We start from the raw sequence: 57,090 nt of genomic DNA on the forward strand, positions 1-57,090 counted from the left end.
CCAGGGAGCCTATGATTGCGCCCTCCCAAGGACTGCCATGACTTCACCCTCCACGCAAGCCGGGCCTGATTCCGGCCTGACCAACACAGACTATCTCAAGCAGGTTCTCACAGCACGCGTCTACGACGTGGCCATCGAGTCCAACCTCGACCCGGCGCGGGCGCTCAGCCGTCGCTTGGGCAACCAGGTGTTTTTGAAGCGAGAAGACCAGCAACCGGTTTTTTCCTTCAAGCTGCGAGGCGCCTACAACAAGATGGCGCACCTCACACCCGAACAGCTTCGCAACGGCGTGATCTGCGCGTCTGCCGGCAACCATGCCCAGGGCGTTTCTCTGTCGGCCCAAAAGTTGGGGACACGGGCAGTCATCGTCATGCCGGTGACCACGCCGCAACTCAAGGTTGACGCGGTCAAGGCGCTAGGCGGCGAAGTGGTACTGGAAGGCGAAAGCTACTCCGACGCCTACGACCATTCAGTCAAGCTTCAGCGCGAGCAGGGCCTGACCTTCATTCACCCTTTCGATGATCCCCTTGTGATCGCCGGACAAGGCACCATTGCGATGGAAATCCTGCGCCAGCACCAAGGCGCGCTCAACGCAATCTTTGTCGCTATTGGCGGTGGCGGCCTCATCAGCGGCGTAGCGAGCTACATCAAGGCAGTCCGGCCGGACATCAAGGTGATCGGCGTGCAAATGATCGACTCCGATGCCATGGCGCAATCGGTGACGGCAGGCAAACGGGTGACCCTGACCGACGTGGGCCTGTTCGCGGACGGCACCGCAGTCAAGCTGGCTGGCGAGGAAACCTTCCGCGTGACGCGGGCCCTGGTAGATGAGTTCATCCGCGTCGACACCGACGCCGTGTGTGCAGCCATCAAAGACGTATTCATAGACACCCGAAGCATTGTGGAGCCTTCCGGTGCCATGGCCGTGGCGGCCATCAAGCAGTATGTTTCCACGCACGGGACACAGGGGGAAACCTACGCGGCCATCCTCTCCGGCGCGAATATGAACTTCGATCGCCTGCGCTTCGTCGCTGAACGCGCTGAAGTCGGTGAAGAGCGCGAGGCATTGTTTGCAGTCACAGTCCCGGAAGAGAGAGGCAGCTTCAGGCGCTTTTGCGAATACATAGACAAACTGCCGGGTGGGCCACGCAACGTGACCGAATTCAACTACCGAATCAGTGAAGCCGCCGCCGCAGGACGCGCCCACGTGTTCGTAGGCCTGACCACCCACAGCAGGGGCGAGTCGCCGCAGATTGCCAGTGCGCTGGAGCAGCAGGGCTTTCCCACACTAGACCTTACCCAGGATGAGCTGGCCAAGGAACACGTGCGCTACATGATTGGCGGGCACTCGCCTTTGGCACACAACGAACGCCTCTTGCGTTTCGTGTTTCCTGAACGGCCAGGCGCGCTGATGAAGTTCCTGAGCCTGATGCGCCCCAACTGGAATATCTCGCTTTTCCACTACAGAAACCAAGGCGCCGACTATGGCCACATTCTGGTCGGAATGCAGGTGCCTGAAACAGACGATCAGGCGTTCAGGCTGTTCCTGGATGAGTTGGGCTACCCGTGGGTAGAAGAGACGAACAACCCGGTCTACAAGCTGTTCCTGAAGTAACGGGGAGGAGGTTCGACCCTGGTCGAGCCTTCAGCCAGCCGCAGCTGGGGCTGCAGGCCTCGCAGGCAACGGGAGAGAGGGAAGCGAAGGCAACACTCCCGGCAGCGATCCGGACGCAGCTCCCGCGGGTGCCGCACCTGCAGGAGCGGAACGATCCGAGAGAGCAGGCATTTGCAGGCTTGCCTCTCGTTCGCCACTTGAAAGCACCGCCGCACGAGGGGATACAGACTTGAGCGTCCAGCCGCTTTCCACCTCTGCACCCACGACAAATGGTTTGGCCGGTTTACCACTCACTGCAATCAATGCGGCCCCCCTGCCATTGTGGGTAACCACGCCACGCAAAGCCAGGCGGCTGACCACCTCGGGTGCTGCGGCCGAAGCCGCCCCTGCCGGTGCGGTGGCACCCAGCGCCCGCGCCACGACCTGTGAGTCCACGGAAATGGCCTGCGCTGAGGCCGCAGAGGGCGGAACAGCCTTATTCTGGGCGCCAGCGGCGTACATTCCCCAATAGAGCGCGGTGCCCGCAGCCACCGCCCAAACGGCGAATGTGACTACGCCCACCATCAGGCGGGGGGAAGCCATCCTGGATTTCATGGTTTTCCAGAAACAAAAGCTGTCATCATCTCGCGATTATCATTGATGCGACTTGAGTTTTCGGAACGTTTTATGACAACCCCCCGTCTATCCCGCTGGCGCCGCGCTGCCGGCTTTACCCTGATTGAGCTGATGGTCGTGCTGGTCATCATCGGCGTGCTGGCTGCATTGATCGTGCCAAACGTGCTGGACCGCACGGATGACGCTCGCGCGACCGCTGCGCGCACCGACGTTCACAACATCATGCAAGCGCTCAAACTCTACAAGTTGGATAACCAACGCTTCCCAACGGGCGAACAAGGCCTGCAAGCGCTGGTCGCCCGCCCTGCCTCGCCGCCGGCGCCGGGAAACTGGAGGCCTTACCTCGAAAAGCTCCCCAATGATCCGTGGGGACGCCCCTACCAGTACCTCAATCCCGGCGTCAAAGGCGAAGTCGATGTCATGAGTTTTGGCGCCGACGGCCAAAGCGGCGGAGAAGGCAAGAACGCGGACATTGGCAGTTGGCAGTGACGTCCAAGGCCTGAATAACGTGTACTTGCCCCAGGATGTCGGTGCTGTGCGCCATGGCAAGCGGTAGCCGCACCTCATGCGGTCGTCAGGCTCTGCGCGGCTTCACGCTTATTGAGCTCATGGTCGTGGTGGCAGTGATTGCCATTGGCACTGCCGTGGCCAGCCTGGCCTTGCGCGACAGCACAGCGGACGCGCTCGCGCGCGATGGAGAGCGGCTGGCTGCTCTGCTGGAGTCCGCGCGTGCGCGATCGCGGGCCGCAGGTGTTCAGGTCCTCTGGAAACCGACCGCAGAGGGTTTTGTATTTGAAGGGCAACCACCCGGGACAGACCCCTTGCCCACCCGATGGCTGGACAGCCAGACCCGCACGATGGGCAACGCACCTCTGATTCTCGGACCAGACCCGCTGATTGGGCCCCAGTCCGTGCAGATTCATCGCGAGGGCACACCTCAGCCGGTGGTGAGCATTTCCACGGACGGGCTTCGCCCATTCAGGGCAGCCAGCTTATCGCCATGAAGATCTCATCGCGCGGTTTTACTCTGGTTGAAGTGTTGGTGGCGCTGGCGATCACCGCCATAGCGCTGGTAGCAGGTTTGAAGGCGACCGCCGCACTCACCAGCAATGCGGAACGACAGGGCCACGCCTTGCTGGCTCAGATATGCGCTGAAAACCAGCTGACCGGACTTCGTCTTGCACGCCAGTTGCCTGGTGTGGGCGACAGTACGATCGATTGCGTTCAGGCCAACTTGGGGTTGCAGGTCACACTCAGCGTACGTCCCACACCCAACCCCAACTTCCGCCGCGTGGACGCGGCCGTGAGCGAGGCCGGTGTACAAGTGCTGCGCGTTTCCACCATCATCGGACGCAATTGATGGCGAACGCGACGATGGACGCACGCTCCGCACGAAGAATGCGCGGCTTCACACTCATAGAGGTCCTGGTGGCACTGTCCATCATGGCTTTGATGGCCCTGCTCACCTGGCAAGGCATAGACGGCATGACGCGTGCGCAGGAGGCCACGCGCCGCTACACCGACGACGTGCTCGCACTCCAGGCGGGCCTCGGCCAATGGCGAGCAGATCTGGATGCCATGATGGTCTGGCCAGCTCCAGAGCCCACGCCCCCAGGATCCATCGTCAATCGCAGCATCTCCTGGAATGGAAGTACGCTGCGCATCACTCGCTTGGCCGCGGGCGATACAGGCGGGGGGCTTCGTGTCGTGGCATGGACGCGCCGTGCGGGCAGCGGCCAATGGTTGCGCTGGCAGTCTCCGCCGCTGCAAACGATACAGACCTGGCAAGCCGCCTGGGAGGGCGCAGCCCGTTGGGGAGAAACCGCGTCCTTGCAGGGATCTGCGTCAGGAGGCGCCGCGGAGACCGTCATCGCCGGCGCGCTCGACTGGCAATTGCACTACTTTCGGAACAATGCCTGGACCAATCCGCTTTCCAGCGCCTCCGAAGGCACTCAAACCGAAACTGCCGCGCCCGATGGCATACGCCTGATGATCACGCTGTCGCCTGGCCAGGCCCTGGCGGGACCCCTGGTCGTGGACTGGGTCAGGCCCACGTTCGGAGGTGAATCATGAAGCGTTCGCGCGGAGCCGCCCTGCTGGCGGCCATGATCACCGTTGCGCTGGTGGCCACCTTGGCAGCAGGAGCCATGTGGCGCCAATGGCGTGGGGTCGAAGTCGAAGCCTCCGAGAGGGCCCGCGTGCAGTCCAGCTGGATTCTCAATGGCGCATTGGATTGGGGTCGCCTGGTTCTCATGGGCGATGCGCGCAATTCGACCATAGACCATCTAGGTGAACCCTGGGCGGTGCCTCTGGAAGAAGCTCGCCTGTCCACCTTTTTGGCAGGCGGCGAAGCGAGCACAGAAACAGAGCGCGAGGCCTTCCTTTCAGGGCACATCGTCGACCTTCAATCGCGGCTGAACGTCATGAATCTCGTGCTGACGAGCGAAACGAGTGACGGCAAGCAGGCGATCGACCGCTTTCGGCGGCTGTTCGAGCTGCTGAATCTGCCTTACGATGAGCTGGAGTCACTGCAGCGCAATCTGCTGAGCGCACGCGCCGCCATGCGCGAGTCCCAAGTTCAAACCGATACCGATGCACCTCTGATGCCGATTCGTTTCGAGCAACTGACCTGGCTGGGTTTGACCCCGGCAACGCTCAAAGCGCTAAGTCCCTACGCCACATTGTTGCCACTGATCGACAACGCTCCCACAACCGTCAACCTCAACACCGCCAGCGCCCAGGTCATCTACGCCGCCGTGCCCGGGCTGGATCTGGCCGGTGCGGAAAGGCTTGTCAGCGCCAGGACCAGCGCCTACTTCCGCAGCGCGTCCAGTGCCTTGCAAACCGTTCAGCAAAGCGGTGCAGAACCGCTCCCCACCAACTGGACTGGTGTGACGACCAGCTTTTTCGAAGTGCGAGGCCGGCTGCGGCTGGACGACATCGCCCTGGAAGAAACTTCGCTTGTAAGGCGCATCTACACCCCAAGCAGGAAGGTGGCGCTGACTTTGTGGCGTCAGCGAACCGCACTCAATATGGCAACGCCCATGGCCGGGCCGTGACAAAAGGCCGGGTTTAGCCCGTCTCTCAGGCGTACTTCATTCAGCCCCTGCCCTCAGAACACGCTTCTGGGCCTGCGTTTTTTTTATCTCAAATGGAACGCCAGGCGCCCTCCTTCACACTAAGCCCATAGAATTACCCGCGCTCATGAGCCTGCTTCTCATTTCACTGCCCGCCGGCCCGCCTGGCAACTATGACTTCGCCACTTCGCGCGACGGCCAAGGCCTGCACGCGCATGGAAGCGCCTTACCTGGCCTGCTGCCTCCTGCGGGCCGAGGCGTCGAGGTCGTGGCCATGGTGCCCCCGGCCTTGCTTTCATGGCACAAAGTCCAGTTGCCCAAGGGTATAGGCCCAGGGTCCCCGCGCTTGCGAGCCACTTTGGCCGGCCTGCTTGAAGAACACTTGCTCGATGACGCGGACCAATTGCACTTCGCGCTGGAGCCGGGCGCGGGTAGCGCAGGCTCTGTCTGGGTTGCAGTGTGCAATCGCCCATGGCTCAGCGCGCACATGCACGCGTTGGATGCCGCCGGCCGTACAGTCAACCGCATCGTCCCAGAATTGAGCCCGCGCACGGGCCCGTTGCGCCTCATTGTCGCGGGCGTGCCTGAGAGGGCCCAACTGCTGATCAGCGGCGATGCAGTACCCGGCGGGGTGCAAGCTTTGCCTCTGGGGCCGGGATCGCTGTCCTTGCTACCCCAGCCGACTGATGATGCGTCGCAGGAGGCCGAACTGCTCACTGAGCCCGCCGTCGCAGCTTTGGCAGAGCAGACCCTGGGTCGGCAGCTCACCATCCAGCAAGCACCGGAGCGCATGCTGGAGGCTACGCGCTCTTCCTGGGACCTTGCTCAGTTTGATTTCTCGCAAGGAGGCCGCGCCCGTGCGGCCAAACGCGCAGGCGCCGTGTGGCGTGACCTTATGTACGCGCCGGCGTGGCGCCCGGCACGCTGGGGCGTGGCCTTATTGTTGCTAGCGCAAATCGTGGGCCTCAACTGGCTGGCTTGGCAAACGCGTGCAGACCTGGCAGCGCGGCGCTCTCAAATAGAAGCCGCTCTCACGCAAACTTTCCCTCAGGTCAAGGTCGTGGTCGATGCGCCTGTTCAGATGGCGCGCGAAGTCGCTGCGTTGCGGCAGGCCTCGGGTGCATTTTCGGCAAGTGATCTTGAACCAGCCTTGAGCGCCTTCGCTCTAGTGGCACCCGCGGGCTCTGCTCCGTCCGCCATCGAATTTTCTGCGGGAGAACTGCGCGCACGCGGTGTGCAGATGGCGGCCAGCGCGCTCTCCGAGGCCAATCAGAGACTGCGACCTCTAGGCTATCAAATGCAAACAGAAGCCAACGCCGTGGTGCTGAAACCTGAGGGCGCACCATGAAAAGCTCCGCGAACGCCTCTTCTGCCCCTTCTTCGGGCAGCCGCATGACTGCCGCTTGGGCAGCGCTGGATGCCCGCGAACGCCGCCTGGTTGGCGGGGCTGTGGTGGTTGTGGTGGTGGCACTTCTTTGGTGGCTGGCATTGGCTCCCGCATTGAGCACCTTGCGTGCAGCTGGCCCTCAGCGGCAGGCGCTTGAAATGCAGGCACAGCAGATGCAACGCCTGCAGGCGGAAGCCGAAACACTCAAGGCGATGCCCAAACTGGGCCAAAGCGATGCCTTGCGAGCGCTTGAAACCGCGGTCCGGCAACGTCTGGGCAATGGCGGGCAGCTCAACGTTGTCGGAGACCGCGCCAACATCACGCTGAAAGATGTTTCTGCCGCCGCACTGGCCGAATACCTCGCCGATGCCCGCGCCAACGCACGCGCAGCGCCGGTTGAAGCACGCCTGTCACGCGTGCCTGGCGCCGCACCGGGCACGCCCGCACGCTGGAACGGCACACTGTCCCTGAGCCTTCCTCAACCATGAAAGCAACACCTTTCAAGGCCATGAACCGCACCGCTCCTGGCATCAAGCAGGAGCGGGCGCCCTGGAAATGGGCGCTGGCCGGGGCGCTGGTTGCGCTGGTGGTGGTTTTGCTTCTGGCGGCGCCCGCACGCTGGCTGGCTTCAGCGGTCGCACGGGGCTCGGGTGGCATCGTGCAATTATTGGATTCACAAGGCAGCGTGTGGTCGGGCTCGGCCCGGCTGGTGTTGACAGGAGGCGCTGGCAGCCTGGGAAGCACGGCGCTGCCGGGCAGAGTCCACTGGAAACTGAGACCAGCCGGGCTTGGGGTGCGTGCGCACCTCACGGCCGAATGCTGCATTCCGGGCGCACCGCTTGAGCTGCACATGACCCCGCGATGGAATGGCGCCCGCCTGAACGTGGCCAACGGGCAGTCCGCCTGGCCTGCTGCGGTGCTGACGGGTCTGGGAACGCCATGGAACACCATTCAACCTCAAGGGCAACTGTCACTGTCCACGCGTGAGCTTTCAGTAGAATGGCTGGATGGCCGAATGGTCATGGGAGGCAGCGCGGAATTCACTGCCCGCCATATGTCTTCGCGCTTATCCACTCTGCAACCTCTGGGCTCCTATCGCATGACGCTCACTGGCGGGGACTCCCCTTCGCTTGATCTTTCCACGCTCGAAGGCTCCCTCCGCTTGGCGGGCAAGGGCCAGTGGGTCGGTTCACGCCTGCGTTTTTCCGGTGAGGCCAGCGCAGCCCCGGGCATGGAGGCCCAGCTGGCCAATCTGCTCAACATCATCGGCCGCCGCCAAGGTGAGCGTGCCATCATTTCGCTCGGCTAAGCCAAGACTACGACCGCATGAGATCTTTATCTTCCAGGATGTGTCAGCCTGCAACGTCCGGCCATCTCGCCCTGCAAATTCAGGCCAGGAGTCGCGTTGCCATGGCGGTCCTCGCCCTCTGCGCAAGCGCCCTGATTCCCAGCTTTGCTTTCGCGCAGGAAGGCACCAGAGCCGCACGCGCGGGTGAGGTCACGCTGGATTTTGCAGGCGCAGAGATTGATGCTGTGGCGCGCACCATGGCTACCATCAGTGGGCGCAACGTGGTGGTAGACCCGCGCGTCAAGGGCACGATGACGTTGACGTCCACCGCACCGGTGAATGCGGCGCAAGCGCTTCGCCTGTTTCAAACCCAGTTGAGAACGCAAGGGTTCGCGCTGGTGGAGAGCAATGGCATCTACCTGGTGATTCCCGAATCTGAGGCCAAGCTGCAAGGCGGTAGCGTCTCGGCAGGCGACCGGCCTGCGGGCGGCGGGCAGATTCAAACGCAGATATTCCGACTGACGCATGAGAACGCCAACAACCTGGTGCCGGTCCTGCGCCCTCTCATCAGCCCCAACAACACGATCAACGTCAACGCTGGCACCAATTCGTTGATCATCACCGACTACGGTGACAACCTGCAGCGTCTGGCGCGCATCATTTCCAGCCTGGACGTGGCGCAGGCCACGGGCGTCGAAATTGTGCGCCTGAAGAACGCCCTGGCATCCGATCTGGCGCCCCTTGTTTCCAAACTGCTGGAAACGGGCGGCAGCACCGGCGGCGCGGCGGTCCCCCCTGCGACTGCGGGCCTTCCAGGGCAGGCCGCTCCAGCCAACAGTGCAGCGGCTTCCGCTGAAGGCGGTTACCGCACCACGCTGATTCCTGAGCCCCGCAGCAATGCCGTGATCATCCGCGCCGGAAATGCAGCCCGACTGGCACAGGCCAAAGCGCTCATCGAGCAGCTGGATCAACCTGCCGCTTCCCGCACGGACGGTTCTGCCGGCAACATTCACGTGGTGTATCTGAAGAACAGCGACGCCACCAAACTCGCGGTTACGCTGCGTGCCGCATTGGCAGCTCTGCCCGGCCAGTCCAATACACCGGGCAGCAATTCAAGCGGTGGCGGTGCCCCATCTGGTGGCTTGAGCAATATCTCCCAGGCACAGGCGATCAACACCAATCACAACAATTCTTCGTCCAGCGGCGGCATGAGCGGCATGAACAGCGGCCCGAGCATCAACGCCGCCGGCAACAATCAGCCGTCTACTGGCGGGCAGATTCAGGCCGATCCATCCACCAACTCCCTGATCATCAGCGCTCCGGAGCCGGTCTACCGCGAACTACGGGCTGTCATTGACAAGCTGGATCAACGACGGGCACAGGTTTTCGTGGAAAGCCTGATTGCCGAGGTGCGAGCCGACAAGGCGGCCGAGCTCGGTGTGCAATGGCAAGCCTTGCTTGGTGGTGCAGGTATCGTAGGTACCAATTTCTCCACTGCCAGCGCTGGCGGTGGGGCAGCCGCGACCAATATTGTCGACCTGGGCGTGGCAGCACTCGCCTATAGAAATAGAACACCAGGCTCAACAGCCACTCCTCCGACGGTCCGTCCAGGCAAAGGGTTCAATCTGTTGGCCGGCTCCAGTAACCTGGCCGTGCTGGCCAACTTCCTCCAATCCACAGGCACTGGCAACGTTTTATCGACGCCCACACTGCTGACGCTGGACAACGAAGAAGCCAAGATCATCGTCGGTCAGAACGTTCCATTTGTCACCGGCAGCTTCACCAATACGGGTAGCGCCAGCAGCAACACATCGGTCAACCCGTTTCAGACCTACGAACGCAAAGACGTGGGTCTGACCCTGCGCGTGCGCCCCCAGATCAGTGAAGACGGCACCATCAAGATGGTGATCTATCAGGAAGTATCTGATGTAGTGGCGGGCACCGGCGGCAGTGCCAATGGACCGACCACCAACAAGCGCGCCATTGAATCCAGCGTGCTGGTCAACGATGGCTCCGTAGTCGTGCTGGGTGGCCTGCTGGAAGACAAGTTCGCCCGCAACGAAGACAAGGTGCCCGTACTGGGCGATATACCTCTGGTGGGCAACCTCTTCAAGTCACAAAGCCGCTATGCCGTGAAAACCAACCTGATGGTTTTCCTTCGCCCCGTGATCGTACGGGACGCCGCCGCGACCGAGAGCTACTCGCTCGACCGCTACGACTACATGCGACGCGCGCAGCAGGGCAACCAGCCTCCAGCCAGCGTGGTGGAGCACGCCAACCAGGCCCCCGTGATGCCCTTTGTCATCCCTGACAACCCTGAAGCCTGGAGGCGCCCTGCCCCACCGCCCCCGTTGATCGAGGGACCCGCCAGCGGAGAGAACCACTATTTGAGCCGCCCATCCGCTCCTGTGAATAACTTTCCGGCCAGCGGCGAGGGTCACTATTTAGGTGGCGCGAGCGAGCGCCCCTTCAACTAATCAAAAGGCTCAAGGCGCATGCGCTACCTGCTGCCCTATGCTTTTGCCCGTTCGGCCAGCTTGCTGCTGGAAGACGACGGACAAAGCCTTACCTTGTGGCACAACGGCCGTCCCGACCCTGCCGCGCTGAGTGAAGTCATGCGCCGTTTCGGCACGGCCGAGGTGCCACTGGCACTTCAAGCGTCCGATCCGCAGACCTTTGCGCAGCGCATCAGCACCGCTTATTCCGATAACGAGTCAAGCGCGGCGGCCGTGGTGAGTGAAGTCGAGTCTGATGCAGACCTCTCACGCATCATGCAGGAGTTGCCGGCAGTGGAAGATCTGCTGGAGTCTGCAGACGATGCGCCCATCATCCGCATGCTCAATGCGTTGCTGACGCAAGCCGCGCGTGATGGCGCCAGCGACATCCATATCGAGGCTTACGAGCGCCATAGTGCCGTACGTTTTCGGGTAGACGGTGCCTTGCGTGAGGTGGTCCGGCCCAACCGCGCACTGCATGCGGCGCTCATCTCCCGGCTGAAGATCATGGCGGATCTGGACATTGCTGAAAAGCGGCTGCCTCAGGATGGGCGAATCAGCCTGCGGCTGGGCACCCGCGCCATCGACGTGCGCGTGTCCACCATCCCCAACGCCCATGGTGAGCGGGCGGTTTTGCGTTTGCTGGACAAATCGGAGAGCAAACTCAGCCTGGAAGCCGTCGGCATGCTGGGCGATGTGCTGCATAAGTTCGAACGCCTGATTGCGCAGCCGCACGGCATCATTTTGGTCACAGGCCCCACGGGTAGCGGCAAAACGACGACCTTGTACGCATCGCTCGCGCGTCTGGACGCCACGCGCAACAACATCATGACGGTGGAAGACCCCATCGAATACGATCTTCCAGGGGTCGGTCAGACGCAGGTCAACTCCAAGATTGAGCTCAACTTTTCCCGCGCCTTGAGAGCCATTCTGCGCCAGGACCCGGACATCGTCATGATTGGCGAGATTCGGGACATTGAAACTGCGCAAATCGCGATTCAGGCCTCGCTGACTGGCCACCTCGTCCTGGCCACGCTGCACACCAACGATGCGGCCAGTGCCGTCACGCGCCTGACCGATATGGGAGTTGAGCCTTTCCTGCTCAGTTCCTCATTGCTCGGCGTTCTGGCGCAACGGCTGGTGCGAAAGTATTGCATCACATGCCACGGGGCAGGTTGCGATGCATGCGGACAAACTGGCTACGCAGGCCGCACCGGCGTATTCGAGTTGCTGGTGGTTGAAGACCAGATTCGCGCCCAGATCCATAACCGCGCAGCCGAGTCAGAGATCCGCGCTACCGCGCTGTCGCACGGTATGCAGCTGATGCGTGATGACGGCGACCGCCTGGTTTCACGAGGCATCACGAGCCAGGAAGAAGTGATGCGGGTAACGCGCGATTAAGGCGCATTCATACGCCCGGTCCGACCTCAAGCATCGCAAGCGAGTGCGCTCGCCAGAGTGTGAAATCTCCCGCCGTGATGCGAGGATAAAGAGCAAAGACATACTCAATCGGGCACGCCGTTGCGAGGCATTGGCCTACAAATGAGCGCCGCCAAGCGGCGGAGAATGCAGTGATTCTCTTGAGAGCCGCGCAGGCCTTGCTCATGCAACACGAAGACATCATCCAGGGGTTGATGCAGCCAGTGGCTCAAATCTCCCCCAAGTATTTCTACGACCAGTTGGGCTCAAAACTATTCGAGGCCATTACCAATCAGCCAGAGTACTATCCCACGCGGACAGAACGCATTCTGCTGGAGCAGCGTGCTGAGGACATCAAGCGAGCCATAGGCACCACACATACGGTGATCGAGCCGGGCGCAGGCAATGGCGAGAAAGCTCAGATCCTTTGCGACATATTGAAGCCCCAATGTTTTGTGGGTGTAGATATTTCAGCGGAAATCCTTCAAGAAGGCGTGGCGCGGCTGCGGCACGCGGATCCGAATCTGGATGCGCGTGCAGTCATTGCAGACCTCACCAGCCGGGTGCAGCTGCCTGACGAGATTCCAAGAGAGCGCAGGCTGGTGTTCTACCCAGGCTCATCCATCGGCAACTTTGACCCCCCGCAGGCTCTGGAGTGGCTGCGTCAAGCACGCGCCTGGATTGACAGTAGCGGGGGCCTGCTGATCGGAATTGACCTACCCAAGGAAGTGGATGTGCTGGAAGCTGCCTACGATGATGCAGACGGCATCACGGCAAGATTCAACCGAAATATCCTCTCGCACGTCAACCGCCTGATTGGCAGTGATTTCGATCCTTCCGAATGGTCTCACCAAGCCTTCTTCAACCCCGTCGCGTCACGCATAGAAATGCATTTGCAGGCAGACACATCGCAAAGCGTTCATTGGGCAGGCGGCGGGCGCGATTTTGTATGCGGTGAACGCATTCATACTGAGAACAGCTATAAATATCCCCTGCAGGTATTTGCCGGCATGCTGCGTCAAGCCGGATTTGCGCGAGTGCAATCGTGGACTGATGAGCGGGGCTGGTATGCGCTGCTGTACGCACAGCCATGAACGACCTCTCACGCCTGCCCAACAGCGACTTGCTCGAACAATTCAATGCCGTGCGCGCTCACACCCGTGCGTTGGTAGCACCGCTCTCCGCTGAGGACTGCGCAGCGCAGTCCATGCCGGACGCCAGTCCCGCCAAGTGGCATCTGGGCCACACGACCTGGTTTTTCGAGACCTTCGTTCTCGCAGCGCATGAGCCGGGCTTTGCTCCCTTTCGGCCAGAGTTTCGCGTGCTGTTCAACTCCTACTACCACGCAATAGGTGAAAGGCATCCGCGTCCTCAGCGCGGCCTACTGACCCGCCCCTCACTGGAAGAGGTCATGCAATACCGTGCCGATGTCGACCACCGCATGCAGGCCCTGATGGCGCACGCGGATGAAGCAACACCCTGGATGCCACTGGTGACCCTTGGTCTGCAGCATGAGCAGCAGCATCAGGAATTGCTGCTCACCGACATCAAGCACCTGCTTTCCTGCAATCCCATGTGGCCAGCCTATACGGATCAAGTTACCCCTGCCCAAGCCGCCACGGCACCAGTGCCAGCGTGGCAGGCTTTCAAGGGCGGGCTGATTGAGATAGGCCATCAAGGCACAGGTTTCGCATTTGACAATGAAAGCCCTTGCCACAAGGTCTATCTGGCGCCTTTTGAGCTCTCGTCCCGGCTGGTCAGCAATGCGGAATACGCCAGGTTCATCGAAGAGGGAGGCTACGAAGATTCTTCGCTCTGGCTTGCGGAAGGATGGGATTGGCGAGCGAGCCAGGATTTGAGCCACCCCATCTATTGGCAGCCTCGTCCTGACGGTGGCTGGGATGAGTTCACCCTGAGTGGTCGGCAAGCACTTGATTTGGCTAAACCTGCCCTTCACCTGTCCTATTACGAGTCTGACGCCTATGCCAGGTGGGCTGGCGCGAGGCTTCCCACCGAAGCGGAATGGGAGCACGCGATGTCCTCAGGTGTTCCCTCCACGAAATGGGAGTCTGACCAGTGGATTGGACATGCTTGGCAATGGACACAATCGTCCTACGCACCCTACCCGGGCTTTCGCATCGCCGAGGGCGCAGTGGGTGAGTACAACGGAAAATTCATGGTCAACCAATACGTGCTTCGTGGAAGTTCCGTCGCCACGCCAGCCGGACATGCGCGCCTTTCCTATCGAAATTTTTTCCCCGCGACCGCTCGGTGGCAGTTCAGCGGCATTCGCTTAGCACGACATACCTGAGCGGCCGCTAAACCTACCGCGTACTGCAGTCGTCAAGCCCCTGGTCTGCCGCGCAAGGTTAAGGATCCCAATCCAGCCAGCGCGAGCGCCATCGCGAAGAGCCCCCAGAGGCCATTCGATGGAACAGGTGCTGGCGTACGCGCCATGAATTCATTGCGCTGTGGGTTGCCCACGCAGGCAAACGTCGTATTGTCGATGGCCCAATTGATGTATTGAATGCCATCAGACACAGAGTTGCCTCGTCCCAGAGGATTACCTGGATGGGTCGGGCCGGTCGAATTTCCCCACCAGTTGCATGGCAGATCCAGAACGATGGCGGGCGCCAGATCCGGGTTCTCTGCGCCTGTGAGGTTGCTGTAGAACTGGTTGCCGCTTCCGCTCACCAGAACCGGGAGGGCACCAGGTGATGTCACCGTGCGAATGCCCTGCCGGGTCGCATTGAAGATGCGATTACCACCATTCAAATTGACCGTGGTTGCGGTGCTCGAACCTGCTGCAAACAAGCCTACTTCCGCGCCCGACAGCGTATTGCCCATCATATTCAGCGCCACGCCACCGGCCGTGACATTCACATAGGTCGCATCACTGAACCCGTTGCCCGTGACCGTATATGCCTGGGCGCTGCTACCGACCGCATATAGATTTCCATCGGCATGGCTGACACGATTGTTGATGACTTCCGTGCCAGCGCCGGCGCTCGAAAGCAGTACGCCAATCGACCACGAGCCATCCAGCCCACAGTTAGGGTTGGAGGTACTGCACTGCAGATTGGAGATGGTGTTGTCTTCCACCAGCGCCACCGCACCGCCGCTGATCTGGATGCCGTTCTGAGCAATGGTAGGCGGCGGCATGGTTCCGGTGATGGTGTTCCCGCGCAGCGTCACGTGGGAGCCGGCATTGGACACCGTCACCCCGTTCTTCTGAAACCCATCGATCACGGAATCAAGCACTTGACCAAGACCTACCTGCCCCGTGCCCGGTGCTCCAAAACGTACGCCACCTCCATTTTGGCTGTTTGCAAACGGCTCATCGCGAATGGCGGTGATGTGGGTATGGTCGAGCGTGAACCTTGCATTGCCACCCACGAAGACACCATACCCGATAGAACCCGAGGAGCCAGGCCCGGGGCCGCGCACTTGAAGATCGCTCATGCTGGCGTCAGTAGAAGCCCCCGTCACGAACACAATCGCAGTCAATTGGCCGCCGCTGCCAGGCGAAATGGCGGGATTGGTCGCCAGGACCGCCGGCGCGCGGATGATGGTGCTGGCGCTACCTGCTCCCAGCACGGTCACGCTTTTATTGATGGTCAGTTGCTCGACATAAGTCCCCGCGGCGACCTGCAAGGTGTCGCCACTGGCGGCTGCTTGAGAGAGCGCATAAGCAATGCTCTGGCAGGGTAGAGCCTGACAATTGCCGGTATCCGTCCCCCCAGGCTGCACCTGCAGGGTAGCTGCCTGGACGGCGCTGAACATCAATACTCCGAAACAAACGCCGCAAGTCATGACGGCTCCACCAACTACGCGCTTGAAGAATCCATCATTCATATACTTTTTTTACATTTTGTTTACGATCCGGAGGATTTTGCCGCCGTGAGGCTTTAAAAGCAATTGAGAGAACTATTGGGGTTTGCGCGGTCCGAGACAAGCACGTCGATGAAGGCTTCGCTCTATGGACGGAGGCGTCCTGAAGACTCTCATGGAGCCGCAGGAACAACAAGGTCGTGTCATGGCCACATGGCAGCAAGCCATGTGCACTTCCACTTGCGGGGAGTGATGTTTTTCAGGCGGACGAAGAACTCATCCTCACATGCGTGCTTATCTGCTGGAGCGTTGCCGCAGCAGTCATCTATATGTCGAGTCGCTGACCAGGAGAGCCGCTAGGAAGCGCTCACTTGAGCATGGCACCGCAAAGCGCTGCCTCTATGAAGGACTCCCGTCTAGCGCACTTGCCCGGACGGCTTGCTCTTCAGTCACCTTGCCGGAAAAGCGCTTGGTCATGGCTTCGTCAAGGTAGAGGTAACCAGGCTCGAACGCCCCTGCCGCTGCCAGACCATTCCAATTCAGAATTTCCACTTGTTGATTGCGGACGGTACACAGACCGGCCTCACGCAGTGCCCGTAGCACTCTATTGACATGGACGCTGGTCATTCCGCATATCTCGCCCAGATCGAACTGGGTCAGCGGCAACGGAAACTGCTTGCCATCTGACAATCCGACGGCGGCCAAACGGGCAGAGGTCTCACAGAAGAAATGCGCCATTCGAGCCATGGCCTTCAGGCGACCAAGCCGGTAAACCCACTTGCGATGCATGGCGGCATCCAGCAGGGTCAGGAACCACAGCTTTCTCGCCAGTTCGGGTTGGTCGCGCTGAATATCGAAAAGTACAGAGTGCGGAACGATGGCCAGCCGCACCGTCGTCAACGTGGCGACGTCATGGTCGAGCGTCTTCAGCGGGTAGGCGTGAAGATCCACAAAGTCACCTGCCACCTGAAGCGCAACCATCTGCCGGCAACCGTCAAAATCGTCTACATGACGGCTCATCATGCCTTCGAGCAGCAACGCGCTGAAGTTGACGGTTTCCCCTTGATCGATGAACGTTTCCCGCGGGCCCAATGTGACCACTGACTGGAACGAATTCTCCAAAGTCTCCCGCTCGGCGTCATTCAATGTAATGCGCCGAGATTGCAAAACACGCTGAACACGCACGCAGACCTCTCTTGCTGATGGCAGAGGATTATGAGGCTTAGTGGCCTAAAAAAGGGGCGTGTATCTCCTGCGCCGCAGCACTAACAAAAGTTAGTGCGTATCGGATGAAGAGCAGTTACAACCCCACTGTGTTCAATTACAGGCGGTTGCTTCGGCCGCGTCCAGCGAACATTTTCCTACGAAAGCACTAATGGCATCAAAAATGCGCGATCCCGCAGCGTCGAAAGAGCTGCTTCTCCAGATGACGGAAGTGGGAATGGGGGTGATGGCCATTTACTCGGAGGCCATTGCCTGCACAGACCGGCCAAGCCGAAAGGCAAGATGGCAGGCATGCTTGAGCCAGGCGAAAAGGCACCAGGAGATACTCAGTGACCTCTGCCAGGCTGCGGGCATCGATCCAAACGAAGGCTCGGCCGGCCGCACGATAGCCAGGCACTTGAACGAAAGCCTGCTTACCAGCATGAAAATGGCCATCGCCATCGGAGACACGCAGACAGTAGGTAAAGTGACTTGTGAATGTGTGCTGCTGGCGGAGACCAGGCGCCAACAGACCTGGGCCTTACTCGGGCAAGCCAGCTGCATGGCTCCGGGCCCACTTGAAGAGGCCATGAATTCGCGCGTTCAGGAAGCAGCCATCGCGCAATTGCACCAACTTCACCAGACTTCAGATTGGATGCGCGAATCCTGGGCTGAAAGTCTGGGCCTGCCCCTCATCAAGGCGGCAGCCTCGCCCAAGGACGAAGCTGCCGGGTAGACGAGTAGCTCAGTGAGCTCAAAAAAAGCTCAATGCTTGGCGAAGCGCCCGCCGTTGAAGTCGTTGATGGCCTCATGAATCTCCGCTTCGGTGTTCATCACGAAGGGACCATATCCGACCACAGGCTCGTTCAGCGGCTCACCCGAGAGCAGCAGCAACTTGGCATCGTTGTTAGCCTCAATCTCCAAGCCTGTTCCCAGGGTGGACAACGTGGCCATCTCTGCTGCGCGCAGCACCGTGTCCCCATTAATTGCCACCGTGCCTGCAAGCACTACCAACAGCGTCGCCCAACCCTCGGGTTGAGGAAGCTGCACGGTACGACCGGCCGCTAAGCGCACATCCAGCACATTGATAGGCGAAAAAGTTCGCGCGGGCCCCTTGGTGTCACCAAATTGGCCTGCAATCACCCGGACCTGACCTGCACCGCCCGGCAGAGCTACCGCTGGGATCTGCGCATCCGTGATGGCCTGGTACCCAGCTGGCGTCATCTTGTCCTTGGCGGGCAAGTTGACCCACAGCTGCACCATTTCAAACGGGCCACCCTTGCGGGCAAATTCCGCGGAGTGGTATTCCTCATGGATGATGCCGCCACCGGCGGTCATCCACTGGACATCGCCCTTGCCGATCACGCCACCGCCGCCGGTGGAGTCGCGGTGTTCCACCTCCCCGTCGTACACGATGGTCACGGTTTCAAAGCCGCGGTGCGGGTGCTGCCCGACGCCACGACGCTCCGTGGTGGGCTCAAAACGAGTTGGCGCACCATAGTCGAGCAGCAAGAATGGGCTGCGTTCAGCCACGCCCTCACCGTTGTAGCCAAACATGCCATGCACAGGAAACCCATTACCGACCCAGTGGCGGCCAGGGGCGCTGCGTGTGTTCAGAACTTTCTTCATCTCAAACTCCTGCGAGTGGAGCGCCAAGCCGATCTGCCAGCGCATGTATTAATAGTATGGGCAGGACAGGAATAATAAAAGCGTCCAAAATGCCACACATCGTCCTATATGTAGAACAAAAACTCATTGAAAACTCATTCGGCCTGCTGACCGATGACCGTCCTTTCGGGTAGCGCCATGGCCTGGAACCATTGCTTTTATTGAAACCATGCAAGACCTGAACGATCTCGCCTACTTTGCCCAAGTAGCGCAACACGGTGGCTTTGCCGCCGCAGAGCGTGCCACCGGTATTCCAAAATCCAAGCTGAGTCGACGTATCGCTGATCTGGAGGCAAGTCTTGGCGTTCGCCTCATCCAGCGCAGCACCCGGAGATTCGCGGTCACGGAAATTGGTCAACGAACGCTGCAGCATGTTCGCGCCATGCTGGCTGAAGCGGATGCAGCCCGGGCACTGTCTGCGGAAGAAACCGCCACCCCGCGGGGAACCGTACGGATTTCCTGCCCGCCCGCGCTTTTGCAACATGCCGTGGCGGCCATGCTTTCCCGCTTTTTGCGTATGTGGCCAGAGGTCACCTTGCGAGTGGAATCCACCAACCGAAATGTCGACCTATGGCATGACGGCGTTGATCTCGCGCTGCGCGTGCGGTTTCCCACGGCAGACGGATCCATGTCTTCTGCCCACCCAGAAGAGATCGTGAAGGCTCTGGCACGCAGCCCTCATATCCTGGTCGCCGCGCCGCAACTGCTGACCGCCACCGCCCCGCCTTCAACACCCTCCGAACTCACCCAGTTGCCCACCCTCGGATTGGGAAACTCTCCGGACGAATCGCACTGGACGTTGATCGGCCCTTCGGGAGAGATAGCGCAGGTGAGGCATCAACCGCGCCTGATCGCCGACGACATGGGGGCGCTGATGTGCGCCACTTTGAGCGGCGTCGGCTGCGCTGCGCTACCGCGCATGCTGGTACATGAGGCGCTCGTGGAACGCAGACTGCTGGAACTGCTGCCCGGATGGGCGCCTCCTGCCGGGACTATTCAGGCCGCTTTTGCCTCGCACCGCGGCATGCGTCCTGCGATTCGGCAATTACTGGATTTTCTGGGAGAAGAATTTGCCCAGTTGGCACGAGAAGGCCGATGCCTGGGTGCGGTGTGAATCAGGTGCCGCCATCCTGGATATTCAAAGACCCCAGCAAGCCCGTGCACGCGTTTTCGACCAGATCCAGAACTCCTTCAAATCCTGACGCGCCCCCATAGTAGGGGTCAGGAACTTCGTGCATGCCATCGATGGCGCAGAAATCAGTCAGGCGGAAGATCTTGTGCCGCTGGTCCGGGGGACATAAAGCCCTGGCGGCCTGTTCATTGGATGAGTCCATGACCAGCACCAGATCAAACTCATCGAAATCGCGCAAGACCAACTGTCGCGCCCGCTGGGCAGTCAGATCAATGCCGCGGCGGGCCGCATGCATTTGCGCGCGCTCATCCGGCGGTGCACCAACGTGGTAGTCGTGCGTACCGGCTGAATCCACCCAGACACGCTCCTGGAGATCAGTGCCTTTCAACTGCTTTTCAAGCACACCCTGAGCCGTGGGACTGCGGCAGATATTGCCCATGCAGACCATGAGCACACGAACCTGGGTCACACCCTCAAGAAACGACAGATCGGGGGCGGTTTTCATGCGTCAGAAAGGAGGCTTTCCGCCTGGGCCCATCCCGGGAGGCATGCCGCCCCCCATCAGACCTTTCATGCCTCCCATGCGGCGCATCATCTTCATCAGACCGCCGCCCTTCATCTGTTTCATCATGCCTTGCATTTGCTCAAACTCCTTGAGCAAACGATTGACCTCCTGCACTTGCACCCCCGCGCCCGCAGCGATGCGGCGCTTTCGGCTGGCCTTGAGCAAGTCTGGCTTTTTGCGCTCCTGAGCCGTCATGCTGTTGATGATGCCCTCCTTGCGGCGAATATCCTTTTCAGCACGATTCAGATCCGCGTCTGTGGCTTTGGCCATCATTTGCGTAGGCAATTTGTCCATCAGGCTGCCCAAGCCCCCCATCTGCTTCATTTGCTGAAGCTGTCCGAGGAAATCCTGCAGATCGAAGCCGCTACCACTCTTGACCTTATCAGCCAATTTCTTGGCGGCCTCCAGGTCAACGCCGGTAGAAACCTGCTCGACCAATGCCAGGATGTCTCCCATGCCAAGAATGCGGCCTGCATGGCGCTCGGCATCAAACACCTCCAGGCCATCTATCTTCTCGGACACCCCGGCAAACTTGATAGGCGCGCCCGTGATCTGCCGAACCGACAGCGCTGCACCGCCCCGCGAGTCGCCGTCCATCTTGGTCAGCACAATGCCCGTCAAGGGCAAAGCATCCTTGAAGGCCTTGGCCGTATTGGCGGCATCCTGGCCCTGCATCGCGTCGACGACGAACAGGGTCTCCACGGGGTTCAAGGCACCATGCAGGGTCTTGATTTCCTGCATCAAGGCTTCGTCGATCGCCAGCCGCCCTGCGGTATCCACCAGCAGCACGTCATAGTAGTGGCGGCGTGCATGATCCAGGGCGGCACGCGCGATGTCCAGCGGCTTCTGATCGGCAGAGGAAGGAAACCAGTCCGCACCTGCCTGCGCGGTCACAGTCTTGAGCTGTTCAATGGCGGCCGGACGGTAAACGTCACCCGAGACCGTGAGCACCTTCTTCTTGCGCTTCTGGATCAGATGGCGAGCCAGTTTGGCGGTTGTGGTGGTCTTACCTGCGCCTTGAAGGCCAGCCATGAGGATCACGGCCGGCGGCTGAGCTGCCAGATCCAGGTCGGCCACGCCTTCACCCATGGTCGCGGCCAGCTCCCGATTGACGATGCCCACCAGCGCTTGGCCAGGCTTCAGGCTGCCCAGGACTTCCTGACCCAAAGCCTTGTCTTTCACCCGGGCGATAAAGTCCCGCACGACGGGCAGTGCGACGTCCGCCTCGAGCAAGGCCATGCGAACTTCGCGCAGCATGTCCGCGACGTTGCTTTCAGTGATACGAGCCTGGCCAGAGATCTTTTTGACCAGGCCAGAGAGTTTGTCGGTAAGGGCTGTAGCCATAATTTGGGGCACGCGCGGCAAGGATCGCATGCAAGTGTGCCGAAGAATGAACGCGACTGCCTGGAAAGAGAGCCGAAGAATGTATGCGACTGCCTGGATTCGAGGCCCGAGCCGCTAAACTGTGACCATGATTCTAGCCAGCGCTTCTCCGATCGGCCTGCTGCTTGGCATGGCGGCGGCATTAGCCTACGCCATTCCGGCACTGGCCGCTCAAACTCTTGGCACCGTCAGCGCACGGCGCGTGCTGCTGCTGGCCTGGGGTCTGCACGGTTTGCTGCTGGCCTCCAGCATGCTGAGCGAGGTCCCCCGCTTTGGCTTTGCACCGGCCCTGTCCATCACTGTCTGGCTGGTTTTGACCGCCTATGTGGTGGAGAGCCAACTCTACCCCAAACTTCGCGCGCGGTGGGCGCTTGCGGGATTCGGAGCGCTGGCCATTGTGTTGGCGCTGCTTTTTCCCGGCACACCCTTGCCCGCTACCTCATCGCCCTGGCTGCCCTTGCACTGGGCCCTGGGCATTGCCGCCTACGGCATGTTCGCCGCCGCGGTGGCTCATGGCTGGCTGATGACACGCGCAGAAGCTCAAATGCGACACGCCGCACCGGGTAGCGACGGAGGCGTGCCGCTTCTGACCCTGGAGCGCCTGATGTTCCGCTTTGTCGGCGCGGGCTTTGTGCTGCTCACGCTGACTCTGCTGGCCGGCGCCTTGTTCGGTGAAACCTTGTACGGCTCGTCACACACACAGTGGCGCTGGGATCACAAGCGCATATTTACCACCCTGTCCTGGCTGGTGTTTGCGGCTCTGCTGCTAGGGCGTTGGCTCTGGGGTTGGCGCGGGCGACGCGCGGTCCGGGTACTTTATGTGGGCGCGGGATTGTTGTTGCTGGGCTACGTAGGCTCGCGCTTCGTGCTCGAGGTATTGCTGGGACGAACCACATGAAAATTCTGATCCTCCTATTGGCTGTCCTTGCCGGCGTCTGGCTTTGGAAAAGAGGTCGTCGTCTGTCCCAGCAGCAAGACCCCCAGAGGCCCCCAAAAACCCAGAAGGCCGTCACAGTCCAGCCTATGCTCAGCTGTCCGGTCTGTGGTGTGCACTTTCCCAAGTCGGACGCAGTGGCCGGCCCTCGAGGCAGTTACTGCTCTATCGCTCATCGCGATCAGGAATAGACCTGTGGAACTGAGAAATTGGCCATGCAACGAGGCGCCAGAGAGTGCAGGGCAAGGCGCAGTCTGCCCTGTGCCACTCCAGACTGAGGTCCCTGGAACCCAAGGGCGCTACTAATGACACAAGCCAGGCCGGCGGACCAGTCGTCATGGTTCAACTCGGCGCGAATGCCCTCGGGTCTCAGCTCGAAGCTGACCCTGGAGACAGACCTGGGCAATCCTGAAGATTCGGACTTCGCGCGCCTGTGGAGGGCGTTCATGACCGCGCGCGTGATGATCGCGTTGTCCTTGCTGAGTCTGTACCTGTTTCTCTATTTTGCAAGCCATACGGCACCGGCCTGGCTGCTCATCCTGTCTGCCGCTTACCTGGTTCTGACACTCGCGGTTCGATTGTTGGCGCATCCCCGGCGGCAAGGTCGCCACTTCGATGGCCAATGGTTGTACACGGCCGGTGCTGACCTCGGTTTTTTCGGCCTGCTCTTCTTGCAGCAGATCAACAGCCTCAACTTTTCCCCACTGTTGGCGCTTCCAGTTCTCATGGCCGCTATCCTCGGATCTCGGGCGCTCGCTCTGGGAACCGCAGCACTCGCGACCTTGCTGCTGCTGGGCTTTACGGTCAGATCCACGTCCTCGCCGGACTGGGCAGGCAGTACAGAATGGGCCCAGACGGCGCTCGCCGGAGCCGGATTGCTGGTGCTGGGGTGGTTAATCAGCCACCTTGCAGGTCGATTGGCGCGGGAAGAGCGCACCGCTCGCCGTAACCGTGCGGAGGCGCGCGAGCAATCGATGGTCAACAATATGGTCATCGAAACGCTATCCGACGGTGTGCTGGTGGTCGATGCCCATTGCGTGGTACGTGCGGCCAACCCTGCGGCCAGACTGATCCTGAACTCGGACCGAGACGTCACTCCGCCGATCTTCAACCTCGACGACAACCCGGCCTGGTCACAACTTGCCGAGATAGCGCACATGAGCTTTGTCGACAGAGCGGTGGATTCCGCTCAGATCGTCCTGCGCCATGCCGATCTGCAAAGCTCACACCTGCAGGTACGAACCCTTCTGACCCCGTCCCTGCACGACGGGCGCAGAGGCCTGTGCGTCATGTTTCTTCAGGACATGCGGGAAATGGAAGCGCAACTGCGCACGGAAAAGCTCGCCGCCATGGGACGCATGTCTGCCGCAGTGGCCCATGAAATACGCAATCCTCTGGCCGCCATCAGCCAAGCCAATGCGTTACTGGAAGAAGAACTCGAGAAACCGGAGCACCGGCGCCTGAGCGAGATGGTGCGACAAAACGCACAGCGGCTGGGTCATATCGTGGACGACGTTCTCTCTATCGCTCGCGTACAACACCAGGTCGACGATGGGCTTGACGAGGTGGTGGAGTTGAACTCCTGCACCGAGGTCATCTGCCGGGACTGGGCGCAACAAAACGGCGCGGGCGCGATTCTGGACATCCAGTTGCAAGCGCCTGAAGTCCACGTCCAGTTTTCGCGAGAGCATCTGCGACGGGTTCTCATCAATTTACTGGACAACGCATTGCGCTATGCCAGCCGTTCGCCCAAAGCCATAGAAGTCAAAACACATGTCGTGCGTGACGGCCCCGTCATGCTGGCCGTGTGGAGCGACGGCGCCGCCATGGAGCCCACCGTTCGGCGCCATCTGTTCGAGCCATTTTTCTCATCCGAAAGCCGCTCCACTGGCTTAGGGCTTTTCATTTGCCGCGAGTTGTGCGAGCGACACGCGAGCTCCATCAGCTATGAGCGTTCACCGCGTGAACGTGAAAATAAGCCTGTCGATGGAAATGAGTTTTTCCTCAGCCTGAGGCGCGCCCCCGGGAGTTTTTCTCGCCCGCCTCTGCAGGACTTGCCATGAATTCCCATTCCCTATCAGAACCCGCTCACGTCCTGGTCGTCGACGATGAGCCAGACCTGCGCACCCTCTACGAACTCACTTTGCTTCGCGAAGGTCACCGCGTGCAGGCAGCCGCCAGCCTTGCGCAGGCGCGTGAGCAATTGGAGCGGCAGCACTTTGACATCCTGATCACCGACATGCGGCTTCCGGATGGCATTGGCCTGGAACTCTTGCGTGAGGTCGCCACCGCACGCCGCCCCGAACGCTGCATCATGATCACAGCCTATGGTTCGGCCGAAAACGCAGTCGAAGCCTTGAAGGCCGGAGCCTTTGACTACCTGACCAAACCCGTAGATCTGAAGCAATTTCGCACCGTCGTGGCCTCCGCCCTGCAATCATCGGCATCGACACCCTCACTGGCAAGCTCGCCCCAGGCTTCAACCCATGCCGCTGCCGCCAACTTGGAGCGTTCCTCTGAGAATGCGGCGTCCGTGGCGCTAGGCCGGCTGGTGGGGAACTCGGCCATCATGCGGGGAGTGAAACAGCGCATTGTCAAGGTCGCCACCAGCATGGCGCCGGTGCTGGTCCAGGGCGAATCGGGTACAGGCAAGGAACTGGTAGCAGGGGCCATTCATGCGTGCAGCCAGCGAAGCGCAGGGCCTTTCGTTCCCGTCAACTGCGGAGCCATTCCCGAGAACCTTCTCGAGGCCGAGTTCTTTGGAGCCCGCAAAGGCTCCTACACCGGCTCCGTACAGGACCGCCCCGGGTTCTTTCAGGCCGCCCGTGGCGGCACCTTGTTCCTTGATGAAATCGGCGATCTCCCCTTGGCCATGCAGGCCAAGCTGCTGCGGGCCATTCAGGAACGACGCGTGCGTGCGCTCGGAGAAACACTGGAGGAGTCTGTCGATGTACGCATTGTGAGCGCGACACACAAGGATCTGGCCGCAGAAGTGCAGGCCGGTCGGTTCAGGCAAGATCTTTTCTACCGCCTCAACGTGATCGAGATTCTTGTGCCCCCACTGCGCGAGCGTCGAGAAGACCTGCCCGATCTGTGCGAAGCGCTGCTCAAGCGCATCGCTGCTGAATCCGGCACCGAGCCCCAACCGGTCTCCACCCGTCTGCTGAGCGAGGTCAATGACGCGCCTCTTCGCGGCAATGTGCGGGAACTCGAAAACTTGCTCCATCGCTCCCTGGCTTTGGGCGAGGGCGACAGCGAAGCCAGCGACTCCGGCCTGGGCGATTTGGGCCTGCCGTCAACTGGCAAGCCAGCAGCTTGCCTGACCACACCCTCGATTTCGCCTGACTCATCCGCTATTCCAGCCGACCTCCAAGCCTGGCTGGATGTGCAGGAAAAGGAAATGCTGGTTCGTACACTCGCCGAGACAGGCTTCAACCGTACCGCGGCTGCAGCACGACTAGGGCTGAATTTGCGCCAGATCCGCTACAGAATGGCGCGCTTGGGTATCACCGGTCCGGTAGGTGAAGACAATGCCGACGAAACCCCCTGAATCCCTGCCCGCCACCGACACTGGCAAGAGCCTCTGGGATCAAGGCTGGTACCGGCACGCACGTCGGCTTGACTCCCCCAATTTTGGGCCCAGGCCGGTCGGCACCGAAGTCGATCTGATTGTCGTGCACTCCATCAGCTTGCCGCCGGGTCGCTTCGAAGGCGATTACGTCCAGGCGCTATTCACCAATCAGCTGAATTGGGAAGAAGACCCCTATTTCCAGGGCATCCGGGGACTCGAAGTTTCTGCCCACTTTTATGTGCGACGTGACGGCGCTCTCTGGCAGTTCGTCAGTTGCTCAGATCGAGCCTGGCATGCTGGCGCTTCCTGCCATCAGGGGCGGAGCAACTGCAATGATTTTTCGGTGGGTATAGAACTTGAGGGGCTTGAGGGGGGGGTGTTCGAGCCGGCTCAGTACGAAACACTGAGCAGCCTCTGTGCGGCCATTGCAGGGCACTACCCTATCAGCGCTATCAGCGGGCATGAGCACATTGCGCCTGGGCGTAAGCAGGACCCTGGGGTTGGGTTTGACTGGGATGAGTTGCGGAATAATTTGGGTTGGTCTGAAGAGCGATTCCCGGCGTCTTGAATGAGCCTGCTCAGCGCCGGTCTTTTGAACAACGTCAGCCGTGCTCCCGATCGCTGCGTAACTTCTTTCCCGTCTCCCTCTGGGATGGCGTTGGGCGAGTCTGGCCAACCGGTGAGGGCAAGCAGCGGTAGTTTTAGGCGCGGTGGCTGGTAATTCCCTTCTGCTCTTCACTTCAGATCGGAGGCCGGGATGTGCGCCCGGCAGCGCAGTCTCTTTCTTTTGCGTCGCCAAAAGAAAGAAACCAAAGAAAAGGCGACCCCACTGTCCGTGTCCCTTCGCTGCGCTACGGGCAACCTGTGGTGCTCGGGCAAGGGGCGGTGCGGCAGAACTCCCTTCGTTCACTTCGCTCTCTTCGGTCAAACAGCTGCCGCAAGCTAGTTCACGAAGCAAGAGCATCTTGCAGTGCTCTTGCCCACCCCTTGCCCTGCGCTCCTCGGCACGGCCAAAGGGGTTGGGAGCCTGATTCGGGCCATCGCTGCGCTCGGCCCTCGAGCAGTCAGTCGCAAGCGAAGGGGGTTTTCCCCTCTCCCGCATGCGGGAGAGGGTTAGGGTGAGGGCCAGCGGCGTTTGAGTGCCAGCCCTTCCTCGTCGTTAGTTGAGGACACGACAAATGGTAGTGAGGGCCAGCGGCGCTCGAATGATGCCAACGCTTGCTGCCTCTCAGCTACCGATCGACTACCCGTGAAAACCGGAGGCCACTTCTCCGCAAATGGACGCATGGCTTCACGCGAGTAATCAGACTTGCTGAGCTCGGCGGTCATGTTCTGCTCGAACCGGTAACCGTTGCGCAGAGCCATGAACTCAATTGTGGATGTCGCCTGCTTGGCAGTGCGGCTGGCCTGCGGGCTTTTGCTGGCGATGCGGCGGGCCATTTCCATGGCTGTGGGCATGAGCTGATCCGCTGGGACGCAAGTCTCCACGATGCCGCGGCGGTAGAACTCGGCGCCGGAGATGCGGTCTCCGGTGATCATCATGCGGCGAGTCAGGGACAGGCCGCAGATGCGCTGGGTGTGGCGGCCACCGCCCCTGGCCCTCCGCTCCTTGGCGCGGCTAAAGGGGCGGGAACCCCATTCGGGCCATCGCTGCGTTCGGCCTCATCTTGGGCCCTAGAGGTCGGCGCGCCTCCATAACTTTGACGCTCCTAATAAGACTTCGGCATCCCCAGCGCCTGCTCAGCCACATAGCAAAGCGCCAGTTCCTGAGTCACCGGCGCCAAAAGACTCAAAACACTCTCCCGGAATCCGCGTTCGACGTGGTACTCCTTGGCAAATCCAAACCCTCCGTGGGTACGCACTGCACGCAAAGAGGATTCGAAGTGGCATTCGGCTGCCAGGTATTTGGCTGAAGTGGCCTCCAGTCCGCAGGGCTTGCCTGCGTCGTAGAGGGCTGCGGCTTTCCACATCAGCAGTTCCGCAGATTGCAGCCGCATCCAGCATTCGGCAAGTGGGTGCTGAATAGCCTGGTTTTGCCCGATGGGCCGTCCGAACACCACACGCTCCTTGGCGTAAGCCGCAGCACTCATCAACGCCGCTTCCGCTGCGCCGAGCACGGATGCCGCCACCAAAATACGTTCGGGATTCAAGCCGTGAAGCAGATACTTGAAGCCCTTGCCTTCTTCGCCGATTCGATCCGCAAGCGGAACGTGCAAGCCATCGATGAACAGCTCGTTCGAATCAACAGCTTTGCGCGCCATCTTCTCGATCTCTCTGATGCGCACGCTGGACCTGTCCAGATCCGTATAGAAAAGGGTTACGCCGTCCATCGGGCGTGCACACTCTTCAATAGGCGTTGTCCTGGCCACCAGCAAGATCTTGTTCGCTTGCTGAGCGGTGGAAGTCCATACCTTCTGCCCCGTCACCACATAACCATCTGCAGTGCGGCGCGCAAAGGTCTTCACTCTGGTCGTGTCGGAGCCCACATTGGGCTCAGTCACGCCAAAACAGGCGCGGTCCTTGCCAGCGATCAAGGGGCGCAGCATCCGTGCTTTTTGCTCTTCCGTGCCAAAAACCACCACGGGCTGAGGTCCAAACATATTGAGGTGGATGGAGGACACGGCAGCAGAACCCAACTTGCCTATGGTGCGCATGACCATGGCCGCCGCGCTGATGCCCAAACCACTTCCGCCCTGCTCTTTTGGCATGGTGACCCCGAACCAACCGCCTTTGGCAATGGCGTCGCAGAACTCAGTGGGCCACACCCCATCACGGTCTCGTTCAAGCCAGTAGTCGGGTCCGAAGTCATCGCAAATCGCCTGAACGGCGTCGCGAATGGCAAGTTGGTCGTCAGAAAGGTCAAAGTTCATCATGAAAGAAATTCCGGGAGTGACAAAAAATCAGGCGCGTGAGTCAAGCAGATGTCTTGCTTGGCCCAGCCAGCTCTGTGACCTTCATTCGGACCATCTCGTCAATCTCCTCCTGGGTAAAACCAGCTTCTTGCAGAATCTCGCTGCTGTGTTGCCCGACAAGCGGGGGCGGCTGCAATGCAGGAAGCGTGGATGAGGACCATTCACTGGGCACCGCCATGGTTCGGAGCGTTCCCTCGGTGGCATGCTCGTATTCCTGAAAGAACCCGATGTCCTTCAGATGCGGGTCTTCCAGCAAAGTCTCGAAGGTGTGAGCGCTGAATACGGTGATACCCAGCGGTTCCAGCAAAGTCTTCCAATGCTGAGATGTTTCCTGGGCGAGTTTCTCCGCGAGTAGCTTGTAGAGCTCCTCGGAATGCATGGTCCTTGTTTCTCCATCCACAAACCGGGGGTCGCGCTGGAATAGATCGGCCTCGCCGACGGCACCAAGAAAATTTGCCCACTGATCATCTGTATAGACCAGGCAACAGACCAGACCATCCAGCGTTTGAAATGGCCGACGTTGTGGGTTGAGCAAGCGCGGATATCCAAAAGATCCCCGTGGCGGTATGAAGGTATGGCCGTAAAGATGGTCTCCGAGCATCACAGTAGCCATCGTCTCGAACATGGGCACATCGACAGCCTGGCCCACGCCAGTGCGCTCACGTGCCAACAAGGCGGCGCAAATCACTCCAAATGCGTACATGCCCGTGGCGCGATCAGCCAGGTTGAGTGGCGCGTACCGCGGCGTTTCACTGCCAGCCATCATGGAAGCGGCGGGAATGGCCACACCCGCTTGAATAAGGTCATCGAACGCCCGGTTCTTCGCGTACCGACCCCGCTGGCTGAAACCGAAGGTCCCCACGTACACCAGCCTGGGATTGACCTGTCGCAAGGTTTCGTAGGACAGGCCCAGCCGCGCCATGGCTTGAGGCCGAACGTTGTAGACCAGCGCGTCTGCATTGGCAGCCAAGCGCAGCACTGCCTCCCGGCCCAGGGGAGTCTTCAAATCCAGCACGAGGCTTCGCTTGTTGCGGTTCAGGTTGAGGAAAAGCGGCCCCGCCTGCTTGCGCCCTCCCGGGCCAGTCGCTCGCAGCATGTCGCCGCCCGGAGGCTCCACCTTGATCACTTCTGCGCCAAGCTCGGCCAACATCTGCGTTGCGGAAGGGCCCATGACCACTTCAGTGATGTCGATCACGCGGATGCCGTGAAGCGGGGCCAGCCCGGCGGATTGGGTTGCGGTCATGGTGGTCTCTAGCAATTGAAAATGACGTGAAAAAGCATGGGGTCGCCAGAAAGCGCGCGCCCCGTCCTGCGATGAAGTTGTTCTGGCCACGCAGTGGCCATGGTTTGGCGGTGCCCAGCAGGCACGCGCAGCCGCAATGAGAACTGGCCCCGGTGGGATTGAACGAACGCCGGCACAGGTCCAACCGGCAGGCGTTGAGCTACGAGCACCCGCCCATCAGTGATCGCCCCTGGCCCATCTACTCAGGTTGAATACCGGCTGCAGCCGCCCGCTCAACCCATTGAGCGGCGTCCTTCTGCAAATACTTGGAAAAGGCATCACCGACCAATACTTCGGGCACACAACAAGCCTCAAACCTTTGCAGCAGAGCCGGGCTTCGCATGGCCTGCGAGACATCTTCCGTCATTTTTTTGAGAGCCGGTGCAGGCGTGCCAGCGGGGGCAAACACGCCTATCCATGCTGAAACGTCGAAGTCCTTGACACCGGCCTCAGACGCGGTGGGCACCGAAGGCAACTGAGCAAGGCGCTTGGGCGCAGTGACCAGAAGCGGCTTGAGTCGATCGCCCTTGAGGTGAGGCACCGCAGCCGCCAGGTCCAGGAACATGAACGAAATCTGCCCTCCCATGAGGTCCGTCACTGCTTGCGGACTGCTCTTGTAGGCCACGCCAACAGCGTTCAAGTCATACCTCTTCAAGAACCCCGCTCCCGCCATCTGGCTCACTGCAGCCCCCCAGCCATAAGACGCAGTGCCAGGGTTGCGCTTGATCCAATCCATCAACTCCTTGACGTTGGAGACCGGCATGTCCTTGCGGACCATCAGCAGGTACGGCGAAGTGGCGACCATCGCGACCGGCGCAAAGTCCTTGATGGGGTCGTAAGGCAACTTCTTGAACAAGACCGGATTGATGGTGTGCGTTGTATTGGTGGTCACCATGAAGGTTCGACCATCTGGTGCCGACTGCGCCACGGCCTGCGCCGCGATCGCCCCGCTGGCCCCCGGGCGATTGTCAAAAACAAAAACCTGTTTGGTGGATTTGGAAATTTCGTCGAATAAAGGTCGCGCAATATTGTCAGTACCGCTTCCCGCCGCAAAAGGGAGGATGACCTTGATGGGGGCGTCATCAGCGGCTGCCGTGAAACCGGTCATGGCGACGCCCAGCGTCAAAACCACACGTGAAAGCAAATTCATGTCGTCTCCTTGGATTTTCAAATGAGTGGGGCATCGCTGTCAGCAACTCTGCTCCAGGCCTGGCCCCTATGTCTTGCAGGTCGGTGCCTGATCGACCACTCACGCCGCGCCCTCTTTCGTTGCGCCTAGCGGATTCTTCGCTTTTAAGAGGTATATGTAAAATTAATATTAGTGATCTTTTGATTAGAGATGCTGATGAACCTATCCGAGCGAGACCTTCGAGCCTTCACCACCTTGGCCGACGTTCTTCAGTTCACCATTGCGGCGGAGAGGTGCCACATGACTCAGTCTGCCCTGAGTCAGCTGATTGCCCGCATGGAAGAGCAGCTTGGCGTTCGGCTGTTTGCACGCGGCCGCCGAGGCGTCAGCTTGACTGCTGAAGGCGAGCGTTTGTTGGGCAGTGCCAGGCGCATCGTGAAGGAGCTGGACCTCGTTCAGACCGACTTGCGCGCCGTCTCCACGTTGGAGGCAGGCCATGTGACGATCGCCACTGTGCCCTCACTCGCGGAGTATTGGCTTCCCGGCGCCCTTCGGCCTTTCCGAAAAAAGCACGAACAGGTTCGAGTCAGCCTTTTCGATGTGTCTTCGGAGCGGTGCGGTGAAATGACGCGCCAGGGTCTGGTCGATTTCTCCATCAGCTCGCAACCAGGCTCACCTCAGGAGGTCGACTTCCAACCCCTCTTCGAAGAATCCATGTACATCGCCAGCCCGCTGGGAAGCGCGGCGCCGGGTAACAAGGAATTGCGCCTTTCCGATCTGCGGGGCATGTCTTTCATTCATCTGCATGGCACGCACAAGATGCTGGTTCGAACGCGTGACGGCTATGCCCCTGCACGCCAGATACTGGAAGAAGCTGGCGCGACGGATTCTGGTCTGGAGGTCGAGCAGTTGGCGACCCAGGCCGGGTTGGTGGCGGCCGGATTCGGGTCCTGCATGGTGCCGGCTTGCGCACACGCTCACTTTGCCCGCCGCGAAATCAGCACCAGGCGCATCAGCGCAAGGGACATCGTGAGGCCCATATATATAAGCAAGCCCCGAGATACCAGAATGTCCATCGCTGCCGAAGCGCTCTTGAACGGCTTGATCAGCCACGCCGCCAACTACGAACTGAAGGGCGACATCAAGGCATCGCCGTTCGATTGGGACAGATTCTCAGGATCCGCCAGGATGCGCCGCACGACGGAAAAGACAGGCTGACCGCACCTCGCACACCAGCTCGAGCGAACGTTGTTTTTCGCGCAGCCGCACTCTCTTCCATAACAGCGCGCACCTCTTTTCACGGGGCGAAAAGCCGCTGACTGGGCCCGTTGCAATCCAAGCACTTACACCCCAACAGACGGCTGCACAAGCGGAACAAGCGCCCCAGAACGAGAAAAATGCCGGTTTTGAAGAAATAAAATTACACAACCAGTAGTGCCTCTCACTTGAACAAAGCACTACATATAGTGTATCGTCATGGCCTACGCAGAATAAAGCGCCGCCGCCCGATCTGGCAGGCCGCGCACCTCATTTCACCGAGACAACAACAACTTACTGAGAGGACCTCATGCAATCAGCTACGGCCGCTGCGCCCGCCCAAACCACCCGCCCCAAAACCTCATCAGAGCACGCCACCCCTACCCCGGGCGCTGGCAATGCGCTGGCAAGCTACCAGATCATGCGGCGCAATGGCGCCGTCGTTGCTTTTGAGCCGACCAAGATTGCAGTGGCCCTGATGAAGGCATTCCTGGCTGTTCACGGGACCCAGGGCGCCGCCTCCGCAAGCGTGCGCGAAGTGGTCGACGGCTTGACGCAGACCGTGGTGCGCGCCTTGATGCGTTCGCGTCCTGGTGGCGGCACCTTTCATATTGAAGACGTGCAAGACCAGGTCGAATTGGGCCTGATGCGCAGCGGCAACCACGAGGTTGCGCGCGCCTACGTGCTCTACCGGGAGCGCCGAGCCCAGGAGCGCGCTCATCAGAAAGCGGAAGCCATCGTAGAGACCCCTGCACTGCATGTTCTGGACAAAGGCCAGAAACTGGCGCTGGATATGCCGGCCCTCCAGGAGTTGATTGACCTGGCTTGCGCCAACCTGGGAGCCGACGTGAGCGGCGAGCCCATCCTGGCGGAAACCTTGCGCAACCTCTACGACGGCATTCCCGTCGAAGAAGTTTATAAAGCCGCCATCCTGGCCGCGCGCACAATGATCGAGAAAGAGCCGGACTACACCTACGCCACGGCCCGCTTGCTGCTGCACACGATTGCCAAGGAAGTCCTGGGCGAGACCGTCAGCCTGCCAGAACTTGCTTCCCGCTACGCAGAGTACTTCCCTCAATTCATCAAGAAAGGCGTGGAAGGCGGCCTGCTGGATGAACGGCTTCAGCAGTTTGACCTGGCCCGTCTGGGCGCAGCGCTCAAGCCAGAGCGCGACCTGAAGTTCGACTACCTGGGCTTGCAAACCCTGTATGACCGCTACTTCCTGCACCTGCGCAAATCCCGCATTGAAATGCCCCAGGCTTTCTTTATGCGTGTTGCCATGGGCCTTTCTTTGAACGAAGTCGACCGTGAAGCACGTGCGATCGAGTTCTACGAGCTGTTCTCTTCCTTCGATTTCATGAGCAGCACTCCCACGCTGTTCAACAGCGGTACGCTGCGTTCACAACTTTCGTCCTGCTACCTCACCACGGTGCCTGACGATCTGGACGGCATCTACGAGTCCATCAAGGAAAACGCCCTGCTCTCCAAGTTTGCAGGCGGATTGGGCAACGACTGGACGCGCGTACGTGCTCTGGGCAGCCACATCAAAGGCACCAACGGCGAATCACAGGGCGTGGTGCCATTCCTGAAAGTGGTTAACGACACTGCCGTGGCAGTCAACCAGGGCGGCAAACGCAAAGGCGCAGTCTGCACCTACCTGGAAACCTGGCACCTGGACATCGAGGAATTCCTGGAGCTGCGCAAGAACACCGGCGATGACCGCCGCCGCACGCACGACATGAACACAGCCAACTGGATTCCAGACCTGTTCATGCGCCGTGTCATGGAAAAGGGCAACTGGACCCTGTTCTCGCCCTCCGACGTGCCAGACCTGCATGACTTGTTCGGCAGCGATTTTGAGAAAGCTTACGTGGCTTACGAAGATCGCGCCCTGCGTGGCGAGATCAAACCCAGCAAGACCTTGCCCGCGATCGACCTTTGGCGCAAGATGCTCTCCATGCTGTTCGAAACCGGCCATCCATGGATCACATTCAAGGACGCCTGCAACGTTCGCAGCCCTCAGCAACACGCCGGTGTAGTGCACTCGAGCAATCTCTGCACCGAGATCACCCTCAACACCAGCGACACGGAAACGGCCGTCTGCAACCTGGGCTCGATCAACTTGCTGCAGCACTTGAAAGATGGCGGTATTGACCACGCCAAGCTTCAGCGCACGATCAGCACAGCCATGCGCATGCTCGACAACGTGATCGACATCAATTACTACGCCGTCAAGAAAGCACGCGATTCCAACCTGCGCCACCGGCCGGTGGGCCTGGGCATCATGGGCTTTCAGGACGCCCTGTATGAATTGCGCATCGCCTACGGCTCGCCCGAAGCCATCACTTTTGCAGATCGCTCCATGGAAGCCGTCTGCTACGAGGCCTATTGGGCGTCTACCGAATTGGCAGCCGAGCGCGGACGCTACTCCACCTACCGCGGCTCACTCTGGGACAAAGGCATCCTGCCTCTGGACACCCTGGATCTGCTGGCGCAATCGCGCGGCGGCAACTATGTAGAAGTAGACCGCTCCTCCACCCTTGACTGGGATTCGCTGCGTCGCAAGATTGCAAAAGACGGTATGCGCAACTCCAACTGCGTCGCCATTGCACCTACCGCCACCATCTCCAACATCGTCGGCGTCGATGCATCCATCGAGCCTTGCTTTGGCAACCTCTCGGTCAAGAGCAATCTCTCCGGTGAGTTCACCATCATCAATCATTACCTGGTCAGAGACTTGAAGCGCCTGGGCCTGTGGGACGATGTGATGGTGATGGATCTCAAACACTTCGATGGCTCACTCGCGCCCATCGATCGTGTGCCGCAAGACATCAAGGACCTCTACGCCACTGCGTTCGAAGTCGAACCGTCATGGCTGGTGGAAGCCGCATCGCGCCGCCAGAAGTGGATTGACCAGGCGCAAAGTCTGAACATCTACATGGCTGGCGCCTCTGGCAAGAAGCTCGACGAGACCTACAAGCTGGCATGGTTGCGTGGCCTCAAGACCACTTACTACCTGCGCACTTCCAGTGCAACGCACGCAGAAAAATCGACCGTGCAATCGGACCGGCTCAACTCGGTTTCTTCTGGTTCAAGCCAGACTTCTGGAGCACCAGGCAAGCAGGCTTCGGCTCCTGCACTCGCGTCTTCGGAAACGTTGATGGAGTCACCTGCAACTGACGTGAAGTTCTGCGCGATCGATGACCCAGGCTGCGAAGCGTGCCAATGAAATGAAGCCCCCACGCTTCCCCGCTTCGCGTGGTCCGCTGCCCCCCGAGGGGGCCGTCTTTCATCTTGGGACGGCCCGGCGATGAAAGGCCTCCACGCTTGCCCGCGATGCGTGGTCCGCCGCCCCCCGAGGGGGCCGTCTTTCATCTTGGGACGGCCCGGCGATGAAAGGATCAATGGAAGTGGTGATCAGTAAAAGTTCTCGTGGCGATGCCACATAACAACAAATATTTGGCAGCCAACAGCGTGAACACTTTTCAATTCGCGCTGTTGCTCCCATAATTGAAGCATTGGAAATTTCTATGTTGACCTGGGACGAAGAATCAAGGCCTGCTTTGCAACCAGCACTGCAACCTCTCATGCAAACGCCACGCGATACATCAAGCGTCGGCGAGCGCGCTGTCTTCGCTTCTAAATCTGAATCGCTTGCACCATCTACGCCAGATTCAGCAACTGCCCCTGTCAGCGCACGCCGCGTCAACGCAGCAGACAAGCGCATCATCAACGGTCAGACAGACGTCAATCAACTCGTACCGTTCAAGTACAAGTGGGCTTGGGAAAAGTATCTCGCCACGTGCGCCAACCACTGGATGCCGCAAGAGGTCAACATGAACCGCGACATCGCCCTCTGGAAAGATCCCAACGGATTGACAGAAGACGAACGTCGGATCATCAAGCGCAACCTCGGTTTCTTCGTTACCGCTGATTCGCTGGCCGCCAACAACATCGTGCTGGGGACTTATCGCCACATCACGGCGCCTGAATGCCGCCAGTTTCTGCTGCGCCAGGCATTCGAAGAAGCGATCCACACGCACGCCTACCAATACATCGTCGAGTCGCTGGGGCTCGATGAGTCGGAAATTTTCAATGCGTACCACGAGGTAGGTTCGATCCGTGCCAAGGACGAATTCCTGATCCCTTACATCGATGCGATCTCAGATCCGTTGTTTGTGACGGGAACTCCCGAAGCCGATCAGACCTTGCTCAAGAGCATGATTGTCTTCGCATGCCTGATGGAAGGTTTGTTCTTCTACGTCGGGTTCACGCAGATTCTTGCCATGGGCCGGCAAAACAAGATGACCGGCGCCGCCGAGCAGTATCAGTACATCCTTCGTGATGAATCGATGCATTGCAATTTCGGCATTGATCTGATCAACCAGATCAAACTCGAAAATCCCGGCCTGTGGACGCCGGCTTTCAAAGCAGAGATCAAAGGCTTGTTTGAACAAGCTGTTGAACTCGAATACCGCTATGCGGAGGACACCATGCCACGCGGCGTGCTGGGCCTCAACGCCTCCATGTTTAAAGGCTACCTGCGCTATATCGCCAACCGGCGTGCCACGCAGATCGGCCTGGAGCCGCTCTTCCCGAATGAGGAAAACCCATTCCCATGGATGAGCGAGATGATCGATTTGAAGAAAGAGCGTAACTTCTTCGAAACCCGGGTGATCGAGTATCAGTCCGGCGGCGCTCTTTCCTGGGACTGAAAGAAACGACATTAACGTGCGTTTATTTTTTTGCACCACTCCACTCTCGCTCAAAGAAGCGAGTGGGGTGATGCACCCGTGTTCATGGCGCTGGAGTCGCAAGCCCCAGCGCCATGAATCGCTTCGTGCGCTCAACAGGCACGAAGTGTTCCCTGTTGAAAGTTCAACTTGATCAAGGAGAAAAACATGGCAACTGCGAAAAAAGCGGCCGCGAAGAAGGCCCCAGCGAAGAAAGCTGCTGCACCAGCTAAGAAAGCCGCACCGGCTAAGAAAGCTGCTGCTCCAGCGAAGAAAGCCGCACCAGCGAAGAAAGCTGCTGCTCCTGCTAAGAAGGCCGCACCAGCGAAGAAAGCTGCTGCTCCTGCTAAGAAGGCCGCACCAGCGAAGAAAGCTGCTGCTCCTGCTAAGAAGGCTGCACCAGCGAAGAAAGCTGCTGCTCCTGCCAAGAAGGCTGCACCAGCGAAGAAAGCTGCTGCTCCTGCCAAGAAGGCTGCACCAGCGAAGAAAGCTGCTGCTCCTGCTAAGAAGGCCGCACCAGCGAAGAAAGCTGCTCCTGCTAAGAAGGCCGCACCAGCGAAGAAAGCTGCTCCTGCTAAGAAAGCTGCTCCTGCCAAAAAGGCAGCTGCAGTGAAAAAAGCCCCAGCTGCCAAGAAGGCACCGGCCAAAAAAGCAGCCGCGAAGAAAGCGCCTGCTAAAAAGCCTGCCCCTGCGGCACAAACGACGCTGAATCCACAGGCAGCATGGCCATTCCCAATGGCTAGCAAGCCCTGAGGCGTGTGAGCCTTTCGGCCCGCAAGGGTCGATAAATCAAAGCCCGGCATTTGAAAATCTGCCGGGCTTTTTTACGTCAAAATGAACTCAACTCAAGCTTGAGGAAATTCAATCCAGGCCTGAGAGCAACTCAGGCGTCACCACGTAGTTCTGCGGACCTTTCGCAGCAATCTTGAGGGCACCAATGCGATTGCCCAAGGTGGCACACTTGTGCAATGACCACCCTTGCTCCAACCCATGGAGCAGAGCCCCCCTCCAGGCATCTCCACACCCCGTGGGGTCGACCACTGCGCTGGCCTTCACAGCAGGCACCAGAGTTTTTTGGCCCTGTTCCCACAGCTCACAGCCCTCACCACCCAGCGTCACGACAAGCCCGCGTACGCGGCGCGAAAGTTCCGCCAGGTCAACTCCCATGCGATCACACAGCATCTTGCCTTCGTAATCATTGACCGTGACCCAGCTGGCCAGATCAACGAAGTGCGCCAACTCTGCCCCATCGAACATCGGCAAGCCTTGGCCTGGATCGAACACGAAGGGAATGCCCGCCGCGTGAAACTGTTCAGCATGCTGCAGCATGGCGTCGCGACCATCGGGCGAGATAATGCCCAGACGAATATCTTCTCGCGCAGTGATGCGTGTGACATGGGCCTGCATCATGGCGCCGGGGTGAAACGCCGTGATCTGATTGTTGTCCAGGTCCGTCATGATCATGGCCTGCGCGGTGTAGGTGTCGCTCACCTCCTTCACGAAGTCCGTGGAGATGCCGAGTGTGCGCAGGCGCTCCAGATAATCGGCGCCATCGGTTCCCACCGTGCCCATCGGCAGAGGGGTGCCTCCCAATTGGTGCATGGCATAGGCAATATTGCCACCGCAACCACCAAAGTCTCGCCTGAGCGTTGGCACCAGAAACGACACGTTCAGTATGTGCAATTGCTCAGGCAGGATCTGGGTCGCAAAACGGCCCTCGAAGCCCATGATGGTGTCGAAAGCGAGGGAGCCGCAAATGAGGGTAGCCATGAATGGAAAGAAGTCCGTCTATTAAAAAATGGGGTACATCAGGGGTAGAACGCCACCAGGCGATAGCCCACTATGGTCGATGGATCGGGTGAATCCACCGTCAATGCACTTGTGCCACTGAATTCACCATGTGCTGGCAGTGTGCGCGAGCTGGAGAAATCCTGAGCGCGCAATGCCCGCCGCTCGATCACCTGATCTTGGGCATCGGTCAAAGCGATTTGCAACGAAGGCATTGCCACGGGGACGTCGTCCTCATTGCGCAGAGTAAAACCAAGTTGGAATACATTGGCCGCCCCCCTTTGAAAACTCGATCCGTCAATCACGATGGCATTGAGATTCCGGTATGGCTCAATGGTGCACCCGACAGGCACGCAGATCTGTCCCAGCAAGGGTGCAAGCCTGGGCTCGCGCGCTGCCAGCCAGTCGCGTTGATCAATAGTCCAAGAAAGACCCAGCCCCACCGCTGCCAACGCCACGGCCAGCCAGACAAACGCACGAACACCCCGAGAACGCCAGAAGGCTTTGCGTCTGGCGTCACGCACAAACGACGGGACCTCCTGCGCAGCTAGCGCATTTTGCTCATCCTCCTCCGGCGCCGGTTCGGAAGCGGATGGCCAGATTGAATCTGCGTAAGAGGCGTTGGCAACTTCATCAGCCAGTACAGATTCTTGGGCCAGTGATTGTTCCCGGGCGGAGATATTCTCAGAGGACGCCGGAGGCGCTTCTTCCGGCTGCACCAACGATTCAGCCCTGTCAGGACGCAGCAACAAGGCATCGGCTCTGGGCAGAGTTGGTTCCAAGCTTTGATAGCCAGGGCTTTTGCTCCGCAGTCCACTCTCGCCCTCGCCCTCCGGGCGAAAATTCATGGAATAAGATTGAGCCGAGATGAAGTCGTCCGCGAGCGCATCCAGCTCGGCATCGGACGGCTCCAAAAGAGATGACTCCTGTGTTGGAAACTCTGGGCCTGGGGATTTCGGAATGGCGGATTCTGATAGGGCCGGCCCGGAAGTGACAGACTCTGAAACCAGTGGGTCCTGGATCAATGGCTCTTGGCGAATTTCATCAGGAGCCGACGCACTTGACAGCTCTGATTCTGTCTCATGATCAGAATCGTCCACGTGGGCACGCTCATCGACGTGAGCCTGGCTGTCCGTTGATGAGGGATCGAATTCGGAAGACTCATGCACCAGGTCTTCGGACGTTGCCAGGAGAGTCGGTGCCGAGAGCGAGGCCAATGGCGCCAACTCTTTGCTTTGCGCAGCGGGCAGCATACCCGCTGCCGCGTCGAACACGTCGCCACATACCCCGCACCGAACCCAGCCGGCAGAAATGCGCAGCTGATCAGGAACGACCTTGAACATGGTCGCACAAGCGGGGCAACGCGTGATCAGGCTCATGGTGTGGAACGGATTCTAAGCGCCCCGGGGAGCGAGCCCGTCTAAACCATGAATGCGCTGGAAAAACGCATTCAAGATCTCTACGCGCTTGGGTTGGATCGAGACACAGGCCACCCTCAGCGAGAGGACGCACCTGACTTTTTCTTGCCTACCAGCAGCACCCAGCCTTCTTGCGTGTCCGCCACTTGCAGGTCAATGAATGGCTCATAGGTAGCCTGGAGTTCGGCCGTCTGACGCTCGAGCACGCCCGCCAGGACCAGAGAACCGCCGTCGGCGACATGGCTGCAGAGCAATGGTGCGAGCACCTTCAGCGGCGTGGCCAGAATATTGGCCAGCACCACCCCATACTCGCCTTGCGCCTTATCTGGCAGACCTGCCGCCAATGTGACCCCATTGGCCTCTGCGTTGAGAGCGGTAGATGTCACCGCAGCCTCATCTATATCCACTGCGTCGATCTTGTCCGCGCCGTGCAGTGCGGCACCGATGGCCAGGATGCCTGAACCGCAGCCGTAATCGAGAACGCGCTCGCCGGCCATGGAATGACGCGCAACCCAGCGCAAGCACATGCGAGTGGTGGGGTGCGTCCCGGTACCAAAGGCCAGACCCGGATCCAGCCGGATCACGCGCTGCGCCCCTGCTGGAGGCTCATGCCATGTGGGCACGATCCAGAACTCTGGGGTGATCTCCACCGGAGCAAACTGAGATTGCGTCAGTCTCACCCAATCTTCGTCTGGTACGGCGCTCACGGACTCAATCAGGCAGCCTTCAAAAAAATCCTGAGCGACCAGCAACGTGGCGGCTTCCTGCGCAGCGCCTTCGGAACCGAACAGCGCCACCACGCAAGAACGCTCCCAGCTGCTTGCAGGAGGGGGCATGCCAGGCTCGCCAAACAAGGCTTGCTCAGCATCGGTATCCGCGTCGGCGTCCTCTACCGAAATGCTCAATGCATCCAGCGCGTCCAGCGCGTCGCAGATGGCTTCGACCCGCTCCTCGGGGCAGATCAGTCGCAATTCGAACATATCGGTTCTTCAGCGTTTATGGTCACTTAGCCACTTCTCGAGGTAGTGGATATTGGTACCACCTGCAATGAAGTTGGCGTCTACCATCAATTCGCGATGCAGCGGAACGTTGCTGCTGATGCCCTCAATCGCGGTTTCCGCAAGCGCGGTTTGCATCCGCGCAATGGCTTGCTCACGCGTATCACCATGAACGATGATCTTGCCAATCATCGAATCGTAGTTGGGAGGTACAAAGTAGTTGTTGTAGACGTGCGTGTCCACCCGCACGCCGGGGCCACCTGGCATGTGCCATGTGGTCACGCGGCCAGGAGATGGTGTGAATTTGAAAGGGTCTTCAGCATTCACACGGCACTCTATGGCGTGGCCTCTGATCTGAATCTGGCGCTGAGTGAAGGGCAGCTTCTCCCCTGCAGCCACCGTGATCTGAGTGCGGACGATGTCCACCCCAGTCACCCATTCAGTCACCGGGTGCTCCACCTGAACACGCGTGTTCATCTCGATGAAATAGAACTCGCCGTTCTCGTACAGGAACTCGAACGTGCCCGCGCCACGGTAGCCAATCTTCTTGCAGGCGGCCACGCAGCGCTCACCAATACGCTCGATAAGTCGGCGGGGAATGCCCGGTGCCGGAGCCTCTTCGATGACCTTCTGATGGCGGCGTTGCATGGAGCAATCCCGCTCGCCCAGGTAAACCGCATTGCGATGCTTGTCTGCAATGACCTGGATCTCGATGTGGCGAGGATTCTGGAGATACTTCTCCATATAAACCGCCGGATTTCCAAATGCCGCTCCGGCTTCTGCCTTGGTCATTTGGACGGCGGCCAGGAGAGCAGCCTCAGTGTGCACGACCCGCATGCCACGCCCGCCACCGCCGCCTGCGGCCTTGATGATGACCGGGTAGCCTACGGACTTGGCGATGCGCTTGAGTGTGGGCGCGTCTTCGGGCAGCTCACCCTCAGAGCCAGGTACGCATGGCACCCCTGCCTTGATCATGGCTTGCTTGGCCGACACCTTGTCGCCCATGACGCGGATGGACTCTGGTGTAGGGCCTATGAATTGAAACCCGCTTTGCTCCACACGCTCAGCGAAGTCGGCGTTCTCACTCAAAAAGCCGTAGCCGGGGTGGATGGCTTCAGAGTCGGTGACTTCAGCGGCCGAAATGATGGCCGGCATGTTCAGGTAGCTCTGGCTTGAAGGCGCCGGTCCGATACACACCGCCTCATCAGCCAGACGAACATATTTTGCGTCGCGGTCGGCCTCGGAATAGACCATGACCGCCTTGATGCCCAGTTCGCGGCAGGCGCGCTGCACCCGCAGAGCTATTTCGCCGCGATTGGCGACCAGTATCTTCTTGAACATCCGAGCTCCCGGATTACTCGATCACGAACAGCGGCTGTCCGTACTCAACCGCTTGTCCATTCTCACCCAGGATCTTCTTGATCGTGCCGGACTTGTCGGCTTCGATCTCATTGAGGATCTTCATGGCCTCGACGATGCAGACCGTGTCGCCCTCCTTGACCTGGGAGCCGACTTCAACAAAAGGCTTGGCGCCTGGGCTGGCAGAGCGATAAAAAGTACCCACCATAGGCGACTTGACGACAAAACCAGCCTCAGGCGCGTCGCTCGAAGCTTCCGCCTCTTTCAAAGGAGCAGCAGCCGGGGCGGCCGATGTGGGCACAGCCTCCGGTGCTTGTACTGGGGCGGGGCCGTACACCACAGCCTGAGCCTGAGAAGGCATTCCCTTGACGATACGAACCTTACCTTCGGCCTCGGTGATCTCCAGTTCGGACACGTTGGATTCCGACACGAGGTCGATCAGAGTCTTGAGTTTGCGCAAATCCATGAAATGTAGGCTTCCAGATGAAACACCGCGAATTTACATCAAAAAGCTTGCAATTACGTCGAATTCACAATATTTTCGCCGACACACCTCTTTGGTGCATCGGCAAAACGCTTTTAAAAAACGTGTTCAGCTGCTAACTTCGGCTTGAATTAGACCTTCTTTAGCCAAGCCTTTAAGTCTGGCTCATGGACCTGCCCTATCTTTCGCTGAACGACACGGCCCTCTGCACCAAATACGACGGTGAAGGGCAGCCCCCCAGCTTCATTACCGAGAGATCTGGCCAGGTCCGTGCCTTCCATGCCGGCCATGCCCACCGGAAAATCAAGTGGCCGTTGCGTGAGAAACCGCTTCACCGGCTCCACCTTGTCCACTGCAAGCCCAACCATCTGCCAGCCGTTGGCCTTGTTTTCGTTATAGAAGCGGTTCAATAGCGGCAATTCCTCCACACAAGGTGGACACCACGTCGCCCAGAAGTTGACCAGAAGAGGCTTGCCTTTGAATTGTGCCAGCAACAGGGGCGCGGCACCCTCCAGATGGGAGGGAAAGCTCAATTCCCAGAAATTATCAGGCGTTTGTTCATGCGGTTGGAAACGTTGCCAAGCCAAGCCTGCCCCGGCCACAGCCGCACCTACGCCCACGGCTCCAGCCAGCAACCAGCGCCTGCGATCGTTGGCAGGCGCCGCTTCATTGGGAGTCGGATCACTCATGCATCAGTCTCCTGGAGGAGTTTGTTCACAGCGCCTATATTGCCGCGCGGTGCACGGGAAGCAGAGCCGCGAGGCAGCAAGGCCCCGCGAAGATCATCGTGGTCATAAATCATGAGGTGGATTCCGATCGTTTCGCCCAGTTCAGGGCAAAGACTTGAAAAGCTCAGCGCTTCCACGGACTGGCCATTGAAGCCACGCACGGTGCGCGGCTCGTAAGCAATACCATGGTCAATGAGGGAAATTTCAGCCGACTTGGGATCATCGCAGAATAACTGCAGATGAATGTCAGACAGCCGAGTGGCCGTTCCGTTCCATACCGCGCCCGCCAGATAGGGGCGAAATTCGGCGAGACGGTCCATCCAGACCAAGGCGAGCCGGCGCAATGCGGCCAGTTCCGCTGGCTGGGTCTCACCGCAAAACAACTCCAGGTACGCGCGAACCTCGGCTTCCAGCGTGTCGTTATCGGGCAGGGGCGCACGAGCTGGCGCCCCCAGCAATTTCACCGCCCGGCGTTTGGCTGCGCCATAGTCCAGTCCATCTTCGACCACCAGGCGAGCCGCCGCTGCGGCAATCTCTTGTGTCAGGGATTCCATTCGCCCATTTTGCCTGCGCAAAGGTTCCCCGGCGGACGCAGGGCCATCCAGGGGAGCGTTAACACGCCCTAGACAAGTTGAATGCTCCGTGCCGCCCACTATGGGAAGGTGCCCTCACGCCGGAGACTCGACGAACCTCAAAGACGCGCCGCAATGCGTGAACCACCGCAGCCGACCCCATAGTGAATACTTAAGAATTTATTTTTATTCAAGATGGATGTTCGTCCCACTGATCTTGGAACCGTTCTCTACCCACTGGTTACTTACAGTACTGATAGGTGACAGATGGTCTGCGCCTTTAATAACTTCATCATGGTCTTCAAATGAGCGGCGCAATTTCTCAACACTCCTTTTCCATAGCGAACCTAAGCCGTCAGGAACTCGCAAGCGTGCGCGCGGCGGCCGACAACGGAAATAGCAAAATGGGGCTGTTTGAGCGTATTTGCGATTGCATTTCTGACTGGGTTTTCAATACTGATCGCGCGGAATGCAAGCAGTGCTTACTCACCTTTAGCCATCAGGACTCTACGCACGTGGAGCGACTGGAAGCATTCAGACGCCTGGAATCGCTGGCCGGTTCGGGATACAAAGACAGGTTCAGCGTTGATTTCAGCAATGCAGAATTTATAAAACTGTCCATCGATGTTGGGCTACCAGAGTGCGAGCACTTTTGCTCGGGAACCAGCAAAAATTGTTTCGTAGGAGAACATCTGTCGAAGTGGGGTCCTTCACTTGACTGGAAAACATTGGCGTCACAACTCGATAGTCTGGACGCCCCAGAAACCACCATCGAAGAAAAGTATGCATTCTTCGACAACCTCCGCTCAGCAGTTGACGACGATTATCTAGAAGCCTTCAAAGAAGAATTTGTTTTTGAAGGTAAAAAATACGTATTTTCAATAGATATAGAGCTTGAACCTCTGAATGATTTCATCTATTACGAAGACACCTACAAACGGATAGACATCAAATCCTGCGAGAACTTTGAAAATGGCATATTAAGCATTGCGGAGAGCCCTCTTCTGCCTGGTTCGCAAAAACAATTCGAGAAGGATATAAACCGAGACCTCTTTACGATCAACGGCGTAGAGTTCAAGCCAAGTAAAAGCGAGCTAGAGGATCCCAGCAAGTCAGTAGCACGCATTTCTAAGGAATTAGCCGCAGAGGGGCTCACTGAAACTGAAATTGCGATGGTCAAGAAATTTTGCCATCAAACCACCAGCCGCGAATTTAAGCGGCTAGCCCTTGACGGATATGACATTCAATTTCCGCAGAGCGGTCGTCCCACGGAATACATCATCACCAAAGTGAACGGCGTTTTTTCTATAGAACTGACCGCAAGCCATGCCCCATTGATGACCAAGACCTTGGACGAGGCTTCCGACATGGTCGGCGCTTATCGTGAGTTCGCTCCACTAAACTCCATAGCAGAAAAAGAAAAGAAAGCCAACACAGAGGACCCATCCTATAAAGGGTGGAAAAACATTGAATCAGATCGAAAAATCACCTGGTCGGAAGACACTCAATATAAAATCAGGCTGGAGTTCTTAAACCCAGAATCAAGGCCAAAAATCGAGATAGAAGCGAACTTCCTACAGTTTGCACATCCTCGATAGCTTTCTCGAGTTCGCCAAGCCAGTGAGTCAGGTGCTGATCACGCTGAAAGACTGACGACCGCAACCAATCAACTGAAAGAGGTGGTTACGGACAGCGCGCCCCTGACACCGATGCGAATGACGTCCTCCGCGTAAGCCGCGATCATCTACCCTGGCCTCGTAGAATCGCCGCATGCATATTCATATCCTGGGCATTTGCGGCACTTTCATGGGCGGCGTCGCCGCACTGGCGCGAGAGGCCGGGCACACCGTGACGGGTTGCGACGCTGGCGTCTACCCACCCATGAGCGATCAGCTCCGCGCACTGGGTATCGAGCTGATCGAGGGCTTTGGTGCAGACCAGCTCGCGCTCAAGCCAGACGTGTTCGTGATCGGTAACGTCGTCAGCCGCGCACGTCTGCCCGATGGAACGCCCAAGTTTCCGTTAATGGAAGCGATCCTGGACGCCGGCGCCCCCTACATCAGCGGCCCGCAGTGGCTGCTGGAGAATGTACTTCAAGGCCGCCACGTGCTCGCCGTGGCCGGCACGCACGGCAAAACCACCACCACATCCATGCTGGCCTGGATTCTGGAAAGTGCGGGCCTGCAGCCGGGATTCCTGGTGGGCGGGGTGCCGCTCAACTTTGGCATTTCCGCCCGGCTTGGCGGCCCGGCTCCCAAAGGCTCGGAGCGACCGCTCTTTGTGATTGAAGCAGACGAATATGACACCGCTTTCTTCGACAAGCGCAGCAAGTTCGTCCACTATCGCCCACGGACCGCAGTACTCAACAATCTCGAATTCGACCACGCCGATATCTTCGATGACCTTCCTGCCATCGAGCGGCAATTCCACCATTTGATTCGCACGGTGCCTCCTGGCGGGCGCGTCGTGTTCAATGGCCTGGAGGAAAGCCTTACGCGGGTGTTGTCACAAGGCTGCTGGAGTGAGCAGCGCAGCTTCGGCAGCGCCGTGAGCGATTTCATGGCCGAGGGCGAGCCCTCCAACTTCGAAGTCCTGCAGCACGGCCAATCCGTAGGCCGCGTCGAATGGGCCCTGTCGGGCACGCACAACCAACTCAATGCCCTGGCAGCCATAGCGGCGGCGGAGCATGTGGGTGTCAATCCCCGGGATGCTGCACAAGCGTTGGGCCGTTTCCAGAACGTGCGCAGGCGCATGGAAGTGCGTGGGAGCGTGCAACGCGAAGGCGGTGTCATTACGGTCTATGACGACTTCGCCCATCACCCTACCGCCATCCGCACGACCGTGGACGGCCTGCGCCGCCAACTCGATGCCAGCGGCAGAGCAAGCGATCGCATTCTGGCCATTTTCGAGCCCCGAAGCAACACCATGAAGCTGGGCACCATGAAGAACCAACTACCGTGGTCGCTGGAAAAGGCCGACTTGGCGTTTTGCCATACGGGAGGTCTCGATTGGGATGCCCGCAGCGCCCTATCCCCCATGGGCAATAGAGCGCAAGTCTCGAACTCCATCGAAGATATCGTGCACCAGGTCACTCAGTTGGCACAACCCGGCGATCACCTGCTTTGCATGAGCAATGGGGGTTTCAGCGGTGTGCACGCACGGCTCCTGGACGCTTTAGGCCAACCGCAGGCTCCACGCTGACTCACGCCCTTTGGCCATTGAAGGGCGGCAGGTGACTCAGCGCCCGAGGCCACTGGCACGTCCGGTGTGCCATGGGCAGCCTCCCCTTGAATCACTCCGATTCACGACAGGAAACCCTCAAGCGCCGGCGCGCAGAAAGCGATTTCGAAGCGTCCCCAGGCCTGAAATCTCGACCTCTACGACGTCACCGTGCCGAATGTTGGGAGACGAGCCATCGGTGCCCATCCAGATCACATCGCCGGGGTACAACGTGAGGTACTGCGACATGCGGCTGATGAAGTGAGCAACCCCAAAAATCATAGCCGCGGTATCGAACGAGTATGAAACCTGGCCGTTCAGACGAATCTCTGTACGCGCATTGCTGATGTCAAATTCGGTTTCAATCCAGGGCCCCATGGGCTTGAAGGTATCCGTGTTCTTGCTTCGCCAGAAGGTTCTGTCTAATTTCTGCCAATCCCGCTCGCTGACATCATTTCCGATGGTGTAGCCGAATACGCAAGCCAGGGCTTGCTCTTCGGTGACGTTCTTGGCTTTGCGCCCCAACACAACGACCAGTTCACCCTCATAGTGAATCCGCTCTCCTGCATCTGCCGGAATGATGACATCTTCATCGTGGGCCAGGAGGGCATTGTTCGCACGGTAGCCGATGTCGGCTTTCACTGGCAGTACAGGCTCGATTCCATGACGCTCGGCGACTTCCTTCACGTGCTGCGCATAGTTCATGCCCGCGGCATAAAAAGTTCGAGGAATCACCGGCACCTCAAGCTTCACATCCTTCAATTGCAGCTGGTTCGCCGTGACGTCGTATCCGTGGAAGGGATCTCCCACGACCGGCTGAACGGTAGAGCCCGTCAAGATGCCATAAGAAGTGGTTTCGCCACTGGAATATCTAATCCATTTCACAAGAAGATCCTCTTTTGCTTGAAAACAAACCGATGCCCAACAGACGTTTCAGGTGGCCAGATTCATCGCGACAACGGACGACAGTTCCATGATGGACCAGCCCGTATCTGAGTGGCGCATGTCTGCTTTGATCGCCGAAATTTTGCTTGCATGGGTAGGTTTTGCAGGCAGTCCAGGCTCGCTGGGTACTTGAAGGTACACGGTCTGGTATGCGAACGCGGTGCATGTGCTGTTCGAGCGCGCATCCCAGAACGCATTGGTGATGATGTGCCGGACTTTCTTGGATTCAGGCCGGCTCTGAAGCGCTTGAAGAATTTGTTCGTGCCCTCTCAAGATCTTTCCCTGGCGATGCCATATCGAATCGATGTCCATCAGCTCAAGCATCTCAGTGTATTTGCGTTCATCCAGGCAGAAGTAAAAGCGGCTGAGACGCTGCGAGGGGGAGTCATTGAGCGCGTGATCGTTCATGAAACAACTTTCAAGAGTGTGAGACAGCACGATCTACGCCAGACAGTGCTTGTCCAGATCGGAAATGAGAGGTCTGCCGATCAGTCCCATGACGCGAACCAGCTCTTCATGCAGAAGCGAAAGTACGTGGCCTGCACCGCGCTCACCCGAGACGGCAAGGCCATACAAAGTCGATCTTCCAACCAGCACCGCATCGGCGCCCAATGCCAGCGCCTTCACGATATCGCTGCCTCGCTGGATGCCGCCGTCTAGCAGCAGAGGCACCCGCTTGTGAACCGTTTGTGCGATACCTGCAAGTGCATCCAAAGGCGCAATGGAGCTATCCAACATTCGCCCTCCATGGTTGGAGATCACGATGCCGTCTGCGCCACATTCGATGGCGCGAGCCGCATCGCCTTGATCCAGAATGCCTTTCACGATCAAGGTCCGTGGCCAGACCCTGCGCAGCTCACGCAAATCCTCCCAGGTGAGCGAATCTGTCTTCTTCATGGCCTTACCCATCGGGCGAGCCACCACGCTCCTGCGCATTTCTGGCGGATAGTTTTCGTACTGGGGCAAGCCCGTGGTGAGGGCATACCGTGCCAGAACCTTCAGCATCCAGCGCGGACTGCTCATCACATCCACGATATTTCGCGCCGAAAAGCGAAAGGGAATGGTGAATCCGTTGCGTACGTTGTATTCGCGGTTGGAACCCACGGCGGTGTCCACCGTCACAACAAGTGCCTCGTAGCCAGCGGCTTCAGCGCGCGACACCAACCCATAGGAAGCACTGCGATCTGGCCACATGTAAAGCTGGAACCAGAGTGAACCACCAGCCTCCCTGGCCACTCTCTCCATGGAGGTCAGGGAGCCTGTGGCGACTGTAAAAGGAATTCCTGCGGCCGCAGCAGCTTTAGCCAAGGCGATTTCACCGTCGTGCCACATCAAACCCGCCGCGCCCGTGGGCGCGATGGCCAAGGGCATTTTCAAGGACTTGCCGAAAAGCGAGGTCGCCGCACTTCTTTGCGACACATCCACCAAAGTGCGCGGAACCAACTTGATGGCCTCGAAGGCGCGCCTATTGTTGCCCAAGGCGACTTCATCTTCTGTTCCACGATCGACAAACTCGAACAGTCCATGAGGCAGAAGCTTGCGAGCCTGCTCCCTGTAGTCTGCAGTATTCAGCAGGTCTGCCATAGTTAGTCGACAGTCACCGTCTGCAGCAGCTTCGCGTAAGAAGCGCGCTCCTGCTGCAGATGGTTTCTCAGCTCTGCGGGCGTACTGACTGTGAGCTCCATGCCTTGATCACGAAGCCGCTTAGTCATGTTTTCGTCCTTGCCGATCCGAGCCAGTTCTTTTTGCAGTCGCGCCAACGCGGGCGCAGAGGTTTTGGCTGGCGCAAATAGCGCTTGCCAGGGCTGCACGTTGTAGCCCGGCACGCCACCTTCTGCCACTGTAGGTACATTGGGGGTAGCAAATGAACGATTCTTACCGGTCGTGGCGATGAGCAGGACTTTCTGATCCTTGGTCAGCTCGGACATGCCCACCATGGAGGTGAACATCAGATCCACCCGACCACCGACCATGTCCTGAAGCGCAGGGCCTGCACCTTTGTAAGGGACGTGAACCATTTTGATTCCAGCAGCCTGCTGAAAGGCTTCACCCGCCAAGTGCTGAGCGGAGCCGTTCCCTGATGAAGCAAAGTTCAGTTTGCCGGGATTTGCCTTGCCGTATGCAATCAACTCCGCAATGGTGTTTACATTCAGTCCAGGGCGAACGAAAACTCCCAAGGCCTGGGTCGTTACGAGTCCAACGGGTTCGAAATCTTTGACGGGATCCCACTGAGATGGTTTTTGAATCAAGGAACTGATCACAAAGGCATTGGTTCCAAAAAGCAGGGTGTAGCCGTCCGGCATTGCCCGCTTGACTCCCAACGTGCCCACGGCCGTGCCCCCACCCGCTTTGTTGTCGACAATGACGCTCTGCCCCAACGACGAGGTCATCTCCTGTGCAAGTGCGCGGGCAACGATATCTGTCGCGCCACCTGGCGCATAGGCCACCACCATGGTCACAGGACGTGCCGGATAAACGGGATCGGCAGCGCGCGCAAGCAGTGGCACGCTGGCAAGCAAAGCCAAGCCGGCGGCAGCAAGGCGTCTTGAAGATGGGGAAACTCGCATGTTTGGCTCCTGATTTTTAATGACTGGATCGCTCGACTCAAGTCAGTGCTTGGACCGGAATCCCGGTACCAGCGCTGCTGTAAAACTCGGTTGCCATGACCTGGCAGCGTTTGATGTGTCGGGGCTCTTGCAGGCCATAGTCCGCAACAGCGTTGTGCGTGGTGCCAATGTTGTCCCACATCAGCACAGATCTCGGGCTCCAATGAAATTCGAACAGGAACTCATCTCTTTCTTGAAACTCGAAGAGCCAATCCATCAACTCTTCTGCTTCCTTTTGGGGTAGCCCTTCAATCCCGGTGAGATAGCCAGGGTTCGCATACAGCACTTCGCGGCCGGTAATGGGATGTGGAAAGATCAAGGGCTGGCTCACGGGAGGGCGAGCTCTTCGTTCGGCTTCACTTAGAGCTGGCCTTGAGCTGCCTTTCTCTCGCCGCATCATGTCCCAGAATTTTTCAAAATCATGGATGCCGCGCCGGCCATTCAAGCGCGCTTTTATCTCGGGTGGCAACGCTTCACAGACCGCATGCATGTTCCGAAATTGTGTAGCGCCCAGTGGACGACCATCGCGGAACGGAATGGTCAATGCATAGAGCACATTCGAGAAAGCGATCATCGGCATGTACGACATGTCGGTATGCCAGGATTGCCCTGCGTCAGACAGCCCTAAAGGTTGCCCATCTCGGACAATGTTGGAGAGGTTCATGATTTCAGGGAAACCTGGCTCCTGGGCACGGCCACCGGGTGAGATGAACAATTCTCCAAATTGAGCGCTGAAATCACGCAACGCCTGAGGAGAGAGGGTCTGCTCCGGAAACTCCAGTACGCCATAGTGCCCCAGCGCACTCATGACTTCACTTCGATCCTGCTCGCTCAGAGGGACGCTGATGTCCAGGTCTTCAACCCTCGCGCCCAAAATTTTGCCTGTTGGCTTGAGTTTCATGTTTCCCCTCCAGAAAGAGATCGTCACCTAATCGTCACTTAAAAGTGGCATGGAGGAGTGTCCTTAGTTCTCCAAGGACCCACAATACGCAGCGGGCAAATTTGTTATTTCCAATGGAGAAAGAATAGATGGATGAGTTGATGTCTCTGAAGGTCTTCTTGGAAGTCGCTCGTCGCAGAAGCTTCGCGCGTACGGCTGATCACTTTGGCCTTTCCCCAGCGTCGGTGACCAAACACGTGGCGTTCCTGGAACGAACGCTGACCGCTCGGCTCTTGAATCGCACAACCAAGCAAATGAGCCTTACGCTAGCTGGTGAGCAAGTGGTTGAGCTTGGGGAATCCGTGGTCGGCCAACTCGAAACCATGCGCAGCCGTGTGGCAGAGTTGTCTCAGGACATTACTGGCGAAATCCGGATCGGAGTCGCCCCTTCATTCGGCTCCAATCGACTCACTCACGTGTTGGCAGAATTCTGCCGCCTCCACCCTGACATCAGAATCACGTTGATCCTTCTGACCCATCGAAAAGAGGAGACATTCATCAATGAGGGCCTGGACGTAGGCATCATCATTGGAACCTCACTCAAAGATGCCAGTCACAAGGCCATCAAGCTGGCGGATGTGCCCCAGGTACTCGTGGCTTCACCGGAATTTGCGGCCAGGCACGCAGACCTGAAAACTCCTGCTGATCTGGCGCAGGTCAATTGCCTGGTGAACACCACAAAAGCACCCACCGGCCTATGGCATTTTCTCGGCCCCTCAGGACCGATAACCCAGCGGGTGCAGGGCAATATGCAGTCCAATTTTGGCTATGTATTGGCTGAATCTGCAGCCGCCGGGATGGGCATCTCCATGCATCCGCTTTATATGATCAGCGACGAACTGGAATCCGGCGCGCTGGTCACCGTACTACCGGACTATGCACCGGAGCCGCTGCAGATATTCGCCATCTACTCAAGTCGAGCGTCCATACCGCTGAGAGTGCGAACACTGCTCGACTTTCTCAGGTCCTGGGCGAGAGATCGGCCTGAATGGCCGATCAAAGAGCGTTAGCCATCAAGCCAATCAGGCCGCTTGAGCGCCTTTGGGCAACTCGAAAAGACCGCCCGGCAAAGATGCGATGTGTTCGAGCACATCCTCGTGGGAGACCACATCCGCATACTTCGCATGCATATCCGCCAGATTGATGGCGTGGTTGGCTTGCACGCGATCAAAGCAGCCGTCGGCGATCACCGCCACACGGAAATTCCGGCTGAAGGCGTCAATCACGGTGGCACGAACACAGCCAGACGTCGTCGTGCCCACGACATAGACGGAGTCGCACCCCAGCAATTGAAGGTAGGAGTGGAGGTCCGTTCCAAAAAAGCCTGAAGGCTTGCGCTTGTAGACCATCAGATCCCGCGATTTCGGAGCAATCTCTGCCACGATTTCATTGCCATCGGGCAAGCCGACCTGCGCCTGTTCGCTGGCCGACTTGTTGGCCTCTTCGATGCGGGCGTTCTTCCAGCCCCAACTGCCCATGTCCCACTTGTCTTCACGCACCACGCCGGTGGTGTAGATCACAGGCAGACCTTTGCTGCGGCAGGCATCTGCCACTTTCCCGATGACGGGAATTGCGTCCCAAGCGACCGAACCGCAAGAGTTGGGCCAGGTCTTGATGGACTCGAGAACAGGCTCAGACTGCTGACCACAGAAGCCGTAGGAGACGTCGATGATGAGAAACGCAGGCTTCTTTCCAAACCCGCCAGTCGCGCCGAAGCCGGAGCCCTCGAAGACTTGTTGATCACGTGGTGTCAGAAAGGAATCCCAGATTTGATTTTGATTCATGGTGTGTGCCGATTGGATGGAGGTCCGTGAATGGAAGGATCAGGTGACCGAATTCAGTACCAGACGCGGGTGGATGCCATGCCCGAGCCCGTCGGAAGTTCGAACTGGTCAGCGGGGTAGCTCTCCAGATGCGCCAGCACGTCTTCAGACGGCAATACATTCGCGTACTTGGCATTCATGTCGCAGAGGTTGATCGCATGGCTGGCCTCGGATCTATCGAAGCACGCATCCTCCACCACGACAGGGCGGAAATTCAATGAAAACGCATCCAGCACGGTGGCCCTGACACAACCCGACGTCGTGGTGCCCGTGACGATCACCGAGTCGCAACCCAGAAGCTGCAAATAGCTCTCAAGCGGCGTTCCGTAAAAGCCGGAGGGCTTTTCCTTGCGCACCACCAGATCCTGCGGGCCGGGCTCGATTTCCTTGACGATGACATTGCCGTCCAGTCCGTCTTCTGTCTTGGGTGCCTCCTTGCGGCGGCCATTCTTCCATGACCAGGATCCGGACGTCCAGCCATCGGCACGGCTTGTGCCTGTGGTGTAGATCACAGGCACCCCCTTGCTACGGCAGGCAGTGATCAATTTTTGCAAGACAGGAATAGCCTCCCACGCTTCTTCGCCACAAGCCGTACGCCACTTCTTGATCGACTCAAGGATGGGCATCGGACTCTCACCTGTGAAGGCGTAATTGACATCGACCACGATCAGTGCGGGTCGCTTGCCCCAGGGCGCGAGAGCTCCGTAGCCCGAAGCCTTGAAGACGGCTTTGTCCTGTTCGGTCAGGAATTGGTCCCAGATGCGTTCAGTCATGATGATTCCTTTGGTGGAGGGTTGGTGAATCGAGAGTGAATGGAAGCGGGTGAAGCCGAACGCCGAAGAACCCAGGCGAACGCGACCGTGGCGCCCACCACAATGGCAGCGTTCACCAGCAGGGCTCCGGCGTAGCTGGCGTGAAAAAACTGCATCACGGCGCCCAGCAGGAGCGGACCGCATACGAACCCCAGGTCGCCGCCGAAGCGAAGCACGCCCATCGTGGGCCCAAACTGGGAATTGGGAGCGTGCTGCGCGGCGAAAGCGGCAATGGCAGGGGCCACAAAACTACCTGCCACGCCCAGCAGCACAGTACCGAGCGAGAACATGGCCACATCGACCGAGAAAGCCACCAGCATCAGCGCCACTGCGGTCAATGAAGATGAAACCAGGATGACGCGCCCATTGCCAAATCGGTCACCCAGGGAGCCCGCCCAAGGAAGTGCCACCAAATTCAGCAGGGATGAAAGCGCCAGAATCAGGCCGAGGCGACCGGCACTGAGACCGAACTGCTCAGTGCCCAGCAAAGGAAGCGCGGTCCATTGACCACCGGAGCGAGAAAAGAACACACCGAAGTTGACAATCATCAGCATGAGAAGGGGCAAGGCGCCGACCACCGCCATCAAGGCGGCCATGCCGTGGACGGATCCGCGTGTGGCGCTCACGGAGTCCTTGGCCTGGCCCTGTGCCTGTGCCCATGCCTTTGCGTTAGCCTGATTGGTTTCCGGCATGCGAACCCATACGTAGGCCACTGTAGAAAACGCAATCAAGGCCGAGATCCAGAAAGTGGCCTGAATTCCGCCCAGGTCAGAACTGATGCCCCCGATGGCAGGACCCAGGCCCGCACCTGTAAGCACAGCGGCCTGGTAGAGCGCCATCACGCGGCCACGGGTAGCGGGTGTGGAGAGATCGGCACAGACAATGGCAGCGACCGTCATGTAGATTCCAGAGCCGATGCCCTGGAGAAATCGCAGTGCGACAAGCCACTGGTAGTCCTGGGTCAAAGCTGCGCCGATGGATGCGCTGCCTGCAATGAGTGGGCCCATCCACAGCCAGCGCTTGCGGCCTTGCTTTTCCGCGAGCAAGCCAGCCGGAATGTCCGCAAGCAGGCGCCCCACGCCAAAGATGGTCATCACCAGGCCTATGGCAATTTCGTTGACGCCGAACGATCCCGCATACACAGAGAGCACAGGTGCCAGTGCACTGTTCATCACCATGTGTCCTGCCACGCTCAACATGATGACAATGAGAGCGGGATGGACCCGGAGGATCTGTCGATAAGTGACCACCTCGGGCGGTTCAAGGGCAACACTGCGGGACATGGGAAGGCGGGCTTGGTAGATGCAGATAGAAGAAAAAAAGTGCCCCCCTGCCTGGGCGAGAAGACAGCGTCATCCCCGCGACGCCTTTTTGAACGAGGCGTCGCTGAAAGAACTCAGGGATCGGCAGGACGCGCGATCAAGAGGCGGCAACCACTCTTTGACTGTCCTGCTTGTAGGGTGCTGCTGTGATGTTCACCGCAGCGACATAAAAGACGCAGTTCAATGCGTCTTGCTTGGCCTGGGCTTAACTCACAAAACGCGCATCAATCACGTCCGCATAGGCAATATCGGTTTTCAGAAGATTGGCCGTGCGCACGACCTTCGAACAGGTGTCCCAGGCACCTGCAGAAATCTTGCCGTCCTTGCTCCACATGCTGTCCGCGAAGGACCGATCGATCGTGGCCTTCATGTCCTCGATGGACATGGTCGGAAACTCCTTCTTGGCCACAGTCGCAGCCATGGCCGGGTCCGCATAGGTGGCCTTCAGCCCCTTGACCACCGCACGCACAAATGCAGCTGTGAGCTGAGGCTCCTTGTCGACGGACTCCTTGCGCACGTTGAGTGTGGAGTAGGCGTAGTCACCCAGTTCCTTGGGCACATTGAAGAAGGGCTCCTCCCA

Annotated in this window: 52 protein-coding genes and 1 pseudogene (1 of these 53 cut by a window edge); 27 read left to right on the forward strand and 26 right to left on the reverse strand. The window is 59.0% G+C overall.

Features of this window, described 5'->3' with window-relative positions; translation table 11 throughout:
* Positions 1–37 precede the first annotated feature (37 nt).
* Positions 38–1,615, forward strand: a complete 1,578-nt coding sequence (gene ilvA / locus ABIE13_RS20900; RefSeq protein WP_354446999.1) for a threonine ammonia-lyase, biosynthetic — start codon at positions 38–40, stop codon at positions 1,613–1,615.
* 30 nt (positions 1,616–1,645) lie between these two features.
* Here ilvA and ABIE13_RS20905 read toward each other — a convergent pair whose 3' ends face one another.
* The gene (locus ABIE13_RS20905) at positions 1,646–2,197 is read right to left on the reverse strand and encodes a type II secretion system protein N (protein WP_354447001.1); all 552 of its coding nucleotides are present in this window, start codon (positions 2,195–2,197) and stop codon (positions 1,646–1,648) included.
* Between the two features lie 84 nt (positions 2,198–2,281).
* Between ABIE13_RS20905 and gspG the strand changes: the two genes are divergently transcribed.
* From gspG to egtB, 12 genes are all read left to right on the forward strand, one after another.
* Entirely contained in the window at positions 2,282–2,719 is a 438-nt protein-coding gene (gene gspG, locus ABIE13_RS20910; protein WP_354447003.1) for a type II secretion system major pseudopilin GspG, read from the forward strand.
* A 53-nt stretch (positions 2,720–2,772) separates the two neighbouring features.
* Positions 2,773–3,234, forward strand: a complete 462-nt coding sequence (locus tag ABIE13_RS20915; RefSeq protein WP_354447005.1) for a pilus assembly FimT family protein — start codon at positions 2,773–2,775, stop codon at positions 3,232–3,234.
* Positions 3,231–3,590, forward strand: coding sequence for a type II secretion system minor pseudopilin GspI (gspI, locus tag ABIE13_RS20920; RefSeq protein WP_354447007.1), 360 nt, complete (start codon positions 3,231–3,233; stop codon positions 3,588–3,590). Before ABIE13_RS20915 ends, gspI begins: the two co-directional genes overlap by 4 nt.
* A gap of 14 nt (positions 3,591–3,604) precedes the next feature.
* A complete protein-coding gene (locus ABIE13_RS20925) occupies positions 3,605–4,303 on the forward strand; it encodes a PulJ/GspJ family protein (protein WP_354447009.1) in 699 nt (232 codons plus the stop codon).
* A complete protein-coding gene (gspK, locus tag ABIE13_RS20930) occupies positions 4,300–5,289 on the forward strand; it encodes a type II secretion system minor pseudopilin GspK (RefSeq protein WP_354447011.1) in 990 nt (329 codons plus the stop codon). Before ABIE13_RS20925 ends, gspK begins: the two co-directional genes overlap by 4 nt.
* Positions 5,290–5,434: 145 nt before the next feature.
* Positions 5,435–6,655 carry a type II secretion system protein GspL gene (gene gspL / locus ABIE13_RS20935; RefSeq protein ID WP_354447013.1) on the forward strand — a complete coding sequence of 407 codons (1,221 nt, stop codon included), beginning with the start codon at positions 5,435–5,437 and terminating at the stop codon, positions 6,653–6,655.
* Positions 6,652–7,182 carry a type II secretion system protein GspM gene (gspM, locus tag ABIE13_RS20940; RefSeq protein WP_354447014.1) on the forward strand — a complete coding sequence of 177 codons (531 nt, stop codon included), beginning with the start codon at positions 6,652–6,654 and terminating at the stop codon, positions 7,180–7,182. The genes gspL and gspM overlap by 4 nt, the downstream gene beginning before the upstream one ends.
* Positions 7,179–8,003 carry a type II secretion system protein N gene (gene gspN / locus ABIE13_RS20945; RefSeq protein ID WP_354447016.1) on the forward strand — a complete coding sequence of 275 codons (825 nt, stop codon included), beginning with the start codon at positions 7,179–7,181 and terminating at the stop codon, positions 8,001–8,003. The genes gspM and gspN overlap by 4 nt, the downstream gene beginning before the upstream one ends.
* A gap of 101 nt (positions 8,004–8,104) precedes the next feature.
* On the forward strand, positions 8,105–10,459 hold the full coding sequence (gspD, locus tag ABIE13_RS20950; protein ID WP_354447018.1) for a type II secretion system secretin GspD: 2,355 nt from the start codon (positions 8,105–8,107) through the stop codon (positions 10,457–10,459).
* A gap of 18 nt (positions 10,460–10,477) precedes the next feature.
* Complete coding sequence (locus ABIE13_RS20955; RefSeq protein ID WP_354447020.1) at positions 10,478–11,878, forward strand: GspE/PulE family protein; 1,401 nt, start codon at positions 10,478–10,480, stop codon at positions 11,876–11,878.
* 203 nt (positions 11,879–12,081) lie between these two features.
* Positions 12,082–12,990: an L-histidine N(alpha)-methyltransferase gene (gene egtD, locus ABIE13_RS20960; protein WP_354447162.1), complete on the forward strand. Its 909-nt coding sequence runs from the start codon at positions 12,082–12,084 to the stop codon at positions 12,988–12,990.
* Positions 12,987–14,207: an ergothioneine biosynthesis protein EgtB gene (egtB, locus tag ABIE13_RS20965; protein ID WP_354447022.1), complete on the forward strand. Its 1,221-nt coding sequence runs from the start codon at positions 12,987–12,989 to the stop codon at positions 14,205–14,207. The genes egtD and egtB overlap by 4 nt, the downstream gene beginning before the upstream one ends.
* Positions 14,208–14,239: 32 nt before the next feature.
* Here the strand turns inward: egtB and ABIE13_RS20970 are convergent, their stop codons facing one another.
* The gene (locus ABIE13_RS20970) at positions 14,240–15,751 is read right to left on the reverse strand and encodes a right-handed parallel beta-helix repeat-containing protein (protein WP_354447024.1); all 1,512 of its coding nucleotides are present in this window, start codon (positions 15,749–15,751) and stop codon (positions 14,240–14,242) included.
* A 375-nt stretch (positions 15,752–16,126) separates the two neighbouring features.
* Positions 16,127–16,912, reverse strand: coding sequence for a Crp/Fnr family transcriptional regulator (locus tag ABIE13_RS20975; RefSeq protein WP_354447026.1), 786 nt, complete (start codon positions 16,910–16,912; stop codon positions 16,127–16,129).
* A 190-nt stretch (positions 16,913–17,102) separates the two neighbouring features.
* Between ABIE13_RS20975 and ABIE13_RS20980 the strand changes: the two genes are divergently transcribed.
* Positions 17,103–17,666, forward strand: coding sequence for a hypothetical protein (locus tag ABIE13_RS20980; protein WP_354447028.1), 564 nt, complete (start codon positions 17,103–17,105; stop codon positions 17,664–17,666).
* 29 nt (positions 17,667–17,695) lie between these two features.
* Here ABIE13_RS20980 and ABIE13_RS20985 read toward each other — a convergent pair whose 3' ends face one another.
* Positions 17,696–18,559: a pirin family protein gene (locus tag ABIE13_RS20985; protein WP_354447030.1), complete on the reverse strand. Its 864-nt coding sequence runs from the start codon at positions 18,557–18,559 to the stop codon at positions 17,696–17,698.
* A 208-nt stretch (positions 18,560–18,767) separates the two neighbouring features.
* Between ABIE13_RS20985 and ABIE13_RS20990 the strand changes: the two genes are divergently transcribed.
* Positions 18,768–19,712, forward strand: coding sequence for a LysR substrate-binding domain-containing protein (locus ABIE13_RS20990; RefSeq protein ID WP_354447032.1), 945 nt, complete (start codon positions 18,768–18,770; stop codon positions 19,710–19,712).
* A gap of 1 nt (position 19,713) precedes the next feature.
* Here ABIE13_RS20990 and ABIE13_RS20995 read toward each other — a convergent pair whose 3' ends face one another.
* Positions 19,714–20,235: a low molecular weight protein-tyrosine-phosphatase gene (locus ABIE13_RS20995; RefSeq protein ID WP_354447033.1), complete on the reverse strand. Its 522-nt coding sequence runs from the start codon at positions 20,233–20,235 to the stop codon at positions 19,714–19,716.
* A 3-nt stretch (positions 20,236–20,238) separates the two neighbouring features.
* Positions 20,239–21,639: a signal recognition particle protein gene (gene ffh, locus ABIE13_RS21000; protein WP_354447035.1), complete on the reverse strand. Its 1,401-nt coding sequence runs from the start codon at positions 21,637–21,639 to the stop codon at positions 20,239–20,241.
* A 127-nt stretch (positions 21,640–21,766) separates the two neighbouring features.
* Here ffh and ABIE13_RS21005 point away from each other — a divergent pair, with 127 nt between their 5' ends.
* The 5 genes from ABIE13_RS21005 to ampD all read left to right on the forward strand — a co-directional run bounded on the left by ABIE13_RS21005 (position 21,767) and on the right by ampD (position 26,751).
* On the forward strand, positions 21,767–22,576 hold the full coding sequence (locus ABIE13_RS21005) for a cytochrome C assembly family protein (RefSeq protein ID WP_354447037.1): 810 nt from the start codon (positions 21,767–21,769) through the stop codon (positions 22,574–22,576).
* Positions 22,573–22,803 (forward strand): PP0621 family protein, encoded by a 231-nt coding sequence (locus tag ABIE13_RS21010; RefSeq protein ID WP_354447039.1) that lies wholly within the window; start codon positions 22,573–22,575, stop codon positions 22,801–22,803. The genes ABIE13_RS21005 and ABIE13_RS21010 overlap by 4 nt, the downstream gene beginning before the upstream one ends.
* Positions 22,804–22,917: 114 nt before the next feature.
* Positions 22,918–24,675 (forward strand): sensor histidine kinase, encoded by a 1,758-nt coding sequence (locus tag ABIE13_RS21015; RefSeq protein ID WP_354447041.1) that lies wholly within the window; start codon positions 22,918–22,920, stop codon positions 24,673–24,675.
* A complete protein-coding gene (locus ABIE13_RS21020; protein WP_354447043.1) occupies positions 24,672–26,162 on the forward strand; it encodes a sigma-54-dependent transcriptional regulator in 1,491 nt (496 codons plus the stop codon). Before ABIE13_RS21015 ends, ABIE13_RS21020 begins: the two co-directional genes overlap by 4 nt.
* Positions 26,143–26,751: a 1,6-anhydro-N-acetylmuramyl-L-alanine amidase AmpD gene (gene ampD / locus ABIE13_RS21025; protein WP_354447045.1), complete on the forward strand. Its 609-nt coding sequence runs from the start codon at positions 26,143–26,145 to the stop codon at positions 26,749–26,751. The genes ABIE13_RS21020 and ampD overlap by 20 nt, the downstream gene beginning before the upstream one ends.
* Positions 26,752–27,296: 545 nt before the next feature.
* Here the strand turns inward: ampD and ABIE13_RS21030 are convergent.
* From ABIE13_RS21030 to ABIE13_RS21045, 4 genes and pseudogenes are all read right to left on the reverse strand, one after another.
* Positions 27,297–27,755, reverse strand: a pseudogene (locus ABIE13_RS21030) (enoyl-CoA hydratase-related protein); the annotation flags it as partial.
* 137 nt (positions 27,756–27,892) lie between these two features.
* Positions 27,893–29,053 (reverse strand): acyl-CoA dehydrogenase family protein, encoded by a 1,161-nt coding sequence (locus tag ABIE13_RS21035; RefSeq protein ID WP_354447164.1) that lies wholly within the window; start codon positions 29,051–29,053, stop codon positions 27,893–27,895.
* Positions 29,054–29,096: 43 nt separating this feature from the next.
* Positions 29,097–30,338: a CaiB/BaiF CoA transferase family protein gene (locus ABIE13_RS21040; protein WP_354447047.1), complete on the reverse strand. Its 1,242-nt coding sequence runs from the start codon at positions 30,336–30,338 to the stop codon at positions 29,097–29,099.
* Positions 30,339–30,576: 238 nt separating this feature from the next.
* Complete coding sequence (locus ABIE13_RS21045) at positions 30,577–31,527, reverse strand: Bug family tripartite tricarboxylate transporter substrate binding protein (protein ID WP_354447049.1); 951 nt, start codon at positions 31,525–31,527, stop codon at positions 30,577–30,579.
* Positions 31,528–31,722: 195 nt separating this feature from the next.
* Between ABIE13_RS21045 and ABIE13_RS21050 the strand changes: the two genes are divergently transcribed.
* The 4 genes from ABIE13_RS21050 to ABIE13_RS21065 all read left to right on the forward strand — a co-directional run bounded on the left by ABIE13_RS21050 (position 31,723) and on the right by ABIE13_RS21065 (position 38,249).
* Entirely contained in the window at positions 31,723–32,724 is a 1,002-nt protein-coding gene (locus ABIE13_RS21050; RefSeq protein ID WP_354447051.1) for a LysR family transcriptional regulator, read from the forward strand.
* Between the two features lie 349 nt (positions 32,725–33,073).
* On the forward strand, positions 33,074–35,992 hold the full coding sequence (locus ABIE13_RS21055; protein ID WP_354447053.1) for a ribonucleoside-diphosphate reductase subunit alpha: 2,919 nt from the start codon (positions 33,074–33,076) through the stop codon (positions 35,990–35,992).
* A 301-nt stretch (positions 35,993–36,293) separates the two neighbouring features.
* A complete protein-coding gene (locus tag ABIE13_RS21060; protein WP_354447055.1) occupies positions 36,294–37,478 on the forward strand; it encodes a ribonucleotide-diphosphate reductase subunit beta in 1,185 nt (394 codons plus the stop codon).
* Positions 37,479–37,664: 186 nt separating this feature from the next.
* Entirely contained in the window at positions 37,665–38,249 is a 585-nt protein-coding gene (locus ABIE13_RS21065; protein WP_354447057.1) for a histone, read from the forward strand.
* A gap of 108 nt (positions 38,250–38,357) precedes the next feature.
* On the opposite strand, the gene ABIE13_RS21070 is transcribed toward ABIE13_RS21065, so the two are convergent.
* The 7 genes from ABIE13_RS21070 to ABIE13_RS21100 form a co-directional block, all read right to left on the reverse strand.
* Positions 38,358–39,266 (reverse strand): carbohydrate kinase family protein, encoded by a 909-nt coding sequence (locus ABIE13_RS21070; protein ID WP_354447059.1) that lies wholly within the window; start codon positions 39,264–39,266, stop codon positions 38,358–38,360.
* Between the two features lie 38 nt (positions 39,267–39,304).
* Positions 39,305–40,663: a zinc-ribbon and DUF3426 domain-containing protein gene (locus ABIE13_RS21075; RefSeq protein ID WP_354447061.1), complete on the reverse strand. Its 1,359-nt coding sequence runs from the start codon at positions 40,661–40,663 to the stop codon at positions 39,305–39,307.
* A gap of 116 nt (positions 40,664–40,779) precedes the next feature.
* The gene (gene prmA / locus ABIE13_RS21080) at positions 40,780–41,682 is read right to left on the reverse strand and encodes a 50S ribosomal protein L11 methyltransferase (protein WP_354447063.1); all 903 of its coding nucleotides are present in this window, start codon (positions 41,680–41,682) and stop codon (positions 40,780–40,782) included.
* Between the two features lie 9 nt (positions 41,683–41,691).
* Positions 41,692–43,041: an acetyl-CoA carboxylase biotin carboxylase subunit gene (gene accC / locus ABIE13_RS21085; protein WP_354447065.1), complete on the reverse strand. Its 1,350-nt coding sequence runs from the start codon at positions 43,039–43,041 to the stop codon at positions 41,692–41,694.
* A 13-nt stretch (positions 43,042–43,054) separates the two neighbouring features.
* On the reverse strand, positions 43,055–43,525 hold the full coding sequence (accB, locus tag ABIE13_RS21090) for an acetyl-CoA carboxylase biotin carboxyl carrier protein (protein ID WP_354447067.1): 471 nt from the start codon (positions 43,523–43,525) through the stop codon (positions 43,055–43,057).
* Positions 43,526–43,674: 149 nt separating this feature from the next.
* The gene (locus tag ABIE13_RS21095; RefSeq protein WP_354447069.1) at positions 43,675–44,232 is read right to left on the reverse strand and encodes a TlpA family protein disulfide reductase; all 558 of its coding nucleotides are present in this window, start codon (positions 44,230–44,232) and stop codon (positions 43,675–43,677) included.
* Positions 44,229–44,825 (reverse strand): hypothetical protein, encoded by a 597-nt coding sequence (locus tag ABIE13_RS21100; protein WP_354447071.1) that lies wholly within the window; start codon positions 44,823–44,825, stop codon positions 44,229–44,231. Before ABIE13_RS21100 ends, ABIE13_RS21095 begins: the two co-directional genes overlap by 4 nt.
* 323 nt (positions 44,826–45,148) lie before the next feature.
* Between ABIE13_RS21100 and ABIE13_RS21105 the strand changes: the two genes are divergently transcribed.
* Together ABIE13_RS21105 and mpl are read left to right on the forward strand one after the other, a co-directional pair.
* Complete coding sequence (locus tag ABIE13_RS21105) at positions 45,149–46,441, forward strand: hypothetical protein (RefSeq protein WP_354447073.1); 1,293 nt, start codon at positions 45,149–45,151, stop codon at positions 46,439–46,441.
* Between the two features lie 172 nt (positions 46,442–46,613).
* Positions 46,614–48,044, forward strand: a complete 1,431-nt coding sequence (gene mpl, locus ABIE13_RS21110; RefSeq protein WP_354447075.1) for a UDP-N-acetylmuramate:L-alanyl-gamma-D-glutamyl-meso-diaminopimelate ligase — start codon at positions 46,614–46,616, stop codon at positions 48,042–48,044.
* Positions 48,045–48,161: 117 nt separating this feature from the next.
* Here mpl and ABIE13_RS21115 read toward each other — a convergent pair whose 3' ends face one another.
* From ABIE13_RS21115 to ABIE13_RS21135, 5 genes are read right to left on the reverse strand one after another with little or no spacing between them, the layout of a single operon-like run.
* A complete protein-coding gene (locus tag ABIE13_RS21115; protein ID WP_354447077.1) occupies positions 48,162–48,947 on the reverse strand; it encodes a fumarylacetoacetate hydrolase family protein in 786 nt (261 codons plus the stop codon).
* 48 nt (positions 48,948–48,995) lie between these two features.
* A complete protein-coding gene (locus ABIE13_RS21120; protein WP_354447079.1) occupies positions 48,996–49,415 on the reverse strand; it encodes a hypothetical protein in 420 nt (139 codons plus the stop codon).
* A 33-nt stretch (positions 49,416–49,448) separates the two neighbouring features.
* Entirely contained in the window at positions 49,449–50,591 is a 1,143-nt protein-coding gene (locus tag ABIE13_RS21125; RefSeq protein WP_354447081.1) for an alpha-hydroxy acid oxidase, read from the reverse strand.
* A 2-nt stretch (positions 50,592–50,593) separates the two neighbouring features.
* Positions 50,594–51,574, reverse strand: a complete 981-nt coding sequence (locus tag ABIE13_RS21130) for a tripartite tricarboxylate transporter substrate binding protein (RefSeq protein ID WP_354447083.1) — start codon at positions 51,572–51,574, stop codon at positions 50,594–50,596.
* Positions 51,575–51,611: 37 nt separating this feature from the next.
* Complete coding sequence (locus ABIE13_RS21135; RefSeq protein ID WP_354447085.1) at positions 51,612–52,514, reverse strand: TauD/TfdA dioxygenase family protein; 903 nt, start codon at positions 52,512–52,514, stop codon at positions 51,612–51,614.
* Between the two features lie 128 nt (positions 52,515–52,642).
* Between ABIE13_RS21135 and ABIE13_RS21140 the strand changes: the two genes are divergently transcribed.
* Positions 52,643–53,563, forward strand: a complete 921-nt coding sequence (locus ABIE13_RS21140) for a LysR family transcriptional regulator (RefSeq protein WP_354447087.1) — start codon at positions 52,643–52,645, stop codon at positions 53,561–53,563.
* Between the two features lie 12 nt (positions 53,564–53,575).
* On the opposite strand, the gene ABIE13_RS21145 is transcribed toward ABIE13_RS21140, so the two are convergent.
* The 4 genes from ABIE13_RS21145 to ABIE13_RS21160 all read right to left on the reverse strand — a co-directional run.
* Positions 53,576–54,337, reverse strand: a complete 762-nt coding sequence (locus tag ABIE13_RS21145; protein ID WP_354447089.1) for an isochorismatase family protein — start codon at positions 54,335–54,337, stop codon at positions 53,576–53,578.
* A 53-nt stretch (positions 54,338–54,390) separates the two neighbouring features.
* Positions 54,391–55,149: an isochorismatase family protein gene (locus ABIE13_RS21150; RefSeq protein ID WP_354447091.1), complete on the reverse strand. Its 759-nt coding sequence runs from the start codon at positions 55,147–55,149 to the stop codon at positions 54,391–54,393.
* Entirely contained in the window at positions 55,146–56,471 is a 1,326-nt protein-coding gene (locus ABIE13_RS21155) for an MFS transporter (RefSeq protein WP_354447093.1), read from the reverse strand. Before ABIE13_RS21155 ends, ABIE13_RS21150 begins: the two co-directional genes overlap by 4 nt.
* A 244-nt stretch (positions 56,472–56,715) precedes the next feature.
* Positions 56,716–57,090, reverse strand: partial view of an ABC transporter substrate-binding protein gene (locus ABIE13_RS21160; protein WP_354447096.1) — the end only. It continues 621 nt past the right edge of the window; the window shows 375 of its 996 coding nt (coding positions 622–996); its start codon lies beyond the right edge, outside the window; the stop codon is at positions 56,716–56,718.

This window comes from Ottowia thiooxydans, assembly GCF_040548795.1.
In the GTDB taxonomy this organism is placed as follows: Bacteria; Pseudomonadota; Gammaproteobacteria; order Burkholderiales; family Burkholderiaceae_C; genus Ottowia; species Ottowia thiooxydans_A.

Bases quoted from the DNA above. Each gene is read 5' to 3' on its own strand.
- gspG (WP_354447003.1), top strand. From the start codon at position 2,282: ATGACAACCCCCCGTCTATCCCGCTGGCGCCGCGCTGCCGGCTTTACC.
- ABIE13_RS21015 (WP_354447041.1), top strand. From the start codon at position 22,918: ATGACACAAGCCAGGCCGGCGGACCAGTCGTCATGGTTCAACTCGGCG.
- ABIE13_RS21055 (WP_354447053.1), top strand. From the start codon at position 33,074: ATGCAATCAGCTACGGCCGCTGCGCCCGCCCAAACCACCCGCCCCAAA.
- ABIE13_RS20970 (WP_354447024.1), bottom strand. From the start codon at position 15,751: ATGAATGATGGATTCTTCAAGCGCGTAGTTGGTGGAGCCGTCATGACT.
- ABIE13_RS21060 (WP_354447055.1), top strand. From the start codon at position 36,294: ATGTTGACCTGGGACGAAGAATCAAGGCCTGCTTTGCAACCAGCACTG.
- ABIE13_RS21150 (WP_354447091.1), bottom strand. From the start codon at position 55,149: ATGACTGAACGCATCTGGGACCAATTCCTGACCGAACAGGACAAAGCC.
- egtB (WP_354447022.1), top strand. From the start codon at position 12,987: ATGAACGACCTCTCACGCCTGCCCAACAGCGACTTGCTCGAACAATTC.
- gspI (WP_354447007.1), top strand. From the start codon at position 3,231: ATGAAGATCTCATCGCGCGGTTTTACTCTGGTTGAAGTGTTGGTGGCG.
- accC (WP_354447065.1), bottom strand. From the start codon at position 43,041: ATGTTCAAGAAGATACTGGTCGCCAATCGCGGCGAAATAGCTCTGCGG.
- ABIE13_RS21010 (WP_354447039.1), top strand. From the start codon at position 22,573: ATGAAAATTCTGATCCTCCTATTGGCTGTCCTTGCCGGCGTCTGGCTT.
- ABIE13_RS20990 (WP_354447032.1), top strand. From the start codon at position 18,768: ATGCAAGACCTGAACGATCTCGCCTACTTTGCCCAAGTAGCGCAACAC.
- ABIE13_RS21095 (WP_354447069.1), bottom strand. From the start codon at position 44,232: ATGAGTGATCCGACTCCCAATGAAGCGGCGCCTGCCAACGATCGCAGG.
- ABIE13_RS21035 (WP_354447164.1), bottom strand. From the start codon at position 29,053: ATGAACTTTGACCTTTCTGACGACCAACTTGCCATTCGCGACGCCGTT.
- ABIE13_RS20955 (WP_354447020.1), top strand. From the start codon at position 10,478: ATGCGCTACCTGCTGCCCTATGCTTTTGCCCGTTCGGCCAGCTTGCTG.
- ABIE13_RS21100 (WP_354447071.1), bottom strand. From the start codon at position 44,825: ATGGAATCCCTGACACAAGAGATTGCCGCAGCGGCGGCTCGCCTGGTG.
- gspM (WP_354447014.1), top strand. From the start codon at position 6,652: ATGAAAAGCTCCGCGAACGCCTCTTCTGCCCCTTCTTCGGGCAGCCGC.
- ABIE13_RS20980 (WP_354447028.1), top strand. From the start codon at position 17,103: ATGGCATCAAAAATGCGCGATCCCGCAGCGTCGAAAGAGCTGCTTCTC.
- ABIE13_RS20985 (WP_354447030.1), bottom strand. From the start codon at position 18,559: ATGAAGAAAGTTCTGAACACACGCAGCGCCCCTGGCCGCCACTGGGTC.
- ABIE13_RS20995 (WP_354447033.1), bottom strand. From the start codon at position 20,235: ATGAAAACCGCCCCCGATCTGTCGTTTCTTGAGGGTGTGACCCAGGTT.
- ampD (WP_354447045.1), top strand. From the start codon at position 26,143: ATGCCGACGAAACCCCCTGAATCCCTGCCCGCCACCGACACTGGCAAG.
- ABIE13_RS21155 (WP_354447093.1), bottom strand. From the start codon at position 56,471: ATGTCCCGCAGTGTTGCCCTTGAACCGCCCGAGGTGGTCACTTATCGA.
- ABIE13_RS21105 (WP_354447073.1), top strand. From the start codon at position 45,149: ATGAGCGGCGCAATTTCTCAACACTCCTTTTCCATAGCGAACCTAAGC.
- ABIE13_RS21065 (WP_354447057.1), top strand. From the start codon at position 37,665: ATGGCAACTGCGAAAAAAGCGGCCGCGAAGAAGGCCCCAGCGAAGAAA.
- ABIE13_RS21145 (WP_354447089.1), bottom strand. From the start codon at position 54,337: ATGAATCAAAATCAAATCTGGGATTCCTTTCTGACACCACGTGATCAA.
- ilvA (WP_354446999.1), top strand. From the start codon at position 38: ATGACTTCACCCTCCACGCAAGCCGGGCCTGATTCCGGCCTGACCAAC.
- ABIE13_RS21020 (WP_354447043.1), top strand. From the start codon at position 24,672: ATGAATTCCCATTCCCTATCAGAACCCGCTCACGTCCTGGTCGTCGAC.
- ABIE13_RS21040 (WP_354447047.1), bottom strand. From the start codon at position 30,338: ATGACCGCAACCCAATCCGCCGGGCTGGCCCCGCTTCACGGCATCCGC.
- ABIE13_RS21050 (WP_354447051.1), top strand. From the start codon at position 31,723: ATGAACCTATCCGAGCGAGACCTTCGAGCCTTCACCACCTTGGCCGAC.
- ABIE13_RS21140 (WP_354447087.1), top strand. From the start codon at position 52,643: ATGGATGAGTTGATGTCTCTGAAGGTCTTCTTGGAAGTCGCTCGTCGC.
- egtD (WP_354447162.1), top strand. From the start codon at position 12,082: ATGCAACACGAAGACATCATCCAGGGGTTGATGCAGCCAGTGGCTCAA.
- ABIE13_RS21130 (WP_354447083.1), bottom strand. From the start codon at position 51,574: ATGCGAGTTTCCCCATCTTCAAGACGCCTTGCTGCCGCCGGCTTGGCT.
- ABIE13_RS20925 (WP_354447009.1), top strand. From the start codon at position 3,605: ATGGACGCACGCTCCGCACGAAGAATGCGCGGCTTCACACTCATAGAG.
- ffh (WP_354447035.1), bottom strand. From the start codon at position 21,639: ATGGCTACAGCCCTTACCGACAAACTCTCTGGCCTGGTCAAAAAGATC.
- ABIE13_RS20915 (WP_354447005.1), top strand. From the start codon at position 2,773: ATGGCAAGCGGTAGCCGCACCTCATGCGGTCGTCAGGCTCTGCGCGGC.
- ABIE13_RS21070 (WP_354447059.1), bottom strand. From the start codon at position 39,266: ATGGCTACCCTCATTTGCGGCTCCCTCGCTTTCGACACCATCATGGGC.
- gspL (WP_354447013.1), top strand. From the start codon at position 5,435: ATGAGCCTGCTTCTCATTTCACTGCCCGCCGGCCCGCCTGGCAACTAT.
- ABIE13_RS21125 (WP_354447081.1), bottom strand. From the start codon at position 50,591: ATGGCAGACCTGCTGAATACTGCAGACTACAGGGAGCAGGCTCGCAAG.
- ABIE13_RS21005 (WP_354447037.1), top strand. From the start codon at position 21,767: ATGATTCTAGCCAGCGCTTCTCCGATCGGCCTGCTGCTTGGCATGGCG.
- ABIE13_RS20905 (WP_354447001.1), bottom strand. From the start codon at position 2,197: ATGGCTTCCCCCCGCCTGATGGTGGGCGTAGTCACATTCGCCGTTTGG.
- mpl (WP_354447075.1), top strand. From the start codon at position 46,614: ATGCATATTCATATCCTGGGCATTTGCGGCACTTTCATGGGCGGCGTC.
- ABIE13_RS21135 (WP_354447085.1), bottom strand. From the start codon at position 52,514: ATGAAACTCAAGCCAACAGGCAAAATTTTGGGCGCGAGGGTTGAAGAC.
- gspD (WP_354447018.1), top strand. From the start codon at position 8,105: ATGGCGGTCCTCGCCCTCTGCGCAAGCGCCCTGATTCCCAGCTTTGCT.
- gspN (WP_354447016.1), top strand. From the start codon at position 7,179: ATGAAAGCAACACCTTTCAAGGCCATGAACCGCACCGCTCCTGGCATC.
- ABIE13_RS21075 (WP_354447061.1), bottom strand. From the start codon at position 40,663: ATGAGCCTGATCACGCGTTGCCCCGCTTGTGCGACCATGTTCAAGGTC.
- gspK (WP_354447011.1), top strand. From the start codon at position 4,300: ATGAAGCGTTCGCGCGGAGCCGCCCTGCTGGCGGCCATGATCACCGTT.
- ABIE13_RS21045 (WP_354447049.1), bottom strand. From the start codon at position 31,527: ATGAATTTGCTTTCACGTGTGGTTTTGACGCTGGGCGTCGCCATGACC.
- ABIE13_RS21120 (WP_354447079.1), bottom strand. From the start codon at position 49,415: ATGAACGATCACGCGCTCAATGACTCCCCCTCGCAGCGTCTCAGCCGC.
- prmA (WP_354447063.1), bottom strand. From the start codon at position 41,682: ATGTTCGAATTGCGACTGATCTGCCCCGAGGAGCGGGTCGAAGCCATC.
- accB (WP_354447067.1), bottom strand. From the start codon at position 43,525: ATGGATTTGCGCAAACTCAAGACTCTGATCGACCTCGTGTCGGAATCC.